The 57,671-nt window shown below is 62.0% G+C and carries 42 protein-coding genes (1 of these 42 running past the window's edge); 18 read left to right on the forward strand and 24 right to left on the reverse strand.

What is annotated here, in order from left to right:
- Window positions 1-170: 170 nt before the first annotated feature.
- Window positions 171-1,058, reverse strand: a complete 888-nt coding sequence (gene htpX, locus BLO97_RS10505; RefSeq protein ID WP_003199411.1) for a protease HtpX — start codon at window positions 1,056-1,058, stop codon at window positions 171-173.
- Between the two features lie 302 nt (window positions 1,059-1,360).
- A complete protein-coding gene (locus tag BLO97_RS10510) occupies window positions 1,361-2,572 on the reverse strand; it encodes a pyridoxal phosphate-dependent aminotransferase (protein WP_003199412.1) in 1,212 nt (403 codons plus the stop codon).
- A gap of 220 nt (window positions 2,573-2,792) precedes the next feature.
- Here BLO97_RS10510 and msrB point away from each other — a divergent pair, with 220 nt between their 5' ends.
- The 3 genes from msrB to BLO97_RS10525 all read left to right on the forward strand — a co-directional run bounded on the left by msrB (window position 2,793) and on the right by BLO97_RS10525 (window position 4,385).
- Window positions 2,793-3,185, forward strand: coding sequence for a peptide-methionine (R)-S-oxide reductase MsrB (msrB, locus tag BLO97_RS10515; protein ID WP_092144817.1), 393 nt, complete (start codon window positions 2,793-2,795; stop codon window positions 3,183-3,185).
- A gap of 256 nt (window positions 3,186-3,441) precedes the next feature.
- The gene (locus BLO97_RS10520) at window positions 3,442-3,927 is read left to right on the forward strand and encodes a glutathione peroxidase (RefSeq protein ID WP_092144815.1); all 486 of its coding nucleotides are present in this window, start codon (window positions 3,442-3,444) and stop codon (window positions 3,925-3,927) included.
- A complete protein-coding gene (locus BLO97_RS10525; RefSeq protein ID WP_092144813.1) occupies window positions 3,924-4,385 on the forward strand; it encodes a MarR family winged helix-turn-helix transcriptional regulator in 462 nt (153 codons plus the stop codon). Before BLO97_RS10520 ends, BLO97_RS10525 begins: the two co-directional genes overlap by 4 nt.
- On the opposite strand, the gene BLO97_RS10530 is transcribed toward BLO97_RS10525, so the two are convergent.
- Window positions 4,369-6,690, reverse strand: coding sequence for a hybrid sensor histidine kinase/response regulator (locus tag BLO97_RS10530; protein ID WP_092222957.1), 2,322 nt, complete (start codon window positions 6,688-6,690; stop codon window positions 4,369-4,371). The two genes, BLO97_RS10525 and BLO97_RS10530, sit on opposite strands and share 17 nt — an antisense overlap.
- Before the next feature lie 163 nt (window positions 6,691-6,853).
- Between BLO97_RS10530 and BLO97_RS10535 the strand changes: the two genes are divergently transcribed.
- On the forward strand, window positions 6,854-7,744 hold the full coding sequence (locus tag BLO97_RS10535) for an ATP-binding protein (protein WP_003199422.1): 891 nt from the start codon (window positions 6,854-6,856) through the stop codon (window positions 7,742-7,744).
- Complete coding sequence (locus BLO97_RS10540) at window positions 7,741-8,223, forward strand: GAF domain-containing protein (RefSeq protein WP_014337288.1); 483 nt, start codon at window positions 7,741-7,743, stop codon at window positions 8,221-8,223. The genes BLO97_RS10535 and BLO97_RS10540 overlap by 4 nt, the downstream gene beginning before the upstream one ends.
- Here the strand turns inward: BLO97_RS10540 and BLO97_RS10545 are convergent, their stop codons facing one another.
- From BLO97_RS10545 to BLO97_RS10575, 7 genes are all read right to left on the reverse strand, one after another.
- Entirely contained in the window at window positions 8,224-11,172 is a 2,949-nt protein-coding gene (locus tag BLO97_RS10545) for an HD domain-containing phosphohydrolase (protein WP_092345809.1), read from the reverse strand.
- A gap of 113 nt (window positions 11,173-11,285) precedes the next feature.
- Window positions 11,286-14,906 carry a transporter substrate-binding domain-containing protein gene (locus BLO97_RS10550; RefSeq protein ID WP_175489838.1) on the reverse strand — a complete coding sequence of 1,207 codons (3,621 nt, stop codon included), beginning with the start codon at window positions 14,904-14,906 and terminating at the stop codon, window positions 11,286-11,288.
- A 10-nt stretch (window positions 14,907-14,916) separates the two neighbouring features.
- Window positions 14,917-15,543 carry a response regulator transcription factor gene (locus tag BLO97_RS10555; protein ID WP_003199430.1) on the reverse strand — a complete coding sequence of 209 codons (627 nt, stop codon included), beginning with the start codon at window positions 15,541-15,543 and terminating at the stop codon, window positions 14,917-14,919.
- Between the two features lie 387 nt (window positions 15,544-15,930).
- A complete protein-coding gene (locus tag BLO97_RS10560) occupies window positions 15,931-17,259 on the reverse strand; it encodes a deoxyguanosinetriphosphate triphosphohydrolase (RefSeq protein ID WP_053183171.1) in 1,329 nt (442 codons plus the stop codon).
- A 198-nt stretch (window positions 17,260-17,457) separates the two neighbouring features.
- Window positions 17,458-17,793, reverse strand: a complete 336-nt coding sequence (locus tag BLO97_RS10565) for a hypothetical protein (RefSeq protein ID WP_092144803.1) — start codon at window positions 17,791-17,793, stop codon at window positions 17,458-17,460.
- On the reverse strand, window positions 17,790-18,179 hold the full coding sequence (locus BLO97_RS10570; protein ID WP_063322302.1) for a phage holin family protein: 390 nt from the start codon (window positions 18,177-18,179) through the stop codon (window positions 17,790-17,792). Before BLO97_RS10570 ends, BLO97_RS10565 begins: the two co-directional genes overlap by 4 nt.
- Window positions 18,180-18,181: 2 nt before the next feature.
- Window positions 18,182-18,496, reverse strand: coding sequence for an ElaB/YgaM/YqjD family protein (locus BLO97_RS10575; RefSeq protein ID WP_092144801.1), 315 nt, complete (start codon window positions 18,494-18,496; stop codon window positions 18,182-18,184).
- Between the two features lie 339 nt (window positions 18,497-18,835).
- Here BLO97_RS10575 and BLO97_RS10580 point away from each other — a divergent pair, with 339 nt between their 5' ends.
- Window positions 18,836-20,044, forward strand: a complete 1,209-nt coding sequence (locus tag BLO97_RS10580) for an ammonium transporter (protein ID WP_092144799.1) — start codon at window positions 18,836-18,838, stop codon at window positions 20,042-20,044.
- Window positions 20,045-20,052: 8 nt separating this feature from the next.
- Here BLO97_RS10580 and BLO97_RS10585 read toward each other — a convergent pair whose 3' ends face one another.
- Window positions 20,053-21,765, reverse strand: a complete 1,713-nt coding sequence (locus BLO97_RS10585; protein WP_092144797.1) for a cation:proton antiporter — start codon at window positions 21,763-21,765, stop codon at window positions 20,053-20,055.
- 189 nt (window positions 21,766-21,954) lie between these two features.
- Here BLO97_RS10585 and BLO97_RS10590 point away from each other — a divergent pair, with 189 nt between their 5' ends.
- The 3 genes from BLO97_RS10590 (at window position 21,955) to BLO97_RS10600 (ending at window position 23,566) form a co-directional block, all read left to right on the forward strand.
- Entirely contained in the window at window positions 21,955-22,191 is a 237-nt protein-coding gene (locus tag BLO97_RS10590; protein WP_063322298.1) for a glutaredoxin family protein, read from the forward strand.
- A 92-nt stretch (window positions 22,192-22,283) separates the two neighbouring features.
- Complete coding sequence (locus BLO97_RS10595; RefSeq protein ID WP_063322297.1) at window positions 22,284-22,604, forward strand: hypothetical protein; 321 nt, start codon at window positions 22,284-22,286, stop codon at window positions 22,602-22,604.
- Window positions 22,605-22,675: 71 nt separating this feature from the next.
- Window positions 22,676-23,566, forward strand: coding sequence for a pseudouridine synthase (locus BLO97_RS10600; protein ID WP_092345813.1), 891 nt, complete (start codon window positions 22,676-22,678; stop codon window positions 23,564-23,566).
- Between the two features lie 970 nt (window positions 23,567-24,536).
- Here BLO97_RS10600 and BLO97_RS10610 read toward each other — a convergent pair.
- Together BLO97_RS10610 and mobA are read right to left on the reverse strand one after the other, a co-directional pair.
- Window positions 24,537-24,758, reverse strand: a complete 222-nt coding sequence (locus BLO97_RS10610) for a YgdI/YgdR family lipoprotein (protein ID WP_003199454.1) — start codon at window positions 24,756-24,758, stop codon at window positions 24,537-24,539.
- A gap of 74 nt (window positions 24,759-24,832) precedes the next feature.
- Entirely contained in the window at window positions 24,833-25,435 is a 603-nt protein-coding gene (gene mobA, locus BLO97_RS10615; RefSeq protein ID WP_092222963.1) for a molybdenum cofactor guanylyltransferase MobA, read from the reverse strand.
- Between the two features lie 78 nt (window positions 25,436-25,513).
- On the opposite strand from mobA, the gene moaB reads away from it, so the two are divergent.
- Window positions 25,514-26,053, forward strand: a complete 540-nt coding sequence (gene moaB / locus BLO97_RS10620) for a molybdenum cofactor biosynthesis protein B (protein ID WP_063322294.1) — start codon at window positions 25,514-25,516, stop codon at window positions 26,051-26,053.
- 22 nt (window positions 26,054-26,075) lie between these two features.
- Window positions 26,076-27,263, forward strand: a complete 1,188-nt coding sequence (glp, locus tag BLO97_RS10625; protein ID WP_175489841.1) for a molybdopterin molybdotransferase MoeA — start codon at window positions 26,076-26,078, stop codon at window positions 27,261-27,263.
- A gap of 59 nt (window positions 27,264-27,322) precedes the next feature.
- Here glp and BLO97_RS31890 read toward each other — a convergent pair whose 3' ends face one another.
- Complete coding sequence (locus tag BLO97_RS31890; RefSeq protein ID WP_256571802.1) at window positions 27,323-27,631, reverse strand: hypothetical protein; 309 nt, start codon at window positions 27,629-27,631, stop codon at window positions 27,323-27,325.
- A 346-nt stretch (window positions 27,632-27,977) separates the two neighbouring features.
- Between BLO97_RS31890 and yegS the strand changes: the two genes are divergently transcribed.
- On the forward strand, window positions 27,978-28,895 hold the full coding sequence (gene yegS, locus BLO97_RS10635; protein WP_092144789.1) for a lipid kinase YegS: 918 nt from the start codon (window positions 27,978-27,980) through the stop codon (window positions 28,893-28,895).
- Here the strand turns inward: yegS and BLO97_RS10640 are convergent.
- From BLO97_RS10640 to BLO97_RS10650, 3 genes are all read right to left on the reverse strand, one after another.
- Window positions 28,879-29,538 (reverse strand): response regulator, encoded by a 660-nt coding sequence (locus tag BLO97_RS10640; RefSeq protein WP_063322291.1) that lies wholly within the window; start codon window positions 29,536-29,538, stop codon window positions 28,879-28,881. The genes yegS and BLO97_RS10640 overlap by 17 nt on opposite strands.
- Window positions 29,535-30,428, reverse strand: a complete 894-nt coding sequence (locus BLO97_RS10645) for a sensor histidine kinase (protein ID WP_063322290.1) — start codon at window positions 30,426-30,428, stop codon at window positions 29,535-29,537. Before BLO97_RS10645 ends, BLO97_RS10640 begins: the two co-directional genes overlap by 4 nt.
- Window positions 30,429-30,659: 231 nt before the next feature.
- Window positions 30,660-31,130: a hypothetical protein gene (locus BLO97_RS10650; RefSeq protein WP_063322289.1), complete on the reverse strand. Its 471-nt coding sequence runs from the start codon at window positions 31,128-31,130 to the stop codon at window positions 30,660-30,662.
- Between the two features lie 482 nt (window positions 31,131-31,612).
- Between BLO97_RS10650 and BLO97_RS10655 the strand changes: the two genes are divergently transcribed.
- On the forward strand, window positions 31,613-32,536 hold the full coding sequence (locus BLO97_RS10655; RefSeq protein ID WP_063322288.1) for a chemotaxis protein CheV: 924 nt from the start codon (window positions 31,613-31,615) through the stop codon (window positions 32,534-32,536).
- A gap of 71 nt (window positions 32,537-32,607) precedes the next feature.
- A complete protein-coding gene (locus BLO97_RS10660; RefSeq protein WP_092222967.1) occupies window positions 32,608-33,417 on the forward strand; it encodes an MOSC domain-containing protein in 810 nt (269 codons plus the stop codon).
- Between the two features lie 181 nt (window positions 33,418-33,598).
- Here BLO97_RS10660 and BLO97_RS10665 read toward each other — a convergent pair whose 3' ends face one another.
- From BLO97_RS10665 to BLO97_RS10690, 6 genes are all read right to left on the reverse strand, one after another.
- Complete coding sequence (locus BLO97_RS10665) at window positions 33,599-33,883, reverse strand: pyrimidine/purine nucleoside phosphorylase (protein WP_014337306.1); 285 nt, start codon at window positions 33,881-33,883, stop codon at window positions 33,599-33,601.
- Window positions 33,884-33,976: 93 nt separating this feature from the next.
- Complete coding sequence (locus BLO97_RS10670) at window positions 33,977-34,519, reverse strand: 3'-5' exonuclease (protein WP_092345819.1); 543 nt, start codon at window positions 34,517-34,519, stop codon at window positions 33,977-33,979.
- 62 nt (window positions 34,520-34,581) lie between these two features.
- A complete protein-coding gene (locus tag BLO97_RS10675) occupies window positions 34,582-36,552 on the reverse strand; it encodes an acetyl/propionyl/methylcrotonyl-CoA carboxylase subunit alpha (protein ID WP_092345821.1) in 1,971 nt (656 codons plus the stop codon).
- A 134-nt stretch (window positions 36,553-36,686) separates the two neighbouring features.
- Window positions 36,687-37,844, reverse strand: a complete 1,158-nt coding sequence (gene atuD / locus BLO97_RS10680; protein WP_092345823.1) for a citronellyl-CoA dehydrogenase — start codon at window positions 37,842-37,844, stop codon at window positions 36,687-36,689.
- Window positions 37,845-37,877: 33 nt separating this feature from the next.
- Window positions 37,878-39,494 (reverse strand): geranyl-CoA carboxylase subunit beta, encoded by a 1,617-nt coding sequence (gene atuC, locus BLO97_RS10685; RefSeq protein ID WP_092345825.1) that lies wholly within the window; start codon window positions 39,492-39,494, stop codon window positions 37,878-37,880.
- 168 nt (window positions 39,495-39,662) lie between these two features.
- A complete protein-coding gene (locus BLO97_RS10690; protein ID WP_092345827.1) occupies window positions 39,663-41,468 on the reverse strand; it encodes an acyclic terpene utilization AtuA family protein in 1,806 nt (601 codons plus the stop codon).
- Window positions 41,469-41,649: 181 nt separating this feature from the next.
- Between BLO97_RS10690 and BLO97_RS10695 the strand changes: the two genes are divergently transcribed.
- The 3 genes from BLO97_RS10695 (at window position 41,650) to BLO97_RS10705 (ending at window position 44,255) form a co-directional block, all read left to right on the forward strand.
- On the forward strand, window positions 41,650-42,276 hold the full coding sequence (locus BLO97_RS10695) for a TetR/AcrR family transcriptional regulator (RefSeq protein ID WP_063322281.1): 627 nt from the start codon (window positions 41,650-41,652) through the stop codon (window positions 42,274-42,276).
- Window positions 42,277-42,394: 118 nt separating this feature from the next.
- Entirely contained in the window at window positions 42,395-43,171 is a 777-nt protein-coding gene (locus BLO97_RS10700) for a substrate-binding periplasmic protein (protein WP_092223099.1), read from the forward strand.
- A gap of 70 nt (window positions 43,172-43,241) precedes the next feature.
- Window positions 43,242-44,255, forward strand: a complete 1,014-nt coding sequence (locus tag BLO97_RS10705; protein ID WP_092144774.1) for a GNAT family N-acetyltransferase — start codon at window positions 43,242-43,244, stop codon at window positions 44,253-44,255.
- Window positions 44,256-44,395: 140 nt separating this feature from the next.
- Here BLO97_RS10705 and BLO97_RS10710 read toward each other — a convergent pair whose 3' ends face one another.
- Entirely contained in the window at window positions 44,396-44,944 is a 549-nt protein-coding gene (locus BLO97_RS10710; protein ID WP_024619408.1) for an RNA polymerase factor sigma-70, read from the reverse strand.
- Between the two features lie 281 nt (window positions 44,945-45,225).
- Between BLO97_RS10710 and BLO97_RS10715 the strand changes: the two genes are divergently transcribed.
- Window positions 45,226-57,671: the 5' portion of a non-ribosomal peptide synthetase gene (locus tag BLO97_RS10715; RefSeq protein WP_092345829.1), read on the forward strand. The gene runs 541 nt beyond the window's last position; only the first 12,446 of its 12,987 coding nucleotides appear in the window; its start codon is at window positions 45,226-45,228; the stop codon falls past the right edge of the window.

Raw genomic sequence — 57,671 nt, forward strand, 5'->3', positions numbered from 1 at the left:
ATCGGTTGGTCGAGCGGGATGCTTTTGTGGCGAGGGAGCTTGCTCCCGCTGGGCTGCGCAGCAGCCCCCTCTCAAGCTCACCAATTAACCTGATCCACCGTGTCACCGGGCTCCAGGGGCGCTTCGCGCCCCAGCGGGAGCAAGCTCCCTCGCCACAGATTCCCCGGCTGTCAGCCGCGACGACGCAGTGCGTCGATACGCTCTTCCAGCGGCGGGTGGCTCATGAACATGCGAGCCAGGCCCTGCTTGATGCCACCGTTGATGCCAAAGGCATTCAGGGTGTCGGGCATGTGCACCGGCAAGCCTTGCTCGGCGCGCAGGCGCTGCAGGGCGCCGATCATGGCGCTGGTGCCGGCCAGGCGTGCACCGGCGTCGTCGGCGCGGAACTCGCGTTTGCGCGAGAACCACATGACGATGGCGCTGGCGAGGATGCCCAGTACCAGCTCGGCGAAGATGGTTGCCACGTAGTAGGCGATACCCTGGCCTTCTTCGTTCTTGAAAATCACCTTGTCGACGAAATTGCCGATGATGCGGGCAAAGAACATCACGAAGGTGTTCACCACGCCCTGGATCAACGCCAGGGTCACCATGTCGCCGTTGGCGACGTGGCCGATCTCGTGGGCCAGCACGGCCTTGACTTCATCGGGGGAAAACCGCTCGAGCAAACCCTGGCTGACGGCGACCAGTGCGTCGTTCTTGTTCCAGCCGGTGGCGAAGGCGTTGGCCTCGTAGGCTGGGAAAATCCCGACTTCCGGCATCTTGATACCGGCTTCGCGGGACAGTTGCTCGACAGTTTGCAGCAGCCATTGTTCGTGACGCGTGCGCGGCTGGCTGATGATCTGGGTGCTGGTGCTCATCTTCGCCATCCACTTGGAGATGAACAGCGAGAACAGGGAACCGGCGAAACCGAACACCGCACAGAAAATCAGCAGCTGATTGAGGTTGAGATCAACCCCGTTGGCCGCCATGAACCCGTTGAAGCCGAAGAGGCTCAGGGTGATGCTGGCAATCAGCACGACCGCCAGGTTAGTGGCCAAGAACAGCAGGATGCGCATCATGGTTGTGAAAATCTCCTCGTGCTAAAGATGTAGCGTTATGCGGGGTATATAAGGTGCCGCCGCAGGCTATTCAACTCGCCGACTATTTCAAACTGTGTCCTACACGCGTCCTAAATGTTTGAAAGACTTTTCTGAAAGTGACCAGGGAAAAGAAATGCGCTGCCTGCCCCCCGTGAACGTTGAGCCCAGATGCATGTTGACCGTCCAATCCCCAGTGTAGAAGGCCCGACGGAGTCGGCGGAACGGATATGTTGCTGAATCAAACAGCGTGCGAGGTGAGGACGCCTCGCACGCTGCCTGGCTTACTGACGGTAGGACTTGAGGAAGTTGCCGATCCGGCCAATGGCCTGGTCGAGGTCATCGACCCGTGGCAGGGTCACGACGCGGAAGTGATCCGGCCACGGCCAGTTGAACGCCGTGCCCTGGACCACCAGCAGCTTCTCGGACAGCAGCAGGTCGAGGACGAATTTTTCATCGTTGTGGATCGGGCAGACCTTCGGGTCGATCCGCGGGAAGGCATACAGCGCGCCCATCGGCTTGACACAACTGACGCCGGGAATGTCGTTGAGCAGTTCCCAGGTTCGATTGCGCTGTTCCAGCAGCCGGCCCTGGGGCAGGACCAGGTCGTTGATGCTCTGGTAGCCGCCCAGCGCCGTCTGGATCGCATGCTGGCTCGGCACGTTGGCACACAGGCGCATGTTGGCCAGCATGTCGATGCCTTCGATGTAGCTCTGGGCGTGATGCTTGGGACCGGAAATAACAACCCAGCCTGATCGGAAACCCGCTACCCGATAGGATTTGGACAGGCCGTTGAAGGTCAGGCACAGCAGGTCCGGTGCCAGGGATGCAGTGCAGATGTGCACGGCGTCGTCGTAGAGGATCTTGTCGTAGATCTCGTCGGAAAACACCACCAGGTTGTGTTGGCGGGCCAGTTCCAGCATGCCCAGCAGTACTTCCCTGGAATACACGGCGCCGGTCGGATTGTTCGGGTTGATGATCACCAGTGCCTTGGTATTGGGCGTGATCTTGGCCTTGATGTCCGCCAGGTCGGGAAACCAGTTGGCCTGTTCGTCGCACAGGTAATGCACCGGATTGCCACCGGACAGGCTCACGGCAGCGGTCCACAGCGGATAGTCCGGCGCCGGCACCAGCACTTCGTCGCCATTGTTGAGCAGGGCCTGCATGGACATCACGATCAGCTCGGACACGCCGTTACCCAGGTAGATGTCCTCGATGCCGACACCTTCGACCTGCTTCTGCTGGTAGTACTGCATCACGGCCTTGCGGGCGCTGAACAGGCCCTTGGAGTCGCTGTAGCCCTGGGCGGTTGGCAGGTTGCGGATGACGTCCTGGAGGATTTCATCGGGCGCTTCGAAACCAAAGGGGGCCGGGTTACCGATGTTCAGCTTGAGGATGCGATGGCCTTCCTCTTCCAGGCGTTTGGCGTGCTTGAGCACCGGGCCGCGAATGTCGTAGCAGACGTTGGCGAGCTTGTTCGATTTGCTGACCTGCATGGCGATGTGTTCCCGAAAATGAACGATCCAGGCGGCGTATGAACCACCGTACTGGGAATCCTGCGTCTGTGCCCAGGCCTGACGCGGTATAGGCGTCACAATCCGTTTGAATGCGCATGACGTGACTGCCAGACTGGCGTCTGACGAGGCGCAATCATACGTGCCGCCCGATCTGCGGAAAAGCGTCGGATCGGGCTTTTTCAATTGCCGAGGTAGGACGATGGAAAAGTTGGAAAAAACCCTTGAAGAATGGCACTCCATGCTCGACCCGGAGCAGTACAACGTCTGTCGGCTGAAGGGCACCGAACGGCCATTCTCCGGTAAGTACAACGCCACAAAGACCGACGGCGTGTACCACTGCATCTGCTGCAACGAGCCGTTGTTCGATTCGCAGACCAAATTCGATTCGGGCTGTGGCTGGCCAAGTTTCTACGCGCCGATCGAAGGCAGCGCGGTGGTGGAGGTGCGGGACGTCAGCCACGGCATGATTCGCACCGAGGTGGTCTGCGCCAGATGCGACGCCCACCTGGGCCACGTCTTCCCCGACGGCCCGCCGCCCACGGGTTTGCGGTACTGCATCAACTCGGTGTGCCTGGATCTCGTACCCCGTTAGGCACTGCTCACAATCCCCCTGTGGCGAGGGAGCTTGCTCCCGCTGGGCGGCGCAGCCGCCCCAATAGGGGATGACGCGGTCTTGCAGGAAAATCGCACCAGCCGGGTTTACGACGGCTGCGCCGCCGAGCGGGAGCAAGCTCCCTCGCCACAAGAGCCTGTGGGCTCCACAGACCATGGGTTCGGATAATTAAATTGCACACAATTGAATCGCTCGCTATCTTCACCGCCTGTCCTATTCGTTTTGGAGCCTTGCCATGAGCGACAATCTGCTGAGCATCCCGTGCACCACCATCAAGGGGGAGCAAAAGACCCTCGCCGATTTCGCCGGCAAGGCTGTGCTGGTGGTCAACACGGCCAGCCAGTGCGGGTTCACTCCGCAATACAAGGGGCTTGAGGCGTTGTGGCAGACCTACAAGGACCAGGGCCTGGTGGTGTTGGGCTTTCCCTGCAATCAGTTTGGCAAGCAGGAGCCGGGCGACGAGGGGGCGATTACCGAGTTCTGCGAGTTGAACTTCGGTGTGAGTTTTCCGCTGTTCAAGAAAATCGAGGTCAACGGCGCCAACGCCCATCCCCTGTTCGTCCAGCTTAAACAGCGGGCGCCCGGGGTGCTGGGGTCCAAAGGCATCAAGTGGAATTTCACCAAGTTCCTGATCGGCAGGGACGGCCAAGTGGTCAAGCGTTTTGCCCCGACCACCAAGCCCCAGGACCTGACCGGTGAGATCGAAGCGCTGCTCAAATGAATGACCTGTCAGTCGATTCCCTGAAGCTCGACAGCCAGTTGTGCTTCAAGCTGTACGCTGCTTCGCGTGCAGTGATCCGTGGCTACAAGCCAATGCTCGATCAACTCGGCCTGACCTATCCGCAATACCTGGCGATGCTGGTGCTGTGGGAATGGCAGGACACGGCCCCGCTACAGCCCACGGTCAAGGCGCTGGGTGAGCGTTTGCTGCTGGATTCCGGGACGCTGACGCCGCTGCTCAAGCGCCTGGAACAGCTGGACCTGGTCCAGCGCCAGCGTTCGGCCCGGGACGAGCGGGAGGTGCACTTGAGCCTGACGACTGCCGGACGAGCCTTGCGTGAACAGGTCGGCCCGCTCAAGGCCCGCCTGTTGTGCGACAGCGGTATCGACCTGGACCGCCTCGCAACATTGCGAGACGGTCTCGATCACCTGTTGGGCCAGATCAAAGCGCTGACGTAGTCGGCACCCACTGGTCCAGCACTGCCGCCAGTTCTTCGCGGCGGAACGGCTTGGACAGGTAATCGTTCATGCCGGCCGCACGGCAGCGCTCACGTTCCTCGGGCATTGCGTTGGCCGTCAGGGCGACAATCGGCAGGTCCGACCAGCGCCCGCTTTGGCGGATCTGTCGACTGGCTTCGTAGCCATCCATTACCGGCATGTTGCAGTCCATCAACACCAGGTCGAACACCCGCTGTTCCAGTTGACTCAGGGCTTCGGCGCCGTGGGCTGCGACGGTGACTTCGCAGCCCAGTTTTACCAACATACCCTTGGCCACCAGTTGGTTGACCGGGTTGTCCTCCACCAGCAGCACCCGTCCACGCCTGGACGGCGCCAGGGCTTCGATCTGTGCGTCATCGATGACGGTCGCCTCGCTTTGCATGGCGCGCCGCAGAATCTGGTACAGCGCATGGCGCGCCAGCGGCCGGGCCTGTTGTATCAGCGGGGCGAGGGCGGCGGCTTCTTCGCTGGGCATGAAGCTGCCATAGGCGGTCACCAGCAGGATCGGTGCATCAAAGGTTGGCCGCAGGTTGAACAGGCATTCCGGGCAGTCGGTAATCAGTACGTCGGGTGTGAGCCCCAGCAACCCGTCGTCGATGGAACGCTGCACATAATCCAGGCCCCATCCCGGCAACAGCATGCCCAGCAACTCGGCCAGGCCGCTGTTGCTGCCGGTGATGGCGACGACGTTGCCGCGCAACGGTTCGACCGGCGTTGCCGGCAGATGGCAGGGCAGGGGCAGGTCGGCACAGAACTGACTGCCGAAGCCAGCTTCGGAACTGATGGTCAACCGGCCCTGCATGGCTTCGCAGAGGTTGTAGGTCAGTGCCAGGCCCAGCCCGGTGCCACCGAACTGGCGGGTAATCCCGGCGCCGGCCTGGGTGAACGGCTGCAGGATTCTCGCCTGGGCTTCCTGGGGGATACCGATGCCCGTGTCGCAGACCTCGATGCGCACGCCGCCGTCGTAATGACTCAACTTCACGTCGACCCGGCCGAAGCGCGTGAACTTCAGTGCATTGGATAGCAGATTGCTGACGATCTGACGCACCCGGGTCGGGTCGCCGAGAACCTGCGCCGGGAACTGCGGCTTGATCAGGCAGGCCAGTTCGACACTCGGGGCCGCGTTCTGGGAAAGCAGATTGGCCGTATCCTCCACCAGGGAGCCGAGGTCGAACGGGATGCGTTCGAGTTCCAGTTGACCGGCGTCGAATTTCGACAGGTCGAGGATATCGTTGAGCAGTTCGACCAATACCTTGCCCGAGTCATGGGCAATCGATAGCTGTTGCTGTTGTTCGGCCGTCAGGGGGCCGTCCAGGGACAGGGCGATCATTCCCAGCAGGCCGTTGAGCGGTGTGCGGATCTCGTGGCTCATGTTGGCGAGGAACGCAGAGCGGGCCTCGGCCATGTCCAGGGCCGTGCGCCGGGCCACTTCCAGTTCCTCGTTGGACTGGCTGAGGCGGGCGTTGCTGGCCTTGAGTTCGGCGGTGCGTGCCGAGACGATGTTCTCCAATTGCGCGAGGTATTCGGTGAGGCGATTTTCGGCCGTGCGCCGCTGCTGGATTTCGGTGGAGATATTTTCGAACTGCTGGTTGGCGACGGAAACCAGTACGCCGATTTCATCGGACTGGTGGCCGGCAGGGCATTCCAGGTGATTCTGTTCGTTGCTGCTCGGGTCGCGGCTGCTCAGTTCGCGGATGACCCGCACCAGGGGCTTGGTCAGCATCACGTAGAACAGTGCCAGCAGCAGGCCCGTCAGGATCAGGCTGCGGGCGAAGCCGTTGAGCAAGGTGACCTCGGCACGGCGCAGGAAACGACTGCCGAACGCATAGGTGTCGACATCCAGTCGCAGCATGCCCAGGGATTCGTTGGGCAAATGATCCAGGTAGAGCCGATCCTCGAACTGACGCTGGGCGCCGAACAGAAAGTCGCTGATGAACCGGTAGCTGCTTTGCAGCTCGGGCCGCTTGACGCTGGCGAGCACGGTATTGTTGTTGTCGATCAGCTCGGCCCCAATGATGGCCGGTGAGCGCAACAGGCCCATGGACAGCTCCTGGGCGAGCTCGGCGTCGATGTTGTAGGCGATACGCGAGGCCGGGTTGTGGCTGATTTCCAGCAGCGAGAGGATTTCACGGTTGATCGACGCGTCTTCGCTGGCATAATCGATGCCGATCTGCATCAGACTGAGCAAGGTGCCCAACACGAAGCCCACCAGGACGGTCAGGCGGGCCTGCTTGTAGGAAAGCCGTTGGGTGAATCTGATGTCCATTGAGTGATGAACCACTTACGTTTCCCTTCGCCGGTCAAGCATAGCTGATCATCTCTGAGTACCGGTGCAGCCGGTGTGTATTGTGTGAAGTAGACCCGCCATTGGATACGACGTTTCGTAGCTCGAGCGCCATCATTACTGTGAACCTGTCCGAGGAGAAGACGTGGACTCGCGATTGAATGCTTTTCTTGAGCGTGCCGATGCCGTGCTGGCCCGGATCGAGCCTTTGCTGCCGGCGCCCCGGCCCACCATCGATTGGACCCAGACCCTGGCCGCCCGCTGGCAGCGTGACGGCCGTAGCGGCTACCTGCTGCCGCTGCAGGTCAGCCTCGACATGCGCCTGTCGGACCTGATCGGCGTGGACCGCCAGGTCGAACAACTGGGCCGCAACACCCGGCAGTTCATCGATGGCATGCCTGCCAACCATGCCTTGCTCTGGGGCTCGCGTGGCACCGGCAAGTCGTCCCTGGTGCGCGCCCTGTTGGCTGAACATGCCCCGCATGGCCTGCGCTTGATCGAGATCGAACGCGACCACCTGGCCGATCTGCCTCGGGTGGTGGAGCAGGTTGCGAAACTGCCCCAGCGCTTCGTGTTGTTCTGCGATGACTTGTCGTTCGAATCCGGTGAAGGCGATTACCGCGTGCTCAAGAGCGTGTTGGATGGATCCCTGGAGCAGGCGCCGGACAACGTGTTGCTGTATGCCACTTCCAACCGTCGTCACCTGGTACCGGAGAAGGAAAGCGACAACGAGAACTGGAAACGGGTCGACGGCGAACTTCATCCCAGCGAAGCGGTAGAGGACAAGATCGCCTTGTCCGACCGCTTTGGCCTGTGGCTGTCGTTTTATCCGTTTACCCAGGAGCATTTCCTTAACGTGGTGGAGCACTGGATCGGCGAATTGGCAGCCAAGGCTGGGCTGGCCTGGCAGCGCGACGAAGCGCTGGATGTACTGGCGGTGCGCTGGGCAACCGGTCGCGGCAATCGCAACGGACGTTGCGCCTATCAGTTTGCCCGCTATTGGGTAGGCCTGAAATTGTTGGAGCACAAGGCATGATCGATTTGAAGGGCACCGGAGTCGGCCTTGACGGCTACGCGTTGTTATCGGCACAGCTGGAATCCTTGCTGGCCGATGAGCGTGATTTCATCGCCAACGCCGCGCAGTTCTCGGCTTTCCTGTCCAGTCAGCTGGACGACCTGAACTGGGCCGGTTTTTACCTCAATCGCAACGAAGAGCTGGTCCTGGGACCGTTCCAGGGCCAGATCGCCTGCGTGCGGATCCCCTTTGGCCGCGGCGTGTGCGGTACGGCGGCCGCGACCCGGCAGACCCAGCGCGTCGAAGACGTCCATGCCTTCGCCGGGCACATCGCCTGCGACAGCGCGTCGAACAGCGAACTGGTGGTGCCGCTGGTCAAGGACGGGCGCCTGATCGGCGTGCTCGACCTGGACAGTCCGAAACTGGCGCGTTTTACCGAGCATGATCAAGCCGGCATCGAGCAGTTGGCCGCGATATTCCTGCGCCTGACGGATTGCTGATCATACCTTCAACCCTGCCTTGACCAGCAGGCCGTGGGGATCGATTTCATCGATCTGGTGCGGGTCGAGGAACTGGTTGGCGTAGCTCAGGTAGATCTTTTCATCGATGAACAGCCCGAACAGCTCGGGATCGATATGGGCGTCACGGCACATGGTGGCCATGATGCCCAGGGCTTCGCTCAGTTTCTTCGCTTTCTTGTAGGGGCGGTCGGCTGCCGTCAGCGCTTCGAAAATGTCGGCAATGGCCATCATGCGCGCCGGCAGGCTCATCTCTTCGCGTTTGAGACGCTTGGGATAACCGCTGCCATCCATCTTCTCGTGATGACCGCCAGCGATCTCCGCCACGTTGTCCAAGTGGCTGGGAAAGGGCAACTGGCTGAGCATCAGGATCGTCTGCACCATGTGATGGTTGATGACGTAGCGCTCCTCGCGGGTTAGCGTGCCTCGCGTGATGCTCAGGTTGTAGAGCTCGCCGCGGTTGTATTTCCAGGCCGGTACGTCGAGCTGGAAGCCCCACGGATTTTCCGCCGGGATCAGTTCGGCTTCGTGGTGTTCGAGCAGGTGCTCGGGCTTGTCTGCCAACAGTGGCTCAGTGACCGGTAGTGTCGGCTTGGGCGTGCGGGCCTGGCGCCGGTTTTCTTCCCAGGAAACCCCCAGGCGATCATCGAGGGTTCGGGTCCACGGGCGTTGCGCGATGTGTCGCAGGCGCTGCAGATCGGCTTCGGCCATGGCTTCGGAGCCCAGGTTGCAGCGGGCGACGAAAGCAAAGTCGTCATCCAGTGCCGTCAATGTCGCGTCGCGCTGTTGCGCCAGGGATGACGGCTCGCCGCCGCTTGCCACGGCCTGCCAATAATCGACCCAGGCGTCGCGCTTGAGCACCTCGAAGCGGGTGCGTATCTCGTGGATCCGGTCGTTCAGGGTTTCCAGCTTGGTGGCCTTGTCGACCACATATTCGGGGGTGGTGACCTTGCCGCAATCGTGCAGCCAGGCGGCGATGTGCAGGGCTTCCCATTCGTCCTCGGTGGGCCGATAGGTTTCGAATGCCGGTACCTGGCTGGCAGCGGCCGCCTGGGCGAGCATCAGGGTCAGGACCGGCACCCGCTGGCAATGGCCGCCCGTGTAGGGACTCTTGGCATCGATCGCGCCGGCCAGCAACTGGATGAAGGCGTCCAGCAACTGCTTTTGCCTGGCTTGCAGGCGCTGACCCTCGATGCTCACGGCGGCGGCACCGGACACGGCCTGCAGGAAGGCGATGCGGTCGGGCTGCAGTTTTTCCAGGTCGGCTTCGGTGCCGCTGTCGGTGATCAGCAGTACCAGAACGCCGACGGTTTCCTGGTGCCGATTGCGAAGGCGAATACCGATCAGATGGACGCGCGGCGAGTCCAGCTCCCGCAGGACGCTCTGCAGATCGGCCGCCTGTTCGAAGCCCAGGGAGGCCACGAGGTTGTCCGAGGTGGCCAGTTGCTGGAGCCATTGCGGGCTGTCGCCAGCCTGGAGCTCATGACTGCGTAACTTGAAGGCCTCGAGGTCCCTGGGGGTTCCATTGATGACCAGCCCATACGGCTTGACCCGGTTGTCGTCGTTCTCGCGCAAGTAGATCAGGCCTGCCTGGGCCTGGCCGATTTTTACGGTTTCAAACAACACCCGTTCCAGCAACGGGGCGAAGCGGGTTTCGGCGCGCAGGCTGGCGGTGATTTCAAAGAAACTCGCCAGGGTCTCTTTCATGCGCGCCATCGACACGCTCAACTGATCGACTTCCAGCACCGGGGAGCGACGGGACACCGGGTAGTTGAAGTCAAAGCTGCGAATGGCATCGGCCTCCTGCACTAGTTCGCGCAAAGGCTTGACCAGGATCCTGGACGTCAGCCAACCCAGGGGCAGGCACAGCAGCAGCGTGGCGAGGGTGATGAGCGCGCCTTGCCAGCGCATGCGATAGGCATTGTCCAGCAGCTCATCTTCAGGGACCAGCAGCGCCAGTTCCAGGCCCTGGGGGCCGCCTTCCTGCATGTGGCTGCGAGAAACGATCCACTGGCGTCCGTCCGCTTCCAGGCGCGTGGCATCGGTGTTGTCGTCGAGCGCAGCGGCGATGGCCGGGCTGAGGTCTCGGGCCTTGATCAGGCGTGCCGACTGGGCATCGGCGAGCAGCCGGCTGTTGTCGGGATAACCCACTGCGTTGCCCTTGGGATCGAGCAAGACGACTTCGGTGCCGGTGGTCACCTTGTGTTTGGCCAGGGTCTGGGACAGGGCCGCCAGGGTCAGGTCGGCGCCGATGACAGCCTGCTCGCCACTGCGCAGGGCGAGGGTGGTGCCGACGTTATGGGTGGAGAAAAAAACGTAGGGCTCGGTGGTGATCTGCTCGGTGCTGCCGGCGGCGCTGCGAAACCAGCTGCGGCTGCGGGGGTCGTAGGTTTCGTCGGCAATGTCCCGGCGCCCGATGAGCGTCAGCGTCTCGTCGTAGAACAGCGACTGGGAGTGAACCGGGCCTTGCTCGGTTGCCCGCTCCACGGTCCAGACTTGGTAGACCGCCTCGGCCGGTGCCTGCAGGGCGACTTTCAGGGCCGCGGTGCGCAATGGCCGGACCATCATGAAGTTGCCCTGATGATCGCCCAGGTACAACGATGCCAGGTTTGGGTTGTCCCGCAGTGCCTGGCTGAAGGGCACGAGCAGGGCCAGGCGTTGCGCCATCTGGGGAGTGCGCGTCGCCGGGTAGTCGGCCAACAGCCTCAACAGGTGGCGGATGGGTTCGTAGGTGTCGTACAGATCCAGGCGCACATCCTGTTCAATACGGTTGAACAGTTTCTCACTGCTGGACAGGATGATTTGCGTGGTTTGCCGGTAATTGAAAATCCCCAGCACCACCCCGGTCAGCAACAGAAGCAGGGTAAACATCACGCTGATGTGAACGTGCAGGGGGAACCGGCGTTTTTCCGGACGCGGTGCGCTGGGCATTGCAGTCACTCCAAGTGTCAGGGGGCGTTCTCGATGGTGTTCCCGCGTGCAGGGAAACCGATCGAGAACCCCCAGGTACGCACTGCTGAGCGAATAGCATAGTAAACGCTGGATTATTTTGCCTTGGCGATCTCCGTTTCGAGGGCCCGCTCCAGTTCGCTCATGGCTCGGTCGAGGGCGTCGATGCAATCGCTGATTCGCCTGGGCGCTTGCGCCTGGTGACAAGCGTGTTCCAGCGCCTCGCACCGCTGGATCAGTGAGGTCGCCTGGACGATGCGGGCGACGCCTTTTATCTTGTGCGCTATTTCGGCCAGTGCTGACCGGTTTGCGCTGTGGGCGATGTCGAGCAACTCCTGGCGGTCCGAGCGGCTGCTGCTGAGCAATTCGGCCAGCAGCCGCCGGTTGGACGACGGGTCGCCGCCGGTCAACGCCTGCAGGCTTTGTATGCTGAAAGCTGCCGGGCAACTGACGGGTTTGACTGCCTTGATCCATTGGCTCAAGGCGCTCAGGCTGATTGGCTTGAACAGGCAGTCGTCCATCCCTGCGTCCTGGCAGCGTTGTTTTTCCTCCGGTTGGGCATTGGCAGTGAACCCCAGTAGGGTGCAGGGCGGTCGTTGCTGCTCGGATTCATCGCGACGAATCGACCGGGCCAGTTCGTAGCCGCTCATGATGGGCATGTTGCAATCGGCGATGACCAGATCGAAGTGGTTCTTTTGCCAGACCTCAAGCCCGTGGGCACCATCATGGGCGACCTGGTAGTGATGGCCCAGGTATTCCAATTGCTGCGACATCAGCAGGCGGTTGGCGGGATGATCGTCCACGATCAGGACGTTCAGGGGAGCCTGGGCCGTTTCGATGACCGGTTCAGGTGGGGGGCGAACCGGCGCCGTCGCCAGGACGGTCAGTTGCAGGCAGACCTGGACCTGGGTGCCGGTGCCGGGTTGGCTGTTCATGTGCAGGCTGCCGCCCATCATCCGGCACAGGTTACGACTGATCACCAGTCCCAACCCCGCACCGTTGCGGGCCATCCGGCTGGTGTTATCGACCTGGGCAAACGGCTCGAACAAACGTTGCAGGTCCGCCGGAGCAATACCGATGCCGCTGTCGTTGACCTCCAGGTGCATTTGCAGGACGTCGTCCCGGTCGGTTGGAGACAGCCGGACCTTGATCACTACCTGGCCCTGCTCGGTAAATTTGAGTGCATTGCTGATCAGGTTCGACAGCACCTGTTTGAACCGCAACGGGTCCATCAACACGTCAGGGCTGCCCTTGGCGGCGTCGAACTGCAGGGACAACGCCAGGTTTTTCTGCCGGGCCACGCCCTCGAATACCCGAATGACCGATTGCAGCAAGACCCTGAGATTGACGCGTTCGGGGGCCAGGCTCAGATGACCGGATTCGATACGGGCGATGTCCAGAATATCGCCTATCAGTTCGAGCATGCCGGAGGCCGACTCGTACGCGACTTCGATGGTCGAACGGTCTACACGGCCCTTATCGGCCTGTTTCAGGGCCAGCTCAAGCATGCCGATCACCGCGTTCATGGGGGTGCGGATTTCATGGCTCATGGTTGCCAGGAACGTGCTTTTGGCGCGGTTCGCGTCATCGGCCCGTTGCTTGGACGCGCGCAGCTCCTCGAACAGCTGGCGCCGCTCACTGATGTCGATCCAGCCGCCGATGATGCCTTGCACTTCGGCGGCGGAGTTTCGGTAGGGGAGGATCCAGTGATAGATCGTCAGTTGCCGGTCCCCGATGTGCAGGGGCCGGTCGACGATCAGGGCGGTGCCTTCGGCCATGACGCGTTGGTAGTCCGCCTGGTACTCCTGCGCTTCGAAGGCGTTGCTCATGGATCCTGGCATCAGGCTCTTGCCGATGACGTCTTCGCGTTTGACGTCGAACGTTTGCAGGTAGCTGTCGTTGCAGCTTTGCAGGATGCCGTTGCGATCCCTCACGTAGATGGGGTGGGGGGTGCCGTTGAGCAGTGAATGCATGAATTCGAGTTGATCATTGAGGGCCAGTTCCGCCCGTTGGCGTTGCCTGATCTGGCGCTGCATGTAGGCGTTCCACGCCAGGGAAAACAGTAACAACAGGCCAACGCCCACGACGACCTGGAGGAACAGGCGGTTGTAGGTGCGCCAGGTGTGTTCCGAGGGCGAGACGTAACCGCGCCAGCGGTTGTTGATGACGCCCAGTTCGTCAGGGTCGATGCTGGTCAGGGCCTTGTCGAGGATGGCGTTCAACTCTGTGGCGTTTTTTGCCGTGGCCAGCGCGAACATGGCCTGTTGGGTGCCCACCGTGCTGCTGATTTGCAACCTGTCGCGCCACGCATAGGAGGAGATGAAGTAGTTGGCCATCACCTGCGAGTTCACGCTGCCGTCGACCTGGCCATGGGCGAGCATTTCCACGGCGCGCAAGGGGCCGTCCGTTTCGATGATTTGAAGGTTCGGGTACTGGCTGCGTAGCCATCCGATGACCGGATTGCCTTTGGCGATTGCCAGGCTGGCGTGGCCTAACTGATCGAGTGTCGTGGGCGTGTCGGACTGTTTGCGGGTCAGCAGGACGAACGAGCTATCGACGTAGGGGCGGCTGAACTTCAACTGGAGTTGTCGTTCACTGCTGGGCAACAGTGCGGCGATCATGTCGGCTTGATCGTTGAGGACCGCAGCAATCATTTCGCTGTCGTTCTGGCGGCGCTGGATGTCCAGGCGCAGGCCGGTGCGCAGCCGGATCAGTTCCAGCAGGTCGGCACTGATACCGCGAAAGTCCCCCTCCGCATCGAAGAAGGTGAAGGGCGCGGAGGTTTCGTTCACCACCACCCGGACCACCGGATGCCTCGCCAGCCAGCGTTGCTCGCGGTCGGTCAGTTGTATCCTGTGGTCCGTAAGATACAGGTCGCTGCCTGCACTCCAGCGCTTGGAGATGGCGGCTTGCTCGGCAATGGAAACCTGGCTCAGCGTAGCGTTGATGACTTCCAGCAAGCGGGTGTCGCTACGCCGTACGGCGAAACCGAACCCATGGGATTCGTGTTTGCCGAAGCTGGCCATGCGGATATTGCTCAAGTAGCCCTTGTTGATCATGTAGTGGGTGGAAAGGGTATCGCCGAGAAATACATCGGCCTGACCGAAGGCGACGGCATTGATGGCGTTCTGGTAGGACGGGTAGGTGGTAATGAGTGCCTTGGGGTAGAGTTTTTCAATTTCCCGTAGCGGCAGGTAGTGATAAACCATGCTCAGCCGCAACCCCTCGAGATCGTCAGTCAGGGATCGGCTTTCATTCGTTCGGGTGACGAGAACGGGTTGGTCCACTGCGTACGGCGTCGACAGCACAATGTCGGGGTTGCGCGCCTCGAAACCGTTGGCGGTGCCAAGCATATCGATTTGCCCGTCCTTGAGTGCGGCCATGGCCGCCTCGCGGGAACCGAAGCGCAGGACTGTTATGGGCAGGTCGATGGCCTTGGCGATGATGTCGGCGTAATCAGCCGTCAGGCCTTCGTAGTCGCGTCCGCTGGTGGAAAGATCGAAGGGCGGGTAATCCGGGGCGGAAGTTCCCAGGACCAGCGCTTGCCGATCCTGTAGCCAGGCGCGGTGAACATCATCCAGCTTGACCTCGGTATGGGCCATGGACGAGCGGCCCAGCAAGGTATATTGCTCGGGCGCATTCGCTGCCGCCGTGAGCATTCCTGTATAAAACGCTGCGCTGATCAGCAGGAGACATTCGGTTATGCGTCTGAGCATCCTGTTTTTCTCACACCAGCGCGTTGCGCTTCGCCATTTCAATCAGATCGACCAACGACTTGACCTTGAGCTTCTGCATCAGTCGTTTCTTATAAGTACTGACGGTCTTATTGCTTAGAAACATTCCTTTGGCTATTTCCTTGTTGGTACGCCCCTGGGCAAATAGTTGCAGCACCATCAGTTCCCGATCATTGACACTTTTGAAAAGGTCCAGCTCGATACTGCGTGGGTCATCCGGGCGTACCGGATTCAGCGCCTGGCTGGGAAAGTAGTTATAGCCGGACAATACTGCTTTGATTGCGCTGACAAGTTCGCTGAGGTCTTCCTGTTTACAAACGTAACCAGAGGCACCGGACTGCATGCATCGAATGCCGAAGAGCGTCGGCGACTGGGCCGTGAGCACCAGCGTCTTGAGCGGAGTGGTCATGGCGTTGAAGCGCGAGAGGATTTCCAGCCCGTCGAGTTTGGGAATGCTGATGTCCAGGATAACCAAGTCTGGCATGCATTCGCGCACCATTTGCATCGCATCGACGCCGTTGTCAGTTTCTCCCACGACCTTATAGCCCTCATGCTCCAGAAGCATGCGAACAGCGAGGCGGATGACCGGATGGTCGTCGACAATGAAAACGGAGTTCATGAATAAATTACCCTGCGAACTTGAATAAAGCGCGCACCTTAGCCCACTTACAACCAGGGCCGTACGAAGAGACGGGCATGCAACTTCAATTTCAGAAGTTTCCTACAAAAAAAGAGGCAAGATATTACGATGTAATCGGTTTTTTAGTAGGTGGATGGCAAAAAGAGATGGGAGGAGTTGGCAGTGTGTGAAGGGATATTTCTTTGATTGTGTTGGTTGTGCAAACAAAGGAAGCGTTTTTAATCGAGGTGTGTGTAAGCCATACATTATTTATCTACTTCAAACTCCCTGTGGCACAGCGCTACAGAATTCACATTCACCGCCAATCCCCTGTGGGAGCGAGCAAGCTCGCTCCCACTTTTTTCGAGGTGCTGCAAAGGGTGCCTTTTATTGGCGCGTGCGGCCGGTCATTTCCTGGGCCATTTCGCTGGCGTAGCTGTCGGTCATGCCGGCAATGAAGTCGATCATTCGCAGGAACGCGCCATGCAAAGGTCCATTGGGATCCGGCGCATTGTTCCCCAGCAGGTCGAGAATGCGGCGATTCTTGAACGAAGGCGTGCGGCCCCCATGCTGTTCAAGGGCCGCTCCGCAAAATCCGTTGAGCAGGATTTCCAGCGTGGTGTAGGCGCCGATTTCATGCAGGGTCTTGCGCTTGTCCTGGAAAATTTTCCGGCGCGCCATGTCCTTGGCATTCAACACGCAGCGTTTTGCCGGGCCGTGCATATGCTCCACGAGATCTCCTGGCAATGTGCCGGCAAGCAAGGCTTCCTGCTGTTCGACAAACGCCCGGGCGGCGGCGTTGGTCAGGTGTTCGATGGCCTTGCCTCGCAGGATCGCCAGTTTGCGTCGCCGCGAGTCCAGCGGCCCCAGCTGCCGGTAAGTGTCCGGAAGATCATCGCCCACCAGGTCCAGGAGCAGCGATTCCACCTGGGGGTATTCCAGGAGATCCATCTCCACGCCGTCTTCCAGGTCGATCAGCGCGTAGCAGATGTCATCGGCGGCTTCCATCAGGTACACCAAGGGATGCCGTGCCCAGCGTTGATCCTCGATCTGTGGCAAACCGAGTTTGTGGGCAATCTGCTCCAACAGTGGCAGTTCGCTCTGGTAGCAACCGAACTTGTGCTTCTTGTAGCCCAGCGAGTCCGCGTGGCGGGCAGTCCAGGGGTATTTCAAATAGGTGCCGAGGGTGGCATAGGTCAGCCGCGTTCCGCCGTCGAACTGATGGTATTCAAGTTGGGTGAGGACGCGAAATCCTTGGGCGTTACCTTCGAAGTTGAGGAAGTCGTTGCGCTCGGCTTCGCTCATTGCATCGAGCCAACCACGGCCGGCAGCCTGCTGGAACCAATAGCGGATAGCATCCTCGCCGGAGTGACCGAACGGCGGGTTGCCAATGTCGTGGGCCAGGCAGGCCGATTGCACCACCATGCCCAGGTCGCTTGGCTCGCACCAGTCAGGCAGGGCATTGCGGATGGTTTCCCCTACGCGCATGCCCAGGGAACGCCCGACGCAGCTGACTTCCAGGGAATGGGTCAGGCGCGTATGGATGTGGTCGTTGCTGGAGACCGGATGCACTTGCGTCTTGCGTCCGAGGCGGCGGAAGGCGCCGGAAAAGATGATGCGGTCGTGGTCCTTGTGGAAAGGACTGCGGCCCAGTTCTTGCGGACTGTGCAGCGGTTTTCCGAGGCGTTCGCGAGTCAGCAGGGTGTGCCAATCCAAGGCCGGTTGCTCCGTTTGATGGTGTCGGTGTCCTAGCTTCCCGGTTCGTGGGCTGCCCTGCAAGGCTTATAGGCCTGCACAGACTGGATACACAACCCTATGTGGCGAGGGAGCTTGCTCCCGCTGGACTGCGAAGCAGGCCCATTTTTGTGAGTGCTTCGCACTCAAGCGGGAGCAAGCTCCCTCGCCACTGGGGCCTCAGGGTTTGCGCATATCTTTGGCCAGCTTGATCAACGGCAGCAATGTCGTTGCCAGGCGGATCAGGCCCGTCAAGCCACCGCCACCACCATTGCGGGTTCGTTTTCCGGTGATGAAACCGAGCAGGGACACCGCCGCCACACCCCACAGTGGCGCGTGCTTGATGCCGAAGCCTTCGTGCCAGCTTTGCGTCAAGCCGCGTGCCCGGTGCAAGGGCTGCAGCAACTGGCGTGTTTCCTGGCGGATTTCCTGGCGGTGCATTTCCATGCGCAGACGCACCAGCGCCTTGCGCATTTCCTGTCGTGTCCGGGCTTGAGGAATATCAGGCAGGCTCATGGCAACAGGCGCTCCCGATCATTGGCCAGTTCTTCGAGGGTGGCGTGGAAAGGAGAGGACTCGTCGTAGATCGCCGCCTTGAGCCGAAGCCCGCAGAACAGCGCCGCCAGCAGATAAAACAGGCACAGGCCGATAATGCCGGCCAGACGATAGGTGTCCCATACCAGGATCAGTACCAGCGCCGAAAGCCCGACCAACAGCAGCAGGCCGAACACCAGCGCAAGGCCGGCGAACAGCAGGAGACTGACAGTGCGTGCCTTCTGTTCCTGCAGCTCCATGCCGAACAATTCGACGTGGCTATGCAGCAAGCCAAGGAACGCCGCGCCCAGGCGGCGTGCTGTAGTTTTTGTGCCCGCTTCGGACGAGCCGGATTCGTCGATACCCATCATCAGCGCCGTGTCGCCAGCAGACCAATCAGAAAGCCAACGCCTGCCGCAATGCCTACGGATTGCCAAGGGTTGGCCTGTACATATTCCTCGGTGGCGACCACCGCAGCCTGGCCGCGTTCGCGCATGGAATCTTCCGTCAGCTTGAGCGTTTCGCGGGCGCGCAGGAGGGTTTCGTGAATCTGGCTGCGCAATGCATCGGCTTGATCGCCTGCCAGCGTCGCGGTGTGATCGAGCAACCGCTCCGTGTCGCTGACCAGCGTCTGGAAATCTTCCATCAGGGTTTCTTGAGCAGTCTTTGCCTGGGGTCTGGTCATCGGTGAATCTCCGTAAGTGACGTCTGAAACGTTCGAGTATGAGCCTTGCTGGAAGGTTCAGTACAAGTGACTGGTACAACTTTTGCTCAGGTTTTTGCCATGTACTGGTGCGTCAACCTGCGCCAGTGCGCTGAAGCTGGGCGAAAGCCCGAAAAACCTTAACCCAAATAATCAAAACCCGCGAAGCACCTCCAAGCGGGATTTCGTTTTGACCGTTCTTGCGCACCAAAGCGGTTCGTCGGCCTGCGTACGGCCAATGAGTCGTTTCAACTTGGTGCGCTCGCAAGGCTGGCGAACCGGTTTGGTGCTTTTTTCAACTTTTTCAGGTCTGCCCATACCATGGAAAATATGCAAAACGCCGTGGACGGTCTGGTCCACAGCTCCAACACGCTGTTCATCCTGCTCGGCGCGGTCATGGTCCTGGCCATGCATGCCGGCTTTGCGTTTCTTGAAGTGGGAACGGTCCGGCAAAAGAACCAGGTCAATGCGCTGTCGAAAATCCTCAGCGATTTCGCGGTCTCGACCCTGGCCTATTTCTTTATAGGCTATTGGATTGCCTACGGTGTGACCTTCCTGCAACCGGCGGCGGCGCTCAGCGTCGATCATGGCTATAGCCTGGTGAAGTTCTTCTTCCTGCTGACCTTTGCCGCTGCGATCCCGGCCATCATTTCCGGTGGTATTGCCGAACGTGCCCGGTTCGCACCGCAGTTGTGCGCCACGGTGCTGATCGTGGCGTTTGTCTATCCGTTTTTCGAGGGCATGATCTGGAACGGCAATTTTGGCCTGCAGGCCTGGCTGCAAGCCCGGTTCGGCGCCAGTTTCCATGACTTCGCCGGCTCCGTGGTGGTGCATGCCATGGGCGGCTGGCTGGCGTTGGCTGCCGTGCTCTTGCTCGGCCCGCGTAATGGCCGCTACCGGGACGGTCGCCTGGTGGCGTTTGCGCCTTCGAGCATTCCATTCCTGGCCTTGGGTTCGTGGATCCTGATTGTCGGCTGGTTCGGTTTCAACGTGATGAGTGCCCAGACCTTGCCCGGGGTGAGCGGGCTGGTGGCGGTCAATTCGTTGATGGCCATGGTGGGCGGTACCGTGGCGGCATTGATAGTCGGACGCAATGACCCGGGCTTCCTGCACAACGGCCCGCTGGCCGGTCTGGTGGCGGTCTGTGCCGGTTCCGACCTGATGCACCCGGTCGGTGCGCTGGTCACGGGGGCCATTGCCGGTGCCTTGTTTGTCTGGTGCTTCACTGCGGCCCAGGGCAAGTGGAAGATCGACGATGTGCTCGGCGTCTGGCCGCTGCATGGGCTGTGCGGTGTCTGGGGCGGCATTGCTTGTGGCGTCTTTGGCCAGAGCGCCCTGGGCGGCCTGGGTGGGGTCAGCCTGGTCAGCCAATTGATCGGCACGGCGCTGGGCGTTGTCGTCGCCCTGGTCGGTGGGTTCGCGGTCTATGGCGCGATCAAGGCCGTGCTGGGGCTGCGCCTGACCCAGGAAGAAGAGTATTACGGCGCCGACCTGTCGATTCACAAGATCGGCGCGGTCAGCCAGGACTGAGCGTCAAACTAGGGCTCCTTGTCCTGGTTGCCGGGATAAAAGCCATGGAGCAGGCGGTAGCGGTCATGACGAACCTGGTCCACATGATGCCGGACCTGCTGCTCGGGCAGGCCGAGCATGATCAAGGCGTGGGAGGCCAGCATCAGGCTCGACTCCAGCAGTTCCGGGACCACTTCGCTGGCCCCGGCAGCCTGCAACTCGGCCAGTTGGCTGTCGTCACGGGTGCGTACCAGGATCGGTACCTGGTGATTGACCTGGCGGGCCGCCTTGAGCACGGTGATGGCGATGTCGGTCTTGTCCACCGCGATCACCAGCAGTCTGGCGCGGCTCAAGCCAACGGCCGCAAGCAGGTCACCTCGTCGCGAATCCCCGTAATGCACGCAGTTTTCCCCGACGGTGGCTTCCCGGATAATCACCGGGTCGTCATCCAGGGCGACGAACGCCTGGCCTTCGCGACGCAGGAACCGCCCGATGGATTGACCGACGCGCCCGTAGCCGCAAATGACCACATGGCCCGACAAGCCGGCGTTGAGTGCGCTGATCTGGTCCAGTTGCGCCTCTTCGTTGGGTTTGCGATGCAGGCGCGCGGCGATGCGTGGCGCCGCACGCAGCAACAGGGGCGTCAGTAGCATCGAGCAGAAGGTCGCGGCCAGCAGCAGGCCGCTGATGTCGGCGGGCATGAGGCGGTTCTGCTGCATGAGGGCCATCAGGGCGAAGCAGAATTCACCGCCCTGGGCCAGCGCCAGGCCACTGCGCCAGGCGGTTTCAACGTCACTGCCGCGCCATTTCACCAAGATGGCGACCACACAGCCCTTGATGAGCATCAGGCCGATGGTCAATCCCAGGATCAACAAGCCGTCGTCGAGGAACAACTGCAGGTCGATCAGCATGCCGATGCTGACGAAGAACAGCCCCAGCAGGATATCTCGGAACGGACGTATGTCGGCTTCGATCTGGTGCCGGTAATGGCTCTCCCCCAGCAGCATGCCGGCCAGGAACGCTCCCAGGGCTGGCGACAAACCGAGCAGGTGGGTCAGCCATGCCGTCAGCAACACGATCACCAGGGCCAGCAGCACGAACAGTTCCGCGGACCGGGACGCCGCCACCTCATGGAATAGCCGGGGCAACAGCAGTCGGCTAGCCAGCAGCAGACCACCGAACAGAACCAGGGTCTTGCCCAAGGTCAAGGGCAGTGCCCAATACCATGGATGGTCGCTACTGCCGGCGAATACCGGCACCAGGGTCAACAACAGCACCGCGACAACGTCCTGGAACAACAACACTCCGATGGCGTTCTGGCCATGGCTGCTGAAGATTTCTCCCAGGCTGGTCAACTCCTTGCTGACGATGGCGGTGGAGGACAAGGCAAGTCCTGCGCCGAGCAACAACGCGGCGATCACAGGGGCGCCGGCCAACGCCAGCAATCCCGCCAGGACCGCCCCTGAGCACAGCACCTGCAGGCTGCCGAGGCCGAACACGACCCGACGCAGTTCGAGCATTTTCGACAGGGAAAACTCCAGCCCCAACGAGAACAGCAGGAACACCACTCCGAGCTCGGCCAGGTCTGGCAGTTCTTCGCTGTCGTTGACCCAGTCCAGCGCGGTGGGCCCGACCGCCAGCCCGACGCAGAGATAACCCAACACGGGTGGCAGGCGCAGCCGTCTGAACAAGGCGATGACCACCAGGGACGAAGCAAGGATGATCAGCAGGTTGGCAAACAAGGGGAACTCCGTTTCAAGGCTACAACGCACAGCGTAGAGGGGAAAATGCGACAAGCGTCGCTGGAAAGGCATTGACGTTCAGTGATTTGCATCAGCGTTTTACCGAAACACCTTGAAGCGAGCCAGCGACTCGACGGTTTCCCGGGTCGGGCCTAGAATGACCGTCTATCTTTTTTGGGTCTACCCGCCATGCTTCCTGAATGCCAGTTGTTCGGCACCCTGGGGTGTCATCTTTGCGAAGTAGCCGAAGCTGAACTGATGCCTCTCGTCGAACATGGATTGTTGGTGGAGCTGGTGGACATTTCAGAACGCGAAGCCTGGGTGGACAGTTATGGGCTGCGTATTCCCGTGCTGCGCAGGCTGGATACCGGTGCCGAGCTGGACTGGCCCTTCGAGGCCGAACAGATCGTGAAGTTTCTCGGTTGAGCAGCTCATCTGTCAGTTCCTGATACTGCGGTTGGCGAAAGTATCGTGCTTCGGTTACTGTATGTACATACAGTTATCTGGAGTGCATCCCCTTGGTCAATGTCGAACAACTGAAAAGCAGCGTGAACAGGATGTCCGCGGACGTTGTGCGCGAGGCAGTCCTGGAACTGCGCCTGGATGGCTTGGTTACCGAAGGCAAGACGCCCTTCAATAAACTGCATTTCAACACCTGTTTCGCCGAGATTGAAGCGTTGTTCCAGCGTGCCGGCTATCACAAACAGCTGGATGTGGTGGGTTACCAGGGCCTGTTGTACGCGTTGTACGATCCAGGTCGCTGGGAGGCGGTGGAAGTGCTGCGCTGGTTGAAGGAGTTCACCGAAGCTGCGGCAAAATCGACGTCGGTCACCACGTGAGCAATCATTGCTGGGCTGGCCTGTGCGACTGTCGGATAATACCGCCTCGCAAAAATGCCTAAGAGTTTTCAATGTCCGGTTCATCGTTTTCCGCCGCTCATCATCAGGCCAGTACGCTGTACCTGCCGCCCGGTTCCTGGCAGACGGTGCTGGAGTGCCTGTGCGAGCATTTCAGCGCCATCAGTCGCGAGCAGTGGCTGGACCGGATCGCTCGGGGTCGGGTATTGGACGGGGAGGGCAAGGCCATCCAGGTCGACCTGCCATACCGTGAAGGCCTGCGCATCCACTACTTCCGTGAAGTGCCCGACGAGAAGCCGATCCCGGTGGTGGAGTCGATCCTGTATGCCGACGAGCACTTGGTGGTAGCAGACAAACCGCATTTTCTGCCTGTCACTCCGGCGGGCGAATACGTCGAGCAAACCTTGTTGCGCCGGCTGATCCGGCGCCTGGACAACCCCCATCTGGTGCCTTTGCACCGCATCGACCGGCACACGGCCGGGCTGGTGTTGTTCTCGGCCAACCCGCACACCCGTTCGGTGTATCAGTCGTTGTTCCCGACACGGCAGATCGAGAAGCGCTACCAGGCCATTGCCCGCGCGTTGCCTGGGTTGACCTTTCCCCGGGTGCATAGAAGCCGGATGATCGATGGTGAGCCGTTCTTTCGGATGCAGGAAGGACCGGGCGAGCCCAATACCGAAACGGCCATCGAAGTGCTGGAAAGGAACGGCGAGTTGTGGCGCTATGGCTTGTATCCGGTCACGGGCAAGAAACACCAGTTGCGGGTTCACATGAATGCCCTTGGGGCGGGGATCTGCAATGATCCGTTTTATCCTGATGTGCTTCGGGATGTTGAGGATGATTACTCGAATCCTTTGAAGCTGCTGGCTCAAGGGTTGCGTTTTGTTGATCCGGTTACTGGCCTGAAACGTGTGTTTGAGAGCGACATTACGTTGCAGTGGTAGTCAGTGAACCCAGCTCCAAGGCGGTGAGTGGATTTGATTTTCCGTTTGGGGCATGGTGTGTATATCCGTTGCTGCGGTAACGGCTGCTTATGGTTCCGTCCTGACGGCGGGTCACTTTTGGAAGAAGAGCGCCAAAAGTGACCAAAAGCGCTTTGCCCCACCACTTGGTGCCTCGCCTAGGCTCAGCATGCCCTCACTTCGGCATTGCTCCGTGGGCCGAGGCCATCCATGGCCCAGCACGGCTATCCCGGCATCCATGCCGGGATGCCCATTGCGCAATGCCTGCGTTCGGCCAGCGTGGCTTAACGGGGCGTTCAGATCAAAATCCAAAGCAAGAGCAAGAGCAAGAGCAAGAGCAAGAGCAAGAGCGGGACATATGCCAGCATCTTCGGGGCTGAGCTACCGCTATCGCGAGCAAGCTCGCTCCCACAATGGTCCTGTGGTGAATATAAGACTTATGAACACCCAAGATCACCTGTGGGAGCTTGCTTGCGATGACATAGGCACATCCAACATCTTCACAAACTGATCCACCGCTTTCGCGAGCAAGCCCGCTCCCACAGGAGAAACGCGGTCCCACCTAAACCAGGTCGGCTATCAGGCCGCCTCGTGGTGGACGTTGATCTCGGCGCCCCGTTAACCACGCTGGCTGAACGAAGGTATTGCGCAGTGGGCAACCCGGCATGGATGCCGGGTTAGCCGCGCTGGGCCATGGATGGCCCTTCGCGGCGGCCCACGGAGCAATGCCTTCGTTCAGGCATGCCGAGCCTAGGCGAGGCACCGAGTGGTGGGGCAGGAGCGCTTTGGTTACTTTCGCGCTTTTCGAAAGTGACCCGCCGTCAGGGCGGAACCCTAAGTGGCCGTTACCGCAGCAACGGATATACACCCAAAACCAAGCCCAAAAAAAACGGCGCTCCCCTCTTCAGGAAGCGCCGTTTTTTCTAGCGACTTAGGGCAGCAGCGTTACAGATTACAAATCCTTAACGGTACGAACCTGATCCTTGTTCACGCGAGTCTGCTTGCCATCCAGTTGCTCGAATTCGTAGAAGCCGCTTTCTTCATCGTAATGAGGGGTATCGACGGCCTGGATTTCGCGACCGTCATTCAAGGTGATCACTGTTGGCGAAGCGCACCCGGCAAGGGTGGCGAGGCCCAGAGCGAGCATGAACGTGGCGAGGGTCCGTTGTGTCATGGTGTTTCTCCGAATGGATTCTTCAAGTTACTGACCTTCAGACGTATACATTGCGCGCAAGTTCCTGGCTAGTGTCAATCTGACACGCCTTTATGTCGGGCCAGTAACTCCGGGGTGTTCAGATTGGCCAGCCGTGGGTCGTCGGCAGGGCATTGCAAGGCAACGGCGTGCAACGCGCGCATAACCCGACCGGGGCTGCGTTCGCCGTCGCTCCAGGCTTTTTCGAAGCTCGCTGCCAGGGCCAATGGGATGACACACAGCAGCGGTTCCCAATGCTCGCCGTGCCGCACCATCAATGGCTGATCGGGGTGCTGGCTGGCCGTCCTGCGCATGTTGTCGAGCAGGCCTGCGTCGATCTGCGGCACGTCGCACGGTAGCACCAGCAAATACGGATGCTTCGCAGCCTTGAGGCCTGCCCGGATACCTGCCAGCGGCCCGGGAAAGTCGCCTTCCTCGTCATGCACCAACTGATCGGCATACGGTGCATAACGTTGCGCATTACGGTTGCAGGAAATGATCAGGTCATCGCTCAGGGCGCGGGTCTGGCGATGGATATGGGCAATCAGCGGTTCGCCTTGCCACTGCACCAGGCCTTTGTCCTGACCGCCCATGCGTTGCCCGCGGCCACCCGCCAAGAGCAGAATGGAGCAGGATGGCAGCGGCGTAATCGAGGTCATGGCGTGTCTCCGCACGGGCGCAAAAATGAAGCGCTGTGATATAACACCGGGCTGTTTCCTTCACAACTGGACGAGCCTATGAAAGCCAAGGCTGATGTACCTTTCGTGCCGCTCAATATCGCGGTGCTGACTGTCAGTGATACTCGTACCCTGGAAACCGATACGTCCGGGCAGGTCTTCGTCGATCGGCTCACGGCGGCCGGCCACAACCTGGCACAGCGGGTCCTGCTCAAAGATGATTTGTACAAGATCCGTGCGCAAGTCGCGACCTGGATTGCCGAAGACGTGGTGCAGGTGGTGCTGATCACCGGCGGCACGGGTTTCACCGGGCGTGACAGCACGCCGGAAGCCGTCACGTGCCTGCTGGACAAGCAGGTCGATGGCTTTGGCGAGTTGTTTCGACAGATATCCGTGGCCGACATCGGCACTTCCACCGTGCAGTCCCGCGCGCTGGCAGGCCTGGCCAATGGCACGCTGGTGTGTTGCCTGCCGGGTTCGACCAACGCGGTGCGTACCGGATGGGATGGCATCCTGGCCGAACAGCTGGATGTGCGGCATCGGCCGTGCAACTTCGTGGCTCATTTGAAACAGGCAGCGCCTTGTGAATCCCGTGGGTAAACCGGGCAAGGCCGGGGCCTTGATGGCTGTTGAGGTCGCGTTGGAGCGACTGCTCGAGATGGCGGCTGCCACGCCGATTGTCCAGCGCGAGCATTTGCCTTTGGCCGCGGCGCTAGGGCGAGTGCTCGCCGAGGATCTGGTGTCGACCCTTGATTTGCCGCCATGGCCCAACAGCGCCATGGACGGCTATGCCTTGCGGTTGGCTGACTGGAGCGGCGAGCCGTTGACGGTCAGCCAGCGGATTTTTGCCGGGCAGGCCCCGGATCCGCTGGCGGTTGGCACGTGTGCGCGGATCTTCACCGGGGCGCCAGTCCCTGCTGGCGCCGATTGCGTCGAGATGCAGGAAAATGCCGTGGTTGAAGACGACCAGCGGGTGCGGTTTACCGAGCCCATGGTCAGCGGGCAGAACATTCGCCCCCAGGGACAGGAGACCACCGTCGGCGAGCAGGTGCTTTCTGCCGGTACGCGCCTGGGGCCGATCGAGCTGGGGCTGGCAGCCTCCTTGGGCTGTGCCTCGCTGGAAGTGGTGCGCAAAGTTCGCGTCGCAGTCCTGTCCACGGGGGATGAGCTGGTCGAACCCGGTCAGGCGTTGGGCCCGGGCCAGATCTATAACAGCAACCGCGTGCTGCTGTGTGGCTGGCTGCAATGCATGGGTTGTGAAGTGATTGACGCGGGTATCCTGCCTGACGATTTATCGGCCACCCGCGAGCGCCTGGCACAGTTGTCTGATGTCGATCTGATCCTGTCCACCGGTGGAGTATCGGTGGGGGAGGCGGATTTCCTGGGCATCGCCTTGCGCGAGGACGGCGAGCTGGCGCTATGGAAACTCGCCATCAAGCCGGGTAAGCCGCTGACGTTCGGGCATTACCGTGGCGTGCCGGTCATAGGCCTGCCTGGAAACCCTGCCTCGACCCTCGTGACTTTCGCACTGCTGGCACGGCCCTACCTGCTAAGACGCCAGGGCGTTAAGTCGGTGGCGCCGCTCATGTTCAAGGTGCCGGCCGGTTTCGCCTGGCCGAAGGCTGGCAGTCGACGAGAATACTTGCGAGGCCGCATGGAGAATGGTCGAGCGATCATCTACCGGAATCAAAGCTCGGGTGTCCTTCGCAGCGCCGCCTGGGCCGAAGGGTTGGTCGAAGTGCTTGAGGGACGGACGCTGGTGGAGGGCGATGAGGTGGGTTTCATTCCCTTGAGCGAAGTCCTGGGTTAGCACCGTGGCAGGTGTCCTGCGGCCCGAGCCGGATCCTCGGGCCTTCACGCCTCTCACCTTCATCGTGTGAGCAGCATCACCACCTGATCGAATCGATTGTTCGCAATCCAGCCCAGCAGACCGAGCACCACCGCTGCAGCGCCAGCCGAATAGGCCAGCCTGTGGCGGATCACCTTTACGTCGGTGCGAATTTCATCCATGTCTTTGCGGATGTATTTGAGGTGGGTTTCCAGTTCAACGACGCGCGGTTCCAAATCAATTCCTCCAACGGGATTACTGCAACTTTTGCATGCGTTCTGAGTATTGGCCCGCCCGCTTCCAAGGGGAGCGCGCTGCTGGGGCAACAGCTTGTATTCACGGTTATGCATGGGACGGTTCATCCCCTTGGCCATAACTGTTCAAACGACTGATCCGGCCCCAGCGGGCCGTGACGTATCCATCCATGGGTAAGTGCTTCCTTGTGTGAAGAGGGTTTTAGCGTTCCAGCAAAACAGAAGGCCAAGGTGTCTCAATACCGCTAGAGGGTCAATTGAGCTGATTCGCCAGATCGTGTAAGAAAACTCTTCGAATCAAGACGTCCCGGTCGAACGAGCTGCCCTGCGGGTTTTTCCCGGGGGCAAGCCTTCCTGCTTTTTTAATAAATTGAGATGTTTCGGGCTTTTTCGCTCGAATGAGTGGTCCCATTTCCTGAACCTTCCAATGACGGAGACAACGATGAGCAAAGGCAAGGCGCTGTTGATTTTGCATGGCAAGCAAGCGCTCAACGAAGAGGTTCGCACGGCAGTGATGCTCAAGCGCGAGCAGGGCTGGGACCTGGCGGTACGGTTGACCTGGGAGGCCGGTGATGCCCAACGATGCGTCGATGAGGCGCTGGAGGCCGGTTATACGCGACTGATCGCCGGCGGCGGTGATGGGACCTTGCGTGATATCGCCGAAGCGATCGTCCTCCATTCGAGTGAAGCCAGCCTGGTACTGCTGCCGCTGGGCACTGCCAACGATTTCGCCCGGGCGGCTGGCGTTCCGTTGGAGCCTGCGCAGGCCCTGGATTTGCTCGACGTTGCGCCGCAGGCCGTGGATGTGGGGGAAGTCTGCGGTCGGATTTTCCTGAACATGGCCACCGGCGGTTTTGGCAGCCAAGTGACGGCGAACACTTCCGAGGATCTCAAGAAAGTCCTGGGAGGCGCGGCCTACCTGTTCACCGGCCTGTCACGATTCAGTGAGCTGAGTGCCGCCTATGGTGAGTTGCAGGGACCCGATTTCCACTGGCAAGGCGATTTGCTCGCGCTGGGCATCGGCAATGGCCGTCAGGCGGGGGGTGGCCACGTGCTGTGCCCGCAGGCGTTGGCCGATGATGGGTTGCTGGACATCAGCATCTTGCCGGCGCCTCAGGAGGTGGTCAGTACGTTGAAGGACTTGCTGGCGGGTGGCCTGGGCATCGACAACATGTTTGTCCGCGCGCGCTTGCCATGGGTGGAGATCAAGGTCGCGCAAGGCCTGGATATCAATCTCGATGGCGAGCCGTTGCAGGTAGACGCCCTGCGTTTCACTGTCCGCCCAAAAGCACTGAACGTGCACCTGCCGTCCGATTCGCCGCTGTTGGGTGGCGCGACGGCGCTCAATCGTCCAGGCTGATGATCTGTTCGCGAACCGCGAACAGCACAAGGCCGGCCACGTCATGGATCTGCAGGCGCTTCATTATTTGCGCCCGGTGGGTTTCCACGGTCTTGATGCTCAGGTTCAGGCCGTTGGCTATTTCCCGGGTGGACTTGCCGCGCACGATCAGCCGCAGTATTTCCAGCTGGCGTGCCGTCAGGTTATGAGTCCGGGCGGGGTCCGACTGATGCTTCTGGACGCGGGTCAGCGCCTGGTTGATCACGGTATGGGCGATGGCCGGGCTCAGGTAGCGTTCGTTGTTGCGCAGCGCCTCCAAGGCGTGTTTCAGCTCATTGGCGGTGGTGTCCTTGAGCAAATAGCCATGGGCTCCGGATTCCAGCGCCTGCATGATCAGCGCCGGATCCGTATGCATGGACAGGATCAGCACCTTGCTGTGGGGGCGCACCCGCTTGAGCTGTTGCAGGGCGTCCAGGCCGCAGGTGTCCTTCATGGAAATGTCCAGCAGCACGATATCGGGGTTCAACCGTTCGACCAGTTCGACCAATCGCGTGCCATCGCTGGCTTCACCAATGACGGCATAGCCCGGGATATCCATGACCAGCGCGCGCACGCCGGCCCTGATCAGGGAGTGGTCATCGACCAGGAGCAAATTACAAATCAAAGGAGAACCTTATTCTTACTGGCTCGTTCCAGGGCTCGCGGCGCCCAGGGAAAGCGTGCTTCGATGTGCGTGCCCTTGCCGGCCTCGCTGATGACCTTGAGGGTGCCGCCCAACTGTTCGACCCGCTCCGACATGCCGGCCATGCCCCGTTGGCCTTCGCGAGCGGGGTGGGTGGCCGGGACAAATCCCTGGCCATCGTCGCTGATCAGCAGGCTCAGGCCGTCAGGCAGGCGTTGCAAGCGTACCAGCAGATTCGTCGCCCGGGCATGACGCAAGATGTTGGTGACCGCTTCCTGGGTGATCCGGAACACCGCGACCGACATTTCCTCCGGGATGCCTGCCATGCGCTGTTGGCAATCGAGGCTCCACTTCACCGGGGCATTGGCCAGCGTCTTGAGCAGGTGCGCCCGCAGGCTGGCTTCCAGTCCGAGGCTGGCCAGTTGCCGGGGGTTGAGGATCGCCGATACGTCGCGAACCTTGTTGAGGGTTTCGTCCAGGGTCTCGCAGAGTAGCGCGCATTGGCCTTGCAATTCTTCCGGCATCCGCCGCTTGAGCCATTCGCCTTGCAGCTTCGCTGCGGTCAGCAACTGGCCAATGTCGTCGTGCAATTCGCGGCTGAGGCGATGGCGCTCGTTTTCCTGGACTTCAAGCAACCGGTCGGCCAGTTCCTGAGGCTGGAACTTGATGGATTTGCGTGACAATCGATGGTGGATCGCCACACAGGTCATGGCCGCGACATTCAGTACCAGCAGGCTCAACGGCACCGTGTAGGCGAACAGGTAGGCCAGCAGGCAGCCGAGGGTCGAGCAGATACACAATAATAATGTGAAGCGACGGGCGTTTTCTCGGGAGGGAGGCCAGGTGATGAATGACTTGAGGCTGGCGTACATAGCGGATGGAGCCAATGAATGTTCGCTGCGGGCTGGCCGGTCAGCGCATCTGACAGGCCCGGTCGGGTAAACGTTTCAGGTCGAGGGCAGCTTCGGTCGGCGGCTTTTACGGCGCTGTCTTGAAGTGGCTGACGCGCGAGATAGTACCACTTCACCTATCGTTGGTCGCGCTCGGCATGGCGCGGTGAGCGCTACGCACCAGGCACGCAGCACTGAGCCGGCATCGTCGTCTCAGGCTTGTTTCTGGGGGTAGGGTACCAAGGCCAGCGGACGTGACGCCGCCGATGCCTGGCCAGGGCTCTGGCCTACCTGGAAAGCGAATGCCTCGATCAACGAGATCTGTTCGCTGGTGTCCAGGCCCAACTGGCCGGTGGTGTGATCGACCAGTTCCAATTGCCAGGCCATCAGGGTTAAACAATCCTTCAGGGCGTCCAAGGCCTGGTCATGCAACTCCATGTGGTTTTGCGCGTGACTGAGCAAACCATGGATGTGCAGTGAAAACTCCGAAACGGCTTCCAACGCCAAGGCATTGGCCTTGTTCGACAGTTTCAGCAAGGTGCTGAGCATGCAATCGATGGCATCCTTGTCGTTGTTGATCAATTGCAGATGGCTCAGGCATTCCTCCGACTTGGCCAGCAGCGTCTCGGCTTCGATCAGAAGCTCGGGAAGACGCTGACTCCAGTTCCTGCGATCGTTCGGCATGCTTATCTCCACAACATCATGTCAGGCGAAAGGAAACCGCTGATGGCGAACGGCTGGATCTCAAGGTCGACCGCGGTCGGACGCACGGCGACACATCCCTGCCGTTCAGCGAAAGTGAATTCGCAAACAATTGCACGGGTGGGATCGGCCGAAGGACTGGAGGTCCGATGTCCTGTGGTCGCGCACAAAAGCCTGACTCCGTTCAGCAATGAGAATGGCGTCACATTAATGGCTATTGGATACCGGGAATATCAGGTTGGACCTGATTGTGCCTAGGGGAATCCCTTAGGCAGGGGAACTTTGCACACAAGCGAGGGTCGCGTGGCAGGGAAAAATCGCAGATGAAATCATGAAGCCAGTAAAGCATGATGTTAATGTGACATCAATGCCCCGCGCTTGTATTTTATCCGGGGGTCAAGATTCGGTCCGTCCAGCCGATATCTCATTCATTGGATTCATCCGAACAAGCCCAGGAGTCATCAATGGCCGGCATTCTCGACACAGTAGATCAACGAACCCAACTGGTGGGTGAGAATCGCCTGGAAATTCTCATGTTTCGCTTGGCGGGTCGACAGTTGTTCGCCATTAACGTGTTCAAGGTCCAGGAAGTGCTGCAGTTGCCGAAGCTGACCCTGATGCCGCAGCGTCACGCGTTCGTGTGCGGCGTGGTCAATCTGCGCGGCCAGACGTTGCCGGTGATCGACCTGTCCCAGGCCATTGGCATGCGTCCTTTGGTGCCGGGCCCCAACAGCACCATTATCGTGACTGAATACAACCGCTCGGTTCAGGCATTCCTGGTGGGCGGCGTCGACCGCATCGTCAACATGAACTGGGAAGCCATCCTGCCACCGCCGACCAGCGCTGGCCGTGAGCACTACCTGACGGCCATCAGCAAGGTGGACGATCAGTTGGTGGAAATCATCGACGTGGAAAAAGTCCTGGCCGAAATCGTGCCGTACAACGCCAAGGTCTCCCGGGACAAGCTTGAGGACCCGGTGCTGGAGCGCGCCCGTGGTCGCGAAGTGTTGCTGGTGGACGACTCCAACGTCGCGCTCTCGCAACTGCGCGATACCCTGGGGCAACTGGGCGTGAAAATGCACATCGCCAGCGACGGCCTCAAAGCCCTGAACATGCTCAAGGCCTGGGCCGATACCGGCGAGGTCATGACCGATAAATTGCTGATGATCTTCACTGACGCGGAAATGCCCGAAATGGACGGCTACCGGCTGACCACCGAAATCCGCAACGACCCGCGCTTGCGTGGGCTCTATGTCGTACTGCACACCTCGCTGTCCGGCAGCTTCAACGATTCGATGGTCAAGAAGGTCGGTTGCGACAACTTCCTCTCCAAATTCCAGCCGGACAAGCTGGTCGATGTAGTGCGCCAGCGGCTGATGCTCGACTGAAACCGATGGTGGTTTGCTTCAATGGCCGGCTCGTATAAGGTGGCATTTTTTCGCCACCAGGGAAGTTGACCATGTTGCGGCTGAGCGCGCTGTATCGGTATCCGTTGAAGTCCGGCAAGGGCGAGTCCTTGCAAGGGATCGGCCTGGACAAGCTCGGGCTGGACGGTGACCGGCGCTGGATGCTGGTGGATGAGGGCACAGGGCGTTTCCTGACCCAGCGAGCCGTGGCGAAGATGAGCCAGCTCTCAGCCTTGTGGAACGAATCGGGCGGCCTGACGCTCAGCGCGCCGGGCCATGGCGCCATCGACGTGCCGCTGCCGCCAGTGGTGGAGGAACAGCGGCGCGGGGTGATTATCTGGCGTGACACCTTGCGTGTGCCGGATGCCGGTGACGAGGCCGCGGCCTGGGTCAGCGAATTCATCGGCAATCCTACCCGCCTGGTGCATGTGCCGGTGGATCTGGCGCGTACCACCGCCGCCGGTTATGGCAAGGATGACGATAAGGTTGCCTTTGCCGATGGTTTCCCCCTGCTGCTGATTGGCCAGGCGTCCTTGCAGGACCTGTCGAGTCGGGTCGGTCGTTCGCTGGAAATGTTGCGCTTTCGCCCCAACCTGGTGGTCGAGGGCAGCGAGGCGTTTGCCGAGGACGGCTGGAAGCGCATTCGTATCGGCGAGGTTGAGTTCCGGCTGGTCAAGCCATGCTCACGTTGCATCATGACCACGGTCGATCCGCAAACCGGCGAACGCGATCCGAATCGCGAACCCTTTGCCACGTTGCAGCAGTACCGCTCGACACCGGACGGTGCGATGTTCGGTCAGAATCTGGTCAACGACAGCAACGGTCGGCTTGAAGTTGGCATGCCGGTTGAAGTGCTCGAATAAAAGGATCCGTAAACAAAAATGTGTGGCGAGGGGATTTATCCCCGCTGGGCTGCGAAGCAGCCCCAAAAAGGCTGAACACAATCAGCCTGATACACAGAGGGCGGCAGGTCTGGGGCTGCTTCGCAGCCCAGCGGGGATAAATCCCCTCGCCACAGATGAGCGGCGTATCTATGCCACAGAATCAGCCGCGATACTCACACAGGTAAGCGGTGTCGACGGCCACTTTGAGCTGGAATTTGCTGTTGGCCGGAACGTTGAACTGGCTGCCGGCTTCGAAGGTTTCCCAGTCGGTGCTGTCAGGCAGCTTCACGGTCAGGGCGCCGGAGACCACGTGCATGATTTCCCGTTGGGCCGTGCCGAACTCATATTCGCCCGGTGCCATGACGCCGATGGTCGCAGGGCCTTCGGCAGTGCCAAAAGCGATCGACTTGACGGTGCCGTCGAAGTACTCGTTGACTTTAAACATGGGCGATTCCTCGAAAAAGGGGCTGAAAAAGGCCGGTCAGTATGCACAAGGCCGCTACATTCGTCATCTGCCGCACGGGGAGGTGGCTGCCGCTCAACCCGGAAGCACCAGGGGCAACAACCGCGCGGTATTGCGGGCATCTTCCAGCGCTCGGTGCTGTTGACCGCAGAATTGCAGGCCCGCCAGTTGCAGCGCGCCATTGAGCCCCAGCGGTCGCTCCAGTCGACGGGCCTTGGCGAAGCGTTGCTTGAGGTTCATGTGCGGCACCTGGCCGAGGACACTGTGCAATTGCTGGTGCTGCCATTCCTGAAGCAGTTGCTTGCGGTCGTAATCGCCCCAACTGACCCAGCTTTCCAGCTTCGACTGATACGGCGCCAGCCAGCGCTCGAACACCGGCCAGACCTCGGTCAAGGGGGCGGCACCGTCGATGTTGGCCTGGGTGATGTGGGTCAGTTCGCGACAGAAGGGCGTGAGCAGTGGTCGCCTCAGGGGCCGCACGAAGCGCTGGAAATGATCCACTTCGCGGCCGTCACGATTCACCAGCGTGGCGCCGATTTCGATAATTTCCATTTCGGTTACCGGCCAGCCACCTTCATCGGTGGTGGCCTCCAGATCAATCACCAGCCAGTGAGGCATTGCAGGGTTCCCGGTATCGGCGTGCTGATGGGTTTGAGCGTAGTCAAACCCTCGGCATCCGACTAGTGGGCCCTTTCAACGCGCAACAAAACCTGGCGTTTTTTCACCTGGTCACCCCGCGCGACCTGCAATTGCCTGACCACGCCGTCGACGCCGGCCTTGAGTGGGTGCTCCATTTTCATGGCCTCAAGCACCATGAGCAACTGGCCTTGGTGCACGGTGCTGCCTTCGCGGACCCGCAGCTCGACAATGGCGCCGTCCATTGGCGCCTTGAGCGTGCCGTCGCTGGCGCTGGTCTTGGCGGCGATGGGGGCCAGGGTCCGATCTTGCAGGTGCAGGCCACCAGGGCAGGCGAACAGCCAGAGATCGTTGCCATCGAGGCGCCACGCATGCCGCCGGCGAATCCCATCGATCACCAATGTTGCGCCATGGGGGGTAGCGTCGAGCAACCTCAGTTCGATCAAGCGCCCGGCACCGCGTATGTTAAATGTGCCGTCGGCTTCGGCCATCAGGCTCAGCGTCCAGTCGTGCTCCCCGACACCGATCCGGTAATGCAGCGCCACGCCGATGCTGTTGCGCCATCCGCCCAGGCCCTGAGCATGCCGTGCCTGCGAGGCCTGATAAAACGCTGCCGTGGCGATGGCGAGTTGTTCGGCAGAGGGCTCAAGGGGCCGGAGCGCCGCATGATCGGCAAAGTGCTGCCCGATGAATCCGTTGCCGAAGTCACCGTCGATGAACCGCGGATGTACCAGCAACCCGGTGAGCAGCCGCTGATTGCTCTGGACGCCAAGCAGGACGCAATCTTCCACCGCTCGCAATAATTTGCGTCGGGCCTCCTCGCGAGTGGCGCCGTGGACGATGAGCTTGCCTAGCATCGAGTCGTAAAACGGGGTGATGGCTTGGCCCTCCAGCAGGCCATGGTCGATTCGCACGCCGTCCTGCATGGGCGGCTCCCAACCGATCAACCGCCCGGTCTGGGGCAGAAAATCCGCTGCCGGGTCCTCGGCGTACAGCCGCACCTGCATGGCATGGCCGCTAAGCGTCACCTGCTCCTGGCGCAGGGGCAGCGCCCTGCCGGCGGCGACGTCCAATTGCCAGGCCACCAGATCCAGGCCGGTGATCAACTCGGTGACCGGGTGTTCGACCTGCAGGCGCGTGTTCATCTCCAGGAAGTAAAACCGACCGTCCGCAGCGAGCAGGAACTCCACGGTCCCGGCCCCGACATAATTCACTGCGCGTCCGGCCTTGAGCGCCGCGTCACCCATGGCCCGGCGCAGGTCGGTGGTCATGACCGGGCAGGGCGCTTCCTCGATGACTTTCTGGTGGCGCCGCTGGATCGAGCAGTCCCGTTCGCCCAGGTGGATCAGCTGACCGTGATGGTCGCCGAAGATCTGCACTTCCACATGCCGCGGATCGATCAACGCCTGTTCGAGGATCAACTCGTCGCTGCCAAAACCGTGCAGGGCCTCCGAGCGCGCGCCGCGCAACTGCTCCAGCAGGTCCTCGGCCCGCTGGACCAGGCGCATGCCTCGACCTCCGCCGCCGGCGCTGGCCTTGATCATCAACGGGTAGCCGATACGCCCGGCTTCGCGCTGCAGCGTGTCGTCGTCCTGGGCGGCACCCTGGTAACCGGCGATGCAGGGAACGCCGGCTTCAATCATGGCGATTTTTGCCCGGCGCTTGCTGCCCATCAGGTCGATGGCCTCGGGGCTGGGGCCGATGAACACGATGTCGGCCGCTTCGCAGGCCTTGGCGAACCCGGCATTTTCCGAAAGGAAGCCGTAGCCGGGATGGATCGCATCGGCTCCGCAGCGCCGGGCTGCATCGAGAATGGCAGAGGGGTTGAGGTAGGACTGCTGCGCCGCGGCTGGGCCGATCAACACCGCTTCATCGGCCATGCGCACATGCAGCGCGTCGGCGTCAGCCTCGCTGAACACCGCTACCGTGCGATAACCCAGGGCTTGGGCGGTGCGCTGGATGCGACAGGCGATTTCGCCGCGGTTGGCGATGAGGATTTTGCTGAAGGCGGGCATGGGTTCATTCCTGGCGTCTTGCGGTGTCTGTATGGGCCTCATCGCGAGCAAGCTCTGCTCCCACAGGCGAATGCACTCACTGGGCATTGTGGGAGCAAAGCGTGCTCGCGATGGCGCTCTGGCAGGTGATGCACTCAGTTTTTCTTTCCCGGCAAAATCCCCATGAGTTTGCAGATGATGCCCAGCATGATCTCGTCCGCACCGGCACCGATGGACACCAGCCGCACGTCGCGATAGGCCCGGGCGACCGGGTTGTCCCACATGAAGCCCATGCCGCCCCAGTATTGCAGGCAACTGTCGGTGGTTTCCCGGGCCAGGCGTCCGGCCTTGAGCTTGGCCATCGACGCCAGTCGCGTGACGTCCTGGCCGTTGATGTACTGCTCGGTGGCCTGGTAGACCAGCGCCCGCAGGCATTCGATCTCGCTGGCCAGCTCCGCCAGGCGAAAGTGGATCACCTGGTTATCGATCAGGGCTGCGCCGAAGGTCTTGCGTTCCTTGCAGTACTCGATGGTGTTGTCGATGCAATGCTCCAGGCCCTTGAGCATGTTGGCCGCGCCGAACAGGCGTTCTTCCTGGAATTGCAGCATCTGCATCATGAACCCGGCGCCCTCCTGGCCGATGCGATTGCGTTGTGGCACCCGCACGTCGTCGAAAAACACCTGGGCGGTTTCCGAGCTGCGCATGCCGAGTTTGTCCAGGTGCTGGCCAAGGCTGATGCCGGGGCTGTGCATCGGCACCATGATCAGCGACTTGTTGACGTGGGGCTTGTCGTCCGAGGTATTCGCCAACAGGCAGATGAAGTCAGCGCTTGGCGCATTGGTGATCCACATCTTGCTGCCATTGATGACGTAGTCGTCGCCGTCCTTGCGCGCGGTGGTCTTGAGGCCGGCGACGTCGGAGCCGGCGCCCACCTCCGAGACGCCGATGCAGCCCACCTGTTCGCCGCGGATGGCCGGGCGCAGGAAGGCTTCACGCAACTCATCGGAGCCGAAGCGGGCCAGGGCCGGGGTACACATGTCGGTTTGCACGCCGATGGACATGGGCACGCCGCCGCAATGAATGGTGCCGAATTCCTCGGCCGCGACGATCGAATAGCTGTAGTCCAGGCCCATGCCGCCGAAGGCCGCTGGTTTGGAGATGCCCAGCAGGCCCAGCTCGCCGGCCTTGCGGAAAACCTCATGGATGGGAAAACGCCCGGCTTTCTCCCATTCGTCGACGTAAGGGTTGATGTCATGCTCGACAAACTGGCGAACGGTGCGCCGCAGTGCTTCGTGTTCCTGGGTGAAGATCATTTTCAGTGTTCTCCTGTGAGCCGTGGAGCGTCCTCAGAAACGGGCCACGCCGAAGCTGTTGGCTTGCAGTGGCCGCTGCTCGGCCTCGTGACAGATGTCCAGCAGGTAGCCCAGCAAAGTGCGCGTGTCGCGCGGATCGATGAGCCCGTCGTCCCACAGGCTGGCGCTGCCGTAGAGGGCGGTGGACTGGCTGTCGAGTTTCTGCGCGGTGGTTTGTTCGAGCAGGTCCAGCGCCTTCGGGTCGGGGAGCAGGCCGTTCTTGATCTGCGTGGCCTCGGTGACCATGCGCAGGACCTTGCCGGCCTGGGCACCGCCCATCACCGCCGTATGGCTGTTGGGCCAGGCGAAGATGAAGCGTGGGTCCAGCCCACGGCCGCACATGGCGTAATTGCCGGCGCCATAGGAGCCGCCCACCACGACGGTCAGCTTGGGCACTCGGGCATTGGCCACGGCCTGGATCATCTTGGCGCCGTGCTTGATCACCCCTTGTCGCTCTGACTCGGTGCCGACCATGAACCCGGTGGTGTTGTGCAAAAACAGCAACGGCGTGCGGCTCTGGTCGCACAATTGGATGAACTGGGCGGCCTTGCTGGCGCCTTGCGGCGTGATGGGGCCGTTGTTGCCGATCAGGCCGCAGGCATGGCCGCGAATGTGCAGGTGACCGCAAATCGTCTGGGCGTCGAACTCGCTTTTGAAGGCCAGGAAATTCGAGCCGTCGGCGATGCGGGCGATGATTTCCTGCACGTCATAGGGTTTCTTCGGGTCGTCGGGGACCAGTCCCAATAATTCGTCGGCAGGGTAGAGCGGTTCCGGCCAGCTCCGTTCGGGCTGCGGTGGCAGTTGTGCATTCCAGGGCAGCAGGCTGAGAATCTCCCGGGCCAGGCGCACGCCGTCGGCGTCGTTCTCCGCCAGGTATTCGGCGGTGCCCGCCACCTGCGCATGCATCTGTGCACCGCCCAATTCCTCCTCGCTGGCCACTTCGCCGGTCGCGGCCTTGAGTAACGGCGGCCCGGCCAGGAACAAGCGCGCCTTGTCGCGCACCACCACCACGTAATCCGACAACCCTGGCTGATAAGCCCCGCCTGCGGTGGCCGAGCCATGCACCACGGTGATCTGTGGCAGGCCCATGGCCGACATGCGTGCCTGGTTGGCGAAGCAGCGTGCGCCTTCGACGAAAATCTGCGCGGCGTAATTGAGATTGGCGCCGCCACTTTCGGCGAGGGTGATGACCGGCAGTTTGTTTTCCATGGCGATCTGTTGCAGGCGCAGGGTCTTGTACAAGCCGCTGGGGGAAATCGTGCCGCCCTTGATTGCGCTGTTGTTGGCCACCACCAGCACCCGCACCCCGGACACGTAGCCGATCCCGGCGATCAGGCCGCCGCCGGCCTGGCTACCGTCCTTGTCGTCATGGAGTTTGTAGCCGGCCAGGCTCGCCAGTTCGAGGAACGGCGCGCCAGGGTCCAGCAGCAGGTTCAGGCGCTGGCGCGGCATCAATTGGCCGCGCTGGTCGAACTTGCCCTGGGCCTGGGCGGCTTTCTCCAGCACGGCCTGTTCGAGCTGGCGCAGCCGTTCGACACCGGCCAGCATCGCCGCGTGGTTGCGCGTGAAGTCAGCGCAGTGCGGGTCAAGGTGCGATTCGATGACTGGCATTGGAGTTCCTCATGTTCGAACAACTGCGCACAACCCTGTGGCGAGGGAGCTTGCTCCCGCTCGATTGCGCAGCAATCGCAAAAATCGGGGTCGCTGCGCAACCCAGCGGGAGCAAGCTCCCTCGCCACACAAAAGCTGCTGGGCATGTGCTTGACCGAGCGGCACGGGTCATGGCGACTCTCCCTGGCCGACCCGGTCGGCAATGTGCTGCGGCACCGGTATCTGGATCTCCAGCAACTGTTGGGCGAACGCCTTGCCCTGGGGATCGATGCGCAGACTGGCGACACCGCCCCCGCCGAGGGCGTTTTCCAGCAGGAAATTCAAGCTGTGGGTGCCCGGCAGGTACCAGCGTTCGACCCGGCCCAGCAGCGGGTCGAGCACGTGGCTCATCCAATCGACCAGCACCTCCGGGGTCAGCGCCTCGGCGATCCAGGGCAGGTATTCGGGGTCCCGGGCGATCACGCCAATGTTGCTGTGGTTGCCCTTGTCGCCGGAGCGCGCCACCGCCAGTTTGACCAACCGCACGCTGGCATCGGTCCGGCCTTGGGGTTTGGGCAGGTCCGGGGCGACGGGCAGATCGATGGTGTGCAGCGGTTTGAAAGCGGGCAGGGGACAAGGGTGACGCTGGCCGTCGAGTTCAATCTCGAGCCGGCAGGTGGCCTTGTCGATCAGGAACGAGAACAGGCGAATCAACGGTGACACCGTCGGCCGGCCGCCGACCAGCCCTGTCAGCCCTGGCGCCATGCCGGTGGCGGCTTGGGCGATTTCCCTGGAAAACAGCACCAGCGGCTGTTTCTCCGGGTGCCGAACCGCCAGCTTGATCACCACCTCACGACTGTCCCGGCGCTGACTGTGCTGGCCGTAAGTGGCTTCGCTGCCCAGCAGTTCGATGTTCACTTCGCTGTAGGGCGACCAGCCTCGTTGGCTGAAAATCTGTGAGGTCTTGGCGACGATTGCCTGGCTGATGCGTTCGGCCTTGGCCACCGCATCAATGCCGGCGATCAGGCAGGTGGCGGTGCAGCGCCAGCCGTCCGGCCAGGTGGCGCTGACCTTGTATTGATCGGTGGGCGGCAAGCCCTTGGCACCGTGGACGCGCACGGCGTGCTTGCCTTGCTGGATCAACCTGACCTGGCTGAAATCACAGATCACGTCCGGCAATAGATAGCCTTGCGGGTCGCCGATTTCGTAGAGCAACTGCTCGCCGACGGTCAATGGCGTGACCAATCCGCCGCTGCCTTCGGCTTTGGTGACCGTGAATTGGCCGTCGGCGCTGACCTCGACGATGGGAAAGCCGATGTGCTCGTAATCCGGCACTTGCTGCCAGTCGGTGAAGTTGCCGCCCGTGCACTGGGCGCCGCACTCGATCAGGTGCCCGGCCAGTGCGGCCTGGGCCAATCGGTCGTAATCGTCCCAGGCCCAGTCGAATTCATGCACCAGGGCGGCGCTGACCACGGCGCTGTCCACCACGCGACCGGTGATCACCACATCAGCCCCCAGGCGCAACGCCTCGACGATGCCGGGCGCGCCGAGGTAGGCGTTGATAGACACGCACGCGCAGGGCAGGGGTTCGCCACTGAACATTTCGCGAATGCCCTGGGCGGCGAGCCGTTCGAATTGCGGTTGCAGGTCATCGCCCAGCAGCACGGCGATCTTCAACGGCACGCCCCGCTGGTCGCAGGCCGCTTGCAGGGCCTTCGCACAGGCCCGGGGATTGACCCCGCCGGCGTTGCTGATGACACGGATCCCGTTGTCATGCAAACGCCCTAGCAACGGTGTGAGGACCTCGATGAAGTTCGTGGCGTATCCGCTCGAAGCATCCTTCAGCCGCGCCCCGGCCATGATCGACATCGTCACCTCGGCCAGGTAGTCGAACACCAGGTAATCCAGCGCCCCGCCCTCGACCAGTTGCGCCGCCGCAGTACAGGTATCGCCCCAGAAGGCGCTGGCACAACCGATACGGATCGTTTTGGGCATGGCGTTCCCTCCGGCAAAGGTGGTTCGAGACTACCAAGCAAGCGCTTGGTTTGTAAACGACCGCTGGTTCTTCTGGCCGAGCGCTTGCTTGGTTGCCTCGGTCAGCTTAAATTGCCCGCGCCACTGATGGTTTGGTGTGCAATTGCTCGCGCGTTGGTTGATCGACTGTAGGAGAGAATGGGTGGACGAGCAAAAAGCCCTGGGCGTGATGCGGGAGCTGGTCGACAACGGGCAACTGACCGACCCGGACAGTGCTCGCGGCAAACTGCTCCAGACCGCCGCCCACCTGTTTCGCAACAAAGGCTTCGAGCGCACCACGGTGCGTGACCTGGCCAGTGCCGTGGGCATCCAGTCGGGCAGCATTTTTCACCATTTCAAGAGCAAGGACGACATCCTGCGGGCGGTGATGGAAGAAACCATCCGCTACAACACCGCATTGATGCGCGCAGCCCTGGCCGAGGCAGACAGTGTGCGTGAGCGGGTATTGGCGCTGATCCGCTGCGAATTGCAGTCGATCATGGGCGGTACCGGCGAGGCCATGGCGGTGCTGGTCTATGAATGGCGTTCGTTATCGCAGGAAGGGCAGCGGCACGTGCTGGCCCTGCGTGATATTTATGAAGACTTGTGGCTCGAGGTCCTGGGCCAGGCCAAGGAGGCCGGGTATATTCGCGGTGACGTGTTCATTACCCGGCGGTTCCTCACGGGAGCGTTGTCCTGGACCACCACCTGGTTTCGCGCCGAAGGCAGCCTGAGCCTCGATGAGCTGGCCGAGCAAGCCCTGATCCTGGTGCTTGAAGAAAAACAATAATCGAGCAATACCTTAAATGACCGTGCGTGGCTGGCTAAGTGACTGAAACCGCCTAGCTTGATTGTTATTGATGGGGACTTTTGGGGAGTGGGTTATCTTGACGTTTTCGCCGATGGGGATGACCTCGCGTCTGGTGCTGGCTGCTCTGGCCGTTTTCCTGGTGTTGCCGACCGAGGCAGCGCAACTGGTACGGATCGGTGCGGCGCATTTTCCGCCTTATACCGTTCGTCCTGAGAACGGCGCCGACACCGGCCTGCTGCCGCAAATGGTGGAGGCCTTGAACCAGGCGCAAACCGACTATCAGTTCGTGCTGGTGCCGACATCGATCCCGCGTCGCTTCAATGATTTCAAGCAGGGCCGGGTCGACATGGCGATTTTCGAGAATCCCGAATGGGGTTGGCAGGATGTGCCACACACGTCGGTGGACATGGGCCTGGAAGATGCGGAAGTCTTCGTCGCCCAGCGCCAACCGGAACGCCAGCAAAGTTATTTCGCCGACCTCAGGGGCAAGCGCCTGGCGTTGTTCAGCGGTTATCACTACGCCTTTGCCGAATTCAACGCCGACCCCAAGTTTCTCGCCGGTCAATACAACGCCACGCTGACGTATTCCCACGATAGCAATCTGCTGATGGTCCTGCGCGGGCGCGCGGATATCGCCCTGGTGACCCGTTCGTACCTCAATGATTACGTGCTGCGCAATCCCGAAGTCGGCCCGCAATTGCTGGTGTCTGAGCGCATCGATCAGGTTTACCACCATTACGCGTTGATCCGGCCACAGGCGCCCATTTCCAGTGAGGCGTTTGCACAGTTGCTGCAAATGCTGCGGGATAACGGTCAGTTGCTGAACATCTTCCAGCCCTACCAGATTCATCTGGTGCCCATGCATTCCCATTGAATGCGCCACTAAATTTCCCTTCCTGGCTCACGTCCCACGTTGACTACCGACGAATACGCGAGCCCCTCCCATGTCCAACCTCAACCACCCGACGACGTTGCCCTTGCCCGGCGGCCGTCGCCTCGGCGCCGATGAAACCGAACGCCACCTGAGCCTGATGCTCGAAGGTGCGCCGCTGATCCGGCTGCGCCTTGCGCGAGGTCCCGAGCTGCACGTGCACTTGCAGGAGATCAACGACCGACCAGTAGGCCCGGCGCTATGGGCGGCCTGCTATTGGCTGTTTGCTCGCCATCCCGACTGCCAGCGCCTGACCTGGCACCTCGACGAGCGCCCCGGCGAAGCCTTGCTCAGCGGTTTGTTGACGGCCACTGAACGTGCCGGTGAGTACTTTTGCGAGCGCACAATGTTCTGGCAATTACCGCAGCCCTGGCTGGGGGAGTCGTTCAACGGCAGTTACCCGCAACAGATGGTCATCACCGATGGCCGCCGCCATCCACGTCGGCCCATCAAACCCCGTGGCGAGGTGTATCGGCGTTTCGATGCGCGGCTGGGGGCCTGGGTGTCCTTGCGCACCCTGGAAATCGAGCAGGACTTGGAACGTTTCAACCGCTGGCAGAACAGCCCGCGGGTGGCGAGCTTCTGGCAGGAGGAGGGCAGCCTGGAACAGCATCGCCAGTACCTGGGCAAGCTGCAGGCCGATCCCCGGGTCTTGACCCTGATCGGCTGTTTCGATGACCAGCCGTTCGCTTATTTCGAAGCCTATTGGGCCAAGGAAGATCGGATCGCGCCGTTCTATGACGCCGGCAACTACGATCGCGGCATCCACATGTTGGTGGGTGAAGAGCAACACCGAGGGCCGCACAAGGTGGCCAGTTGGCTGTCGGCGCTGGTGCATTACCTGTTCCTGGACGATCCGCGCACCCAGCGCGTGGTCGCCGAGCCCCGGGCCGACAATGCCCGGATGATCGGGCACCTGCACAACCAGTGTTTCCACTGTGAAAAGGAATTTGATTTCCCTCACAAACGCGCGGCGCTGATGATCCTGGGGCGTGAGCGGTTTTTTGATCGGTGTGGGTTGATGTAAGGGTAGGGGCGGTCATCAGGCCGCCATCGCGGGCAAGCTCGCTCCCACAGGGATTTGTGGTGAACACCAACGTTGTGAACACCCAAATCCCTTGTGGGAGCGAGCTTGCTCGCGATGGGGCCAGCAAAGCCACTGCAAAATCAACGCCGGGCGAAGGTATCCCCGCGAACCCCCGACACCTTGCGGCAATGCACCAGGGCATCGCGGATCATGAAGTTCACCAGGGTCGGCGAGACCCCCAGTTCCTTGGCGATGTCCTTCTGTGGCACGCCATGCAGGCGATACATCTCGAAGGCATAGCGGGTGCGGCTGGGCAGTTCGGTCAGCGCGTCGGCGATGTGTTCCAGCGTGGAAAAGTTGATATGGGAGGTTTCTGGCGAAGCACCCTGGATCACCACGTTCAACCCTTCCTCTTCCGGCCCCGAGTATTTCTGTTCCAGCGCCTGCTTGCGGTAGTGGTCGATCGCCAGGTTGCGCACGATCTGGAACAGATAGCTGAGCTGCGCCTTGAACGAGGAGGTGATCTGGGGCGCCGATTGCAGCCGGAAAAATGCGTCCTGCACCACGTCCTCCGCGCGGGATCGGCAGCCGGTAATGCGTGCCGCGATCTTGACCAGGATCAATCGGTTGTCCACGAATGCCTGGAGTAACGGTGAGTCGCACCTGCTTGTGGATACTTGTTCCGTCATGGAATTCACCTTGCTGCAAAAAGTTAGCAGGACGTCCGGATGCCGGACCCGTCCTACACATCGAGCGCCAAATTAGGCTTAATGATAATGATTGTCAATTGAGAAGAAGAATTATTGATGCAATAAAGTCCAGCCTCGGCACCGCGACCCATTGCCGCGGTGCCTGGCAGTTGGCTGCTTCGCAGCAGGCCTCGGTGAGTCGGCTGCCCGACTAATTATTTGCCGCGGTTATCCGTTCCATGGGGGACAACTTGCAAGCCGAATTCAGGCAGGAAACCCCCATGACCGACGCGTTCGAACTCCCCAGCACCCTGGCTCATGCCCTCCAGCGCCGCGCCGCGTTGACGCCGGACCGGGTGGCCCTGCGCTTCCTTGCCGACACCCCCGGGCAGGGTGTGGTGTTGAGTTATCGCGACCTGGACTTGCGTGCCCGGACCATCGCCGCCGCTTTGCAGGCCGAGGCCGCGCTGGGTGATCGCGCCGTGCTGCTGTTCCCCAGCGGCCCTGACTACGTCGCGGCGTTCTTTGGTTGCCTCTATGCCGGGGTGATTGCCGTGCCGGCCTATCCGCCGGAGTCCACCCGTCGCCATCATCAAGAGCGCTTGCTGTCGATCATTGCCGACGCCGAACCGCGCCTGTTGCTCACCCGCAGTGATCTGCGCGAGCCGTTGCAAGCCATCGAATCGGCGCCGCCGGTGTTGTGTGTCGATACCCTCGACCCGTCCCGCGCCGGGCAATGGCGGATGCCGACGCTGCAGGACGATGACATTGCCTTCCTGCAATACACCTCCGGCTCCACCGCGTTGCCCAAGGGTGTGCAGGTCAGCCACGGCAACCTGGTGGCCAACGAGTTGCTGATCCGCCATGGCTTTGGCATCGACCTGAACCCTGATGACGTCATCGTCAGTTGGCTACCGCTGTACCACGACATGGGGTTGATCGGCGGTCTGTTGCAGCCGGTGTTCAGCGGTGTCCCCTGCGTATTGATGTCCCCGGCTTACTTCCTGGCCCGCCCCCTGCGTTGGCTCGAAGCGATCAGCGAATACGGCGGCACCATCAGCGGTGGCCCGGACTTCGCCTATCGGCTGTGCAGCGAACGGGTCAGTGACTCGGCCCTGCAGCGTCTCGACCTGAGCGGCTGGCGCGTGGCCTATTCCGGTTCCGAGCCGATCCGCCTCGACACGCTGGAGCGGTTTGCCGAGAAGTTCGCCCGGTGCGGTTTCACGCCGGACAATTTCATGGCCTCCTACGGCCTGGCCGAAGCGACCCTGTTCGTCGCTGGCACGCCACGCCGCCACGGCATTCCTTCGCTGCGGGTGGATGATGCGGCACTGGCGCAAAACCGAGCCGAGCCGGGGCAGGGCAGTGCGGTGATGAGTTGCGGTGTCAGTCAGCCCGGGCACGCGGTGCTGATCGTCGAGCCCGCTACGGCGCAGCCGTTGGCCGACAATCAGGTCGGTGAAGTCTGGGCTGCCGGCCCGAGCATCGCCCTGGGCTATTGGCGCAACCCCGAAGCCAGCGCCAAGACCTTTGTCCAGCACGATGGCCGGACCTGGCTGCGTACCGGCGACCTGGGTTTCCTGCGCGACGGCGAGCTGTTCATCACCGGTCGCCTGAAAGACCTGCTGATCGTGCGCGGGCATAACCTCTATCCCCAGGACATCGAGCAAGCCATCGAGCGCGAAGTGGAGGTGGTGCGCAAGGGCCGGGTGGCGGCGTTCGCGGTCAACGACAACGGCGAGGAAGGCATCGGCATCGCTGCGGAAATCAGCCGCAGCGTGCAGAAAATCCTGCCGCCCGAAGCCTTGATCAAAGCCATTCGCCAGGCCGTGGCCGAGGCCTGCCAGCAAGCCCCGAGCGTGGTGGCGCTGCTCAATCCCGGCGCGTTGCCCAAGACCTCCAGCGGCAAGTTGCAGCGCTCGGCGTGTCGCAGTCGATTGGCCGACGGCAGCTTGGACAGTTATGCACAGTTCCCGTCAGCCGAGGTAGAAGACGCTGATGAGTCTGCGCCGTCCTCCGAGCTGCAAACGCTCATCGGCCAAATCTGGCGGGAGCAGCTGCAGGTCGAACAAGTCCAGGCTGACGATCACTTCTTCCTGTTGGGCGGTAATTCCATCGCCGCCACCCAGGTGATCGCACGACTACGGGAGATCCTGGGGCTGGAACTGAACCTGCGCCTGCTGTTCGAAGCCCCGACCCTGGCCGCGTTCGCCGAAGCGGTGGCGAACCAGCAACAGGACGGCGGCCAGCCTCAAGGAGCGATCAGCGCATTGTCGCGGGACGAAGCGTTGCCGCAATCCCTGGCCCAGAACCGTTTGTGGATTACCTGGCGGCTTGACCCGACGAGCCATGCCTACAATATTCCCGGCGCCTTGCGCCTGCGCGGCGAGCTGGACGAAGACGCGTTGCGCACCAGTTTCCAGCAACTGATCGAGCGTCATGAGTCCCTGCGCACGCGGTTCCTGGAGCGCGATGGCGTGGCGCTGCAACAGATCGATCCAGCAGGGGAATTCAAGCTGCATGTCATCGACCTCGGCGACCTGCCTGCCGACTCGCGCGAAGCCCGGGCGCGGCAGGTTCGAGAAGACGAAGCGGCCACGCCGTTCGATCTGGAGAAAGGGCCGCTGCTGCGGGTCAGCCTGTTACGCCTCGACGAGGATGATCACCAACTGCTGGTGACGTTGCACCACATCATCGCCGACGGCTGGTCGATGAGTGTCTTGATCGAAGAATTCTCCCGCTTGTACGCCGCCGCCTCCCAAGGCCAGGTTGCTGAACTGGCGCCATTGCCGTTGCAATACGCCGACTACGGCAGTTGGCAACGTCAATGGCTCGCCCAGGGCGAGGCCGAGCGCCAACTGAGCTACTGGAAGCAGCAACTGGGCGCTGAACAATCGGCCCTGGTGCTGGGCACGGATCACCCACGCAGCGCGCAACGCCAGCGCAGCGCCGCGCGGCACAGCCTGCGCCTGGACAAGGACCTCGGCGAGGCCCTGCGCCACGTGGCCCAGGCCCATGACGCGACGCCGTTCATGCTGTTGCTAGCAGCCTTCCAGGCGCTGTTGCAGCGTTACACCGGGCAATCCGACATTCGCATCGGCGTGCCCAACGCCAACCGTCCGCGCCTGGAAACCCAGGGGCTGATCGGCTTCTTCATCAACACCCAGGTGCTGCGCGGGCAGGTCGATTCCCGTCAACCGTTCGCCGCGCTGCTGGCCCAGGCCCGGGAAGCCACGCTCGGGGCCCAGGCCCACCAGGACTTGCCATTCGAACAACTGCTCGAAGCGTTTCCCGAGGCGCGCGAGCAAGGCCTGTTCCAAGTGATGTTCAACCACCAGCAGCGTGACCTGGGTGCCTTGCGCCGTCTGCCGGGGCTGCTGGCCGAGGAATTGTCGTGGCACAGCCGCGAAGCCAAGTTCGACCTGCAATTGCACAGCGAAGAAGATCGCAATGGCCGGTTGACCCTGTCGTTCGACTACGCCGACGAACTGTTCGAGGCGGCGACCATCGAGCGGTTGGCAACGCATTACTGCAACCTGTTACGGGCGGTCTGTGCTGATCCGCAGCAAGCCATCGGCGATGTACCGTTATTGACCGCCGATGAACACAGCCAACAGCAGCAGTGGAGCGCGGCCCCGTGTGCGTCGGCCAGCCAATGGCTGCCGGAGCTGTTGAACGAGCAGGCCCGCAGCACGCCGCAACGGATCGCCCTGCGCTGGGACGGTGGTCAACTCGATTATGCCGAGCTGCACGCCCAGGCCAATCGCCTGGCCCACTACCTGCGGGACAAGGGCGTGGGCCCGGACGTGTGCGTAGCGATTGCCGCCGAGCGTTCGCCGCAGTTGCTCATCGGTGTGCTGGCCATCATCAAGGCCGGCGGTGCCTATGTGCCGCTGGATGCGGACTACCCGGCCGAACGCCTGGCCTACATGCTCCATGACAGTGGCGTCGACCTGCTGCTGACCCAGACCGCGTTGCTGGAGCGTTTACCCGCCTGCGACGGCGTCAGTGTCATCGCCATGGACGCCCTGCACCTGGAACAATGGCCGAGCAACCCGCCGGGCCTGCACCTGCACGGCGACCACCTGGCCTACGTGATCTACACCTCCGGCTCCACCGGCCAGCCCAAAGGCGTCGGCAACACCCATGCGGCCCTGGCCGAGCGCCTGCAATGGATGCAAGCGACCTATGGGCTGGATGCCACCGATGTGCTGATGCAAAAGGCCCCCATCAGTTTCGACGTGTCGGTCTGGGAGTGCTTCTGGCCGCTGATCACCGGCAGTCAACTGGTCCTGGCTGGCCCCGGCGAGCACCGTGACCCGCACCGCATCGCCCAGTTGGTGCAGCAGTTTGGCGTTACCACGCTGCACTTCGTACCGCCGCTGCTCAGCCTGTTTGTCGATGAACCACTGAGCGCCCGCTGCACCAGCCTGCGCCGGCTGTTCTCTGGTGGCGAGGCCTTGCCCGCCGAACTGCGCAACCGGGTGTTGGCGCAACTGCCGTCAGTGCAATTACACAACCGCTACGGCCCGACCGAAACCGCGATCAACGTCACCCATTGGCATTGCACCGAGGCCGATGGTGAGCGCTCGCCGATCGGCCGGCCCTTGGGCAATGTCCTGTGCCGGGTACTCGACAGCGACCTCAATCCCGTGCCGGCCGGTGTGCCAGGCGAGCTGTGCATTGGCGGCCTGGGCCTGGCCCGGGGTTACCTCGGGCGTCCGGGCCTGAGCGCCGAGCGTTTTGTTGCCGACCCATTGGGACAGTCCGGTGCGCGGCTGTACCGTACCGGCGACCGTGCGCGTTGGAACGCCGACGGCGTGATCGAATACCTTGGCCGTCTCGATCAGCAGGTCAAGCTGCGCGGCTTCCGGGTTGAGCCGCAGGAAATCGAAGCGCGCCTGCTGGCCCAGGACGGCGTCGCCCAAGTGGCGGTGCTGGTGCGCGACACCTCGGCTGGCCCGCAGTTGATCGGCTATTACACCGCCCCGGATGTCGCTCAGGACCAGGACGCGTTGAACATTCGACTCAGAACCGCCCTGGCCGCCGAACTGCCCGACTACATGGTACCCACCCAACTGCTGCGCCTGGACGCTATGCCCCTGGGGCCGAGCGGCAAGCTCGACCGCCGCGCCTTGCCCGAACCGCAATGGCAGGTGCGCGAGCACGTCGAGCCGGCCAGCGTCCTCGAGCAACAAATCGCCGGCATCTGGCGCGAGGTGCTGGGCCTTGCGCGCATCGGCCTGCGGGACGATTTCTTTGCGCTCGGCGGTCATTCGCTGCTGGCGACCCAGATCATTTCCCGCACCCGCCAAACCTGCGACGTCGAACTGCCGCTGCGCACTTTGTTCGAGGCCAGTGAGCTGGGGGCCTTCGCCGAACAGGTGCGCTTGATCCAGGCCAGCGGCCAGGCCAACCGCCAGCCACCGATCGAGAAGGTTGACCGCAGCCAACCGGTGCCGCTGTCCTACTCCCAGCAGCGCATGTGGTTCCTCTGGCAGATGGAGCCGGACAGCCCGGCCTACAACGTCGGTGGCATGGCGCGCCTGCGCGGGGTGCTGGATGTCGGGCGCTTCGAGGCGGCCTTGCAGGCGTTGATCCTGCGCCACGAAACCCTGCGCACCACGTTCCCGAGCGTTGACGGCGTGGCCCACCAGCAGGTGCACGGCGAGACGGGCCTGCGCATGGACTGGAAGGACTTCTCGATGCTGGCCTTTGATGTCCGCGAACAGCGGGTGCAGCAACTGGCCGACAGCGAGGCCCACAAGCCCTTCGACCTGGAAACCGGACCGCTGCTGCGGGCCTGTCTGGTCAAGACCGCCGAGCATGAGCATTACTTTGTCCTGACGCTGCACCACATCGTCACCGAAGGTTGGGCGATGGACATTTTCGCCCGTGAACTGAGCGCGCTGTACGAAGCCTTTATCGACGATCGCGAATCGCCCCTGGAACCCTTGCCGGTGCAGTACCTGGACTACAGCGTCTGGCAGCGTCAGTGGTTGGAGTCCGGCGAGCGTCAGCGACAACTCGACTATTGGACCGCGCAACTGGGTCGCGAACATCCGCTGCTGGAGCTGCCCGGCGATCGCCCGCGTCCGTCGGTGCAAAGTCATCGCGGCGAACTGTTCCGTTTCGACCTCAGTGATGAGCTGGCCGCGCGGATCCGTGCCTTCAACGCGCAACAGGGCCTGACCTTATTCATGACCATGACCGCCGCCCTGGCCGTGTTGCTCTACCGCTACAGCGGCCAGACCGACTTGCGCATCGGCGCGCCGGTGGCGAACCGCATCCGCCCGGAAAGTGAAGGGCTGATCGGCGCGTTCCTCAACACCCAGGTGTTGCGTTGCCAGCTCGACGGGCAGATGTCGGTGGGCGAGCTGTTCGAACAGGTGCGCCACACCGTCATCGAAGGCCAGTCCCACCAGGATTTGCCATTCGATCATTTGGTGGAAGCCCTGCAACCGCCGCGCAGTGCGGCTTACAACCCGCTGTTCCAGGTGATGTGCAACGTGCAGCGCTGGGAGTTCCAGCAGAGCCGCACGTTGGCCGGCATGACGGTGGAATACCTGGTCAACGACGCCCGGGCCACCAAGTTCGACCTCAACCTGGAAGTCACCGACCTGGACCAACGCCTGGGTTGCTGCCTGACCTACAGCACCGACCTGTTCGACGAACCGCGCATCGCGCGCATGGCCGGGCACTGGCGCAATCTGCTGGAAGCGTTGCTGGACGATCCGGCCCGACGCCTGAGCGAACTGCCGTTGCTGGACACCCGCGAGCAGCAACAACTGCTCGACAGCCTGGGTGTCGAGGCTGGTGAGCATCGCCTGGATCGATGCCTCCATGAGTTGTTCGACGAACAGGCGCGGATGCGTCCCGATGCGCCGGCCCTGACTTTTGCCGGGCAGACCTTGACGTATGCGCAACTGGACAGCAGTGCCAATCGTCTGGCCTGGATGCTGCGCGAGCGAGGCGTCGGGCCGCAGGTACGTGTCGGCCTGGCCCTGGAGCGTTCGCTGGAAATGGTCATTGGCCTGCTGGCGATTCTCAAGGCCGGCGGTGCCTACGTGCCGCTGGATCCGGAATACCCGCTGGATCGCCTGCACTACATGATCGAAGACAGTGGCATCAGCCTGTTGCTCAGCGACCGGGCGATGCTCCAGGCCCTCGGTGCATTGCCCGACGGCGTGGGCTGCTGGTGCCTGGAAGATGATTCGCCGGCCTTGGCGCAGTACCCGGATCACGCGCTGCCGTTGATCAATCTGCCGCAACACCAGGCCTACCTGATCTACACCTCCGGCTCCACCGGCAAGCCCAAGGGCGTGGTGGTGTCCCATGGTGAAATCGCCATGCATTGCCAGGCAGTGATCCAGCGTTTCGGCATGCGCCCGGACGATTGCGAGCTGCACTTCTATTCCATCAACTTCGATGCGGCCACTGAACGTCTGCTGGTGCCATTGCTCAGTGGCGCCCACGTGGTGCTGCGGGCCCAGGGCCAATGGGACGCCGAGGAAATCTGCGGGCTGATTCGCCAGCATCGCATCAACATTCTTGGCTTCACCCCCAGCTACGGCAGCCAGTTGGCGCAGTGGCTGGCGACCCAGGGACAGACCCTGCCGGTGCGCATGTGCATCACCGGTGGCGAAGCCCTGACGGGCGAGCATTTGCAGCGCATTCGCGCGGCGTTCAACCCGAGCCTGTTCTTCAATGCCTATGGTCCGACCGAAACCGTGGTCATGCCTCTGGCGAGCCTGGCCCCCGAGCAATTGGAGGAGGGCGCGGCCAGTGTGCCGATTGGCAGCGTGATTGGCGCCCGCATGGCGTACATCCTCGACGCCGACCTGGCGTTGGTGCCGCCAGGCGCCACCGGTGAGTTGTATGTGGGTGGCGCCGGTCTGGCCCAGGGTTATCACCAGCGTCCGGGGATGACCGCCGAGCGTTTCGTCGCCGACCCGTTCGCCACCGACGGTGGGCGCCTGTATCGCACCGGCGACCTGGTGCGCCAGCGTGCCGATGGGCTGGTGGAGTACCTGGGACGGATCGACCATCAGGTGAAAATCCGCGGCTTCCGTATCGAGCTGGGGGAAATCGAAACCCGTTTGCTGGAACATGACGCGGTGCGCGAGGCCGTGGTACTGGCCCTCGACACGCCGGGGGGCAAGCAACTGGCCGGCTATCTGGTGAGCGACGTCGCCAGCCAGGACGACGGGCGACAAGCGGCCCTGCGCGACGCCTTGAAAAACCACCTCAAGGCCCAGTTGCCGGACTACATGGTGCCCACGCACCTGATCCTGCTGGCGAGCATGCCGCTGACCGCCAACGGCAAGCTCGACCGCCGCGCCTTGCCGATGCCCGATCCCGAACTCAATCGCCAACACTACGTGGCGCCGAGCAATGCCCTGGAACAGACCTTGGCGGCGATCTGGTGCGACGTGCTGAACGTGACGCAGGTGGGCCTCAACGATAATTTCTTCGAGCTGGGCGGCGATTCGATCCTGTCCATCCAGGTGGTCAGCCGCGCTCGGCAGCAGGGCATTCATTTCACCCCCCGGGACTTGTTCCAGCACCAGACCGTGCAGACTTTGGCCGCGGTTGCCACGCGCAGCCAGCAGGTGCTTGCCGAGCAGGGCCTGTTGCAGGGTGAGTCCGGGCTGACGCCGATCCAGCACTGGTTCTTCGAGCGCCCGATCCCCAACCGGCATCACTGGAATCAGGCGCTGGTGCTGGAGCCGACTACGGCGCTGGCGCCGCAACCGCTGGAACAGGCACTGCGCAGCCTCCTCCAGCACCATGATGCCTTGCGCCTGGGCTTCGACGAAAGCACCGGGCACTGGCAGGCCGAGCACCAGCCGTTGTCTGACGCGGCGCTGTTGCGGCACGTGTCCGTGGACACCGCGCAGGATTGCGAAGCGTTGTTTGCCGAGACGCAGAGCCGTTTCAATCTGGCCACCGGGCCATTGCTGCGCGCAGTGCTGGCGCAGTTCCCCGACGGCCAGCAACGGTTGCTGATCGTCATCCATCACCTGGTGGTCGACGGTGTGTCGTGGCGGGTGTTGATGGACGATTTGCAAACCGTCTACCGCCCGCTCGCCATCGGGCAGGCGGCGCAATTGTCAGCCAAGACCAGCCCAATGCGGGACTGGGCCGCGCGCTTGCAGGCTTACGCCGGCAGCGAATCTCTGCGCGAAGAACTGGCGTGGTGGCAAGCACAGTTGAGCGGCACGCAGGTGCCGCTGCCGTGCGCAAATCCCGAGGGCGGGCTCCTGGAACGTCATGCTGAAACCGTCAGCGTGCGCCTGGACGCCGAGCGCACCCGGCAACTGTTGCAACAGGCGCCGAGCGCCTACCGCACCCAAGTCAACGACCTGCTGCTTACCGCCCTGGCCCGTGTGCTGTGCCGCTGGAGCGGCCATGCCTCGGCCCTGGTCCAGCTTGAAGGCCACGGCCGCGAAGCGCTGTTCGACGACATTGACCTGACCCGCACCGTCGGCTGGTTCACCAGTGTCTATCCCGTGCGCCTGAGCCCAGCGGCCGAAGACTTCGGAGCGTCTATCAAGGCCATCAAGGAACAATTGCGCGCAGTGCCCCACAAGGGCCTCGGCCATGGCGTATTGCGCTACCTGGCCGACGCCGCGACTCGCCAGACGATGGCCAACCTGCCGCATGCGGCGATCACCTTCAACTACCTGGGCCAGCTCGACCAGACCTTGGGTCATGATGCGCTGTTCCAGCCGCTGGAGGCGCCGTTGGGGGCGATCCACGATCCCGATGCGCCGCTGCCCAATGAGCTGAGTATCGACAGCCAGGTCAGCGGTGGCGAGTTGGTGCTGCGCTGGACGTTCAGCCGCGAACGGCATGATCGTCAGGCCATCGCGACCCTGGCCGATGCCTACCTCGATGAGTTGCAACGCCTGATCGAGCACTGCCTGACAGACGAGGCGGGCGGCCTGACACCATCGGACTTCCCCTTGGCGAAGCTGACCCAGGGCCAGCTCGACAGCCTGCCGGTGCCGGCCGCGCAGATCGAAGACGTCTACCCGCTGACGCCGATGCAGGAAGGCATGCTTCTGCACACCTTGCTGGAACCGGGCACGGGCCTGTACTACATGCAGGATCGCTACCGCATCAACAGCGAACTGGACCCGCAGCGTTTTGCCCAGGCCTGGCAGGCGGTTATCGCCCGGCATGAAGCCTTGCGCGCGTCGTTCTGCTGGAACGTTGGCGAAGACATGCTGCAAATTATCCACCGGCCCGGCAGCACGCCGGTGGATTATCTCGACTGGTCCGAGGTGCCCGAAGACGCCCAGGAAGCCAAGCTCCAGGCACTGCTCAAGAACGAGCGAGAGGCCGGTTTCGATCTGTTGAACCAGGCGCCATTCCATCTGCGGCTGATTCGGGTCGGCGCGGCACGCTACTGGTTCATGATGAGTAACCACCACATTCTCATCGATGCGTGGTGCCGTTCGCTGCTGATGGACGACTTCTTCGAGATCTACACCGCCCTGGGTGAAAACCGCGAACCGCAGTTGACCGTGCCGCCGCGCTATCGCGACTACATCGGCTGGTTGCAGCGCCAGAGCCTGGCCGAAGCCCGCCAGTGGTGGCAGCGCAACCTGCAAGGTTTCGAGCGGACCACGCCGATCCCTGGCGACCGGCCGTTCCTGCGCGAGCACGCCGGTGACAGCGGCGGCATGATCGTCGGCGACTGCTACACCCGTCTCGATGCCCGGGACGGCGCACGGCTGCGGGAACTGGCCCAGGCCCATCAACTGACGGTCAACACCTTCGCCCAAGCGGCGTGGGCCCTGGTCCTGCGGCGGGGCAGCGGCGACCGCGACGTGCTGTTCGGCGTCACCGTGGCCGGGCGCCCGGTGGAACTGCCGCAGATGCAACGCACTGTGGGGCTGTTCATCAATAGCATCGCCTTGCGCGTGCAGATGCCCGAGGACCATCAACGTTGCAGCGTGCGCCAGTGGCTCAGCGATTTGCTGGACCACAATATGCAACTGCGCGAATACGAATATCTGCCGCTGGTGAGCATCCAGGAGGCCAGCGAACTGCCCAAGGGCCAGCCGCTGTTCGACAGTTTGTTCGTGTTCGAGAATGCGCCCGTGGAGGTCTCGGTGCTGGACCGCGCCCAAAGCCTCAACGCCACTTCGGACTCGGGCCGCACCCACACCAACTTCCCGCTGACGGCGGTCTGCTACCCGGGCGATGACCTGGGGCTGCACCTTTCCTACGACCAGCGCTACTTCGATGAGGCCACCGTCCAGGGCTTGCTGAGTGAGTTCAAGCGGCTGCTGCTGGCGCTGATGGAGGGCTTGCACGGTGACATGAGCGAGTTGCCGCTGATCGGTGCCCAAGAGCAGGATTTCCTGATTGAAGGCTGCAACCAGAGCGAACATGCCTATCCGTTGGAACAGAGCTACGTCGAGCTGTTCGAGGCGCGGGTCGCGGCTCATCCCCACCGCTCTGCGGTCAGTTGCCTGGACACGAGCTACAGCTACGCCGAGCTGAATGCACGCAGCAACCGCCTCGGCCACGCCCTGATCGCTGCCGGTGTCGGCCTGGATCAGCCCGTAGCGCTGCTGGCCGAACGGGATGCCGAGCTGCTGGGTATGATCATCGGCAGCTTCAAGGCCGGTGCCGGCTACCTGCCGCTGGATCCCGGCCTGCCGAGCCAGCGCCTGGGCCGTATCATCGAATTGAGTCGCACGCCGTTACTGGTTTGCACCCAGGCCTGCCAGGCCCAGGCGCAGGCGTTGCTGGACGAGTTCGCCTGCTCCGGACGACCGAAGTTGCTGGTGTGGGAAGCCGTCCAGGCCAGCGCTCTTTCGCTGGAAAACCCAGGGGTCTACAGCGGGCCGGATAACCTCGCCTACGTGATCTACACCTCCGGTTCCACCGGCCTGCCCAAAGGCGTGATGGTGGAGCAGCGAGGGATGCTCAATAACCAACTGAGCAAAGTGCCGTACCTGGCGCTGAGCGAGGTGGATGTGATTGCCCAGACGGCGTCCCAGAGCTTCGATATTTCGGTCTGGCAGTTCCTGGCCGCGCCGTTGTTCGGTGCCCGGGTCGACATCGTGCCCAACGCCATCGCCCACGACCCGCAAGGGCTGCTGGAGCATGTGCAGCAGCAGGGCATCACCGTGCTGGAAAGCGTGCCGTCGCTGATCCAGGGCATGCTTGCCCAGGAACGCATCGGTCTGGACGGCTTGCGCTGGATGCTGCCCACCGGCGAAGCGATGCCGCCGGAACTGGCCCACCAGTGGTTGTTGCGTTACCCGGACATCGGTCTGGTCAACGCCTACGGCCCGGCGGAGTGTTCCGACGACGTGGCGTTCTTCCGGGTGGACCTGGCCTCGACCCGTGGTACGTATCTGCCGATTGGCACGCCCACCGACAACAATCGCCTGTACCTGCTCGACGGCGCGCTGGACCTGGTGCCGCTGGGCGCGGTGGGTGAGTTGTGCGTGGCGGGCATCGGGGTTGGCCGCGGTTATGTCAGCGATCCCCTGCGTACTGCCCCGGTCTTTGTGCCCAACCCATTCGGCGCGCCGGGGGAGCGGCTGTACCGTACCGGCGACCTGGCGCGGCGGCGCAGCGATGGGGTGTTGGAGTACGTCGGGCGCATCGACCATCAGGTGAAGATCCGCGGCTACCGCATCGAGCTGGGTGAAATCGAGGCGCGCTTGCATGAACAGCCGGAAGTGCGTGATGGGGCGGT

The sequence above is a fragment of the Pseudomonas sp. NFACC05-1 genome (assembly GCF_900100135.1).
Taxonomy (GTDB): domain Bacteria; phylum Pseudomonadota; class Gammaproteobacteria; order Pseudomonadales; family Pseudomonadaceae; genus Aquipseudomonas; species Aquipseudomonas fluorescens_Q.

Coding starts and splice junctions, on each gene's coding strand:
- BLO97_RS10670 (WP_092345819.1), bottom strand. CDS start 34,519: ATGCCTCACTGGCTGGTGATTGATCTGGAGGCCACCACCGATGAAGGT.
- BLO97_RS10550 (WP_175489838.1), bottom strand. CDS start 14,906: ATGCTCAGACGCATAACCGAATGTCTCCTGCTGATCAGCGCAGCGTTT.
- BLO97_RS10700 (WP_092223099.1), top strand. CDS start 42,395: ATGACCTCGCGTCTGGTGCTGGCTGCTCTGGCCGTTTTCCTGGTGTTG.
- BLO97_RS10565 (WP_092144803.1), bottom strand. CDS start 17,793: ATGAGCCTGCCTGATATTCCTCAAGCCCGGACACGACAGGAAATGCGC.
- BLO97_RS31890 (WP_256571802.1), bottom strand. CDS start 27,631: ATGCATAACCGTGAATACAAGCTGTTGCCCCAGCAGCGCGCTCCCCTT.
- glp (WP_175489841.1), top strand. CDS start 26,076: ATGGCTGTTGAGGTCGCGTTGGAGCGACTGCTCGAGATGGCGGCTGCC.
- atuC (WP_092345825.1), bottom strand. CDS start 39,494: ATGCCAGTCATCGAATCGCACCTTGACCCGCACTGCGCTGACTTCACG.
- BLO97_RS10545 (WP_092345809.1), bottom strand. CDS start 11,172: ATGCCCAGCGCACCGCGTCCGGAAAAACGCCGGTTCCCCCTGCACGTT.
- BLO97_RS10525 (WP_092144813.1), top strand. CDS start 3,924: ATGAATGACCTGTCAGTCGATTCCCTGAAGCTCGACAGCCAGTTGTGC.
- BLO97_RS10580 (WP_092144799.1), top strand. CDS start 18,836: ATGGAAAATATGCAAAACGCCGTGGACGGTCTGGTCCACAGCTCCAAC.
- BLO97_RS10660 (WP_092222967.1), top strand. CDS start 32,608: ATGTTGCGGCTGAGCGCGCTGTATCGGTATCCGTTGAAGTCCGGCAAG.
- BLO97_RS10600 (WP_092345813.1), top strand. CDS start 22,676: ATGTCCGGTTCATCGTTTTCCGCCGCTCATCATCAGGCCAGTACGCTG.
- BLO97_RS10645 (WP_063322290.1), bottom strand. CDS start 30,428: ATGTACGCCAGCCTCAAGTCATTCATCACCTGGCCTCCCTCCCGAGAA.
- yegS (WP_092144789.1), top strand. CDS start 27,978: ATGAGCAAAGGCAAGGCGCTGTTGATTTTGCATGGCAAGCAAGCGCTC.
- BLO97_RS10575 (WP_092144801.1), bottom strand. CDS start 18,496: ATGACCAGACCCCAGGCAAAGACTGCTCAAGAAACCCTGATGGAAGAT.
- BLO97_RS10665 (WP_014337306.1), bottom strand. CDS start 33,883: ATGTTTAAAGTCAACGAGTACTTCGACGGCACCGTCAAGTCGATCGCT.
- mobA (WP_092222963.1), bottom strand. CDS start 25,435: ATGACCTCGATTACGCCGCTGCCATCCTGCTCCATTCTGCTCTTGGCG.
- BLO97_RS10690 (WP_092345827.1), bottom strand. CDS start 41,468: ATGCCCAAAACGATCCGTATCGGTTGTGCCAGCGCCTTCTGGGGCGAT.
- msrB (WP_092144817.1), top strand. CDS start 2,793: ATGGAAAAGTTGGAAAAAACCCTTGAAGAATGGCACTCCATGCTCGAC.
- BLO97_RS10570 (WP_063322302.1), bottom strand. CDS start 18,179: ATGGGTATCGACGAATCCGGCTCGTCCGAAGCGGGCACAAAAACTACA.
- BLO97_RS10555 (WP_003199430.1), bottom strand. CDS start 15,543: ATGAACTCCGTTTTCATTGTCGACGACCATCCGGTCATCCGCCTCGCT.
- BLO97_RS10710 (WP_024619408.1), bottom strand. CDS start 44,944: ATGACGGAACAAGTATCCACAAGCAGGTGCGACTCACCGTTACTCCAG.
- BLO97_RS10655 (WP_063322288.1), top strand. CDS start 31,613: ATGGCCGGCATTCTCGACACAGTAGATCAACGAACCCAACTGGTGGGT.
- atuD (WP_092345823.1), bottom strand. CDS start 37,844: ATGATCTTCACCCAGGAACACGAAGCACTGCGGCGCACCGTTCGCCAG.
- BLO97_RS10530 (WP_092222957.1), bottom strand. CDS start 6,690: ATGGACATCAGATTCACCCAACGGCTTTCCTACAAGCAGGCCCGCCTG.
- BLO97_RS10540 (WP_014337288.1), top strand. CDS start 7,741: ATGATCGATTTGAAGGGCACCGGAGTCGGCCTTGACGGCTACGCGTTG.
- BLO97_RS10650 (WP_063322289.1), bottom strand. CDS start 31,130: ATGCCGAACGATCGCAGGAACTGGAGTCAGCGTCTTCCCGAGCTTCTG.
- BLO97_RS10510 (WP_003199412.1), bottom strand. CDS start 2,572: ATGCAGGTCAGCAAATCGAACAAGCTCGCCAACGTCTGCTACGACATT.
- moaB (WP_063322294.1), top strand. CDS start 25,514: ATGAAAGCCAAGGCTGATGTACCTTTCGTGCCGCTCAATATCGCGGTG.
- BLO97_RS10590 (WP_063322298.1), top strand. CDS start 21,955: ATGCTTCCTGAATGCCAGTTGTTCGGCACCCTGGGGTGTCATCTTTGC.
- BLO97_RS10705 (WP_092144774.1), top strand. CDS start 43,242: ATGTCCAACCTCAACCACCCGACGACGTTGCCCTTGCCCGGCGGCCGT.
- BLO97_RS10520 (WP_092144815.1), top strand. CDS start 3,442: ATGAGCGACAATCTGCTGAGCATCCCGTGCACCACCATCAAGGGGGAG.
- htpX (WP_003199411.1), bottom strand. CDS start 1,058: ATGATGCGCATCCTGCTGTTCTTGGCCACTAACCTGGCGGTCGTGCTG.
- BLO97_RS10675 (WP_092345821.1), bottom strand. CDS start 36,552: ATGCCCGCCTTCAGCAAAATCCTCATCGCCAACCGCGGCGAAATCGCC.
- BLO97_RS10610 (WP_003199454.1), bottom strand. CDS start 24,758: ATGACACAACGGACCCTCGCCACGTTCATGCTCGCTCTGGGCCTCGCC.